Here is a 55,696-nt window from a genome sequence, read left to right as displayed (position 1 = left end):
CGACGTAGCCGGAGACGACATTATTCTTCCAGATCGGCAACTGCCGCAGAACCAGCGGCTTGGCGCTGGCCGGCTGCATCCAGGCCAGCACATCGCGCGGCGAGGCTTCGGCCCGGTCGATCTTGTTGAGGAAGATGATGCGGGGCAATCCAACGTCATCAAGCTGCCGCAGGATCAATTGCAGAGCCGGCGCCTTCTTGGCATCCGCATCGCAGACCACGATCGCAGCGTCACAAGCCGAGAGCACGGCGCGCGCTTCTTCCGCGAACTCGATGGAGCCTGGGCAATCGATGAAGGTGAAATGATCGTCCATGAAGGTGGTGCCTGCCACGTTCAGTTCGACGCCCATCGCATGGGCACGTGCTTCAGGGCTGGCATCGCCCGCAAGCGAATGATCGCCCGACTTGCCTTGCCGGGTGATGGATCCCGTGCGGAACATCATCGCTTCGAGGAGCGTGGTCTTGCCACTCTGATAGGGCCCGACGATGGCGATCAGTCGCGGGCCCTGTTCTCGTCTGCCATTTTGATGAACCATGATGCAAGCCTCCCATGACGTATGGTTTCAGCAGAGGGGGCCGAGTGCGGCATGGATGGAAGTCATCGCCGCTGGCGGCTTCCCGTGGAGAAAGATTGACTCCAATCCGGCGCGCGCGCAACACTGAAGTCAGCAGCGACGGCGCGACAGGTTGCGCATGGGTCAAGAAAAAACCCTTCCCGCGTGTATCACGGAAAGGGCTCTTGGATTTTATCGCTCAGTAGGTCACTCAGCCTGACCGATTTTCATGTCCTGCGGCCAGGTGATGCGGTAGCCGGTCTTCACCAGGGTCTCGGACCCTGGCGCGGCATCGAAGCTCCACGCCATCACGCCGCGGCGCTTCTTGTAATCCTTCTCGGTGGGCGGTGTCATGCCGGCAAGGGTTTCGACTTCGATCTTGTCAGAAGACGAGAACGGCTTCCGGTCCAGCACGCGCACCGCCATCTTGCCCTTGTGCAGGTTCTTGACAGTGATGTCCCATGCACGCTCCTCCACGTTCGACGAGGTGAGCAGGCCCTGTTCGCCCACCGACTTCTTCACTTCCTTGCGCTCGACCTTGACCATGTCGTCGGCGCCGAAGCCCAGCGTGGCGTCCTCGCCGCTGGCAAGGAGCGGCAGGCTGCCCTGCCCCACATAGACGCCGTCGCGGTAGAGATTGGCGAGGCCGGGAAGCAGCGGACCTTCACCCTTCACGCTGAAGGAGGCGGTGAGATAGGCATTGGGATCGAGCATCGGAACGGTTTCGACAAGGAGCTTCGCCTCCTGCGTGTCGCCGGTGATGCGGACCTTCTTGGCCTGGCCGGTATTGTCGACCGAGACGCGGCCGGGAATGACGAAGCTCGCCTGATAACCGCTGAGCTCGATCACCGCCTGGCGCTGGAGGACATCCTTTTTCGCTTCCAGTTTCGGCTTTGCAACTGCGCCACCCACGGCGCCCATCTCATCGGCCACCGCCTCGGACTCGGTTGACGGCGCCGGCGCAGCAGCCTGATTGCGGAGAGCTGCTTCGTATTCCTGCAGTTGGGCCACTTCCTCTTCCGTGAGGTCCGGAGCAGCAGTGCTGCCCGTGGGGCGCGTGGTGGAAAGTGTCAGCGAGACATTGTCCCAGTTCTCGGAGGTGTATTGCGTCACCTCGGCTCGGCGCACCAGTTCCACCTTGGCCGGCGCCGTTTCGGAGGTGGTAATGCGCGCATCATAATATGGCGCCCAGCCCGCTTCCTGCAGGCGGTAGCTGATCCGGAGGCTGCCCTTCATCTCGCTCTGCGCGGCGACGTTGATCACGGTCTCGGTGCGATAGGAATCGGCTGGCGACAGCGCGTTGAGCTTGACGTTGAGTTCGCCCACCTGCTCGTCGATCGCCCGCTGGCGAAGCTGCGCGTCCTGCGCAGTCTTTGCCAAGGCCGCGAGGCGGGTGCTGACGAGGTCAAGCAGGCCGCCCAACTGTGTCACGTCGATGCCCTTCACCGTTTCCGTTGTGGACTGCGGCACGATCTGCTTGTCGGCAAGTCCGAGCAGGAAGGTGCGCTGCTGGTTTGAATCCGAGATGAGCTGGTCGAGAGAGCCGCGCTCGTCGCTCAATTGTGCAATCTGCTTCTCGATGGCCTTGCGCTCCGCATCGCGCGCCGCCTGGTCGATATACTGGCTCTTGGTATCAACCGAAGCGATCTCGAGGGCAGATGTTCCCTCCCCTTCGACGCGGATCGAGCGCGGATCAACACTCGCCGGCAGATCGGCGAGGATGATGCGGTGCTCACCCGCCGGCAACGCCACATCGGCGATGCGCGTCACGTCCGCGCCCTGCGGATAAACCGTGACATGATCGATGTGGGAAGACGCCGCAAAGTCGGCGGCCGAGGCAGGAACAAGGAAAGTGGTGGCAAGGAACAGGCTTGAAAGTGCCAGGCGCATGTGACGTTCTCCAGATTACCCCATCTGGAGGCGCAGTCTCAGACGTGGCGCATGGCGGAACAATGGCGCAGGCATGGCTGAGGCAAGGTATCCGGTGGCGGTTAAGTGACGGCGTTAACAGGCAAAAATTTACGCAATTCGGCGGTTGACGCCCACGCCCGGAATTGGTCATTTGCGCCCCTGGGGTCCCCACAGAAAGATCACACATGACAATTCGCCGGATTCTCGCCGCTTCCCTTCTTCTCGCCACTGCCAGCAGCGCCGCGCTTGCCGCGGCCACGGATGAAGAAGCAGCCCGCATCACGACCAGCCTTCAGGCCTATCTCGGCAAGGAGCCGGGCGTGGTGAAGGTCGAGCCGAAGGGCGACGACTACATCGTGACGCTGGACGCCGCGCCCTACATCGCCAAGATCCAGACGCCCGGCGTGAAGGTGAATGTCGATCCCGTCGTTCTCACCATTCGCCCCAAGGGCAACGGACAGTGGGATGTGGCGCAGAAAGGCTCGTTCAATTTCGGTTGGGATGCGGAAGGCTTCTCCACCGTGACCGCGAAGGTCGCCGAGCAGGATTGGACCGGCGTGTTCGACGAAGCCTCGGCGTCGTTCCTCTCCAGCACCTATTCGATCAAGAACATGTCGATCAATCAGGTGATGACCGATCCCACCACCAAGGCAAAGACGACCGCGTCTTCGGTCTATGACACCTGGAGCGGAAACAGCACGGCCACGCCGCGCCCCGACGGCTCCGTAGATGCCACCAGCAACATCAGCGTCTCGAATGTCGTCTCGACCTCGAGCACCGACATGCCGGGCGGCCAGCCGCTCGCCTACACCATCAATGCCGGCAAGACGGATTCCACCGCAACCGCCAAGGGCCTGCGCTCCAAGGCCATTCTCGATCTTCTCGCCTGGTTCGTGGAGCATCCCTCGAAGGACCTGATCATCAAGGACCAGCAGCAGCTCAAGGACAAGATCCTCGCTGCCCTGCCGCTGTGGGAATCGCTCGAAGTCCTCATCGGCGATGAACAACATGGCCGTGACCACCGGCATCGGCAATTTCGCGTTGCCCGCAGCCAATGTTTCAGTCGGCCTGAGCGGCGCCAGCAAGGAAGGCCGCCTGCGTGAAGCCTTCGGCGTCACCGGTTTCGCCCTGCCGCCCGGCATCTCGCCGCCCTGGACGGAAGGCCTGATCCCCAGCACCATGAAGATCGATTTCACCCTCGACGGCGTTGATCTCGAAAGCCCGGTGAAACTGTTCCTGACCCAGGCCGATCTCTCGAAGGACCCCGTCATTCCCGCAGGTTCGGAAATGGCCTACATGGCGGCCTTTGCGCCCAACAACAGCATGAAGATCACGCTGGCCGACGGCGAGTTCACCTCGCCCACCTACAGCCTCACCTATGAGGGCGCCTTCAACGTGAACTTCATGGGGCTGCCGACCGGCACCGCCACCATCAAGATGAAGGGCCTCGATGATGTGATCGCCAAGGTTCAGGCGGCTGCCGCCACCGATCCGACGGCGCAGCAGGCCATGGGTGGTCTCGTCGCCTTCAAGGGCTTTGGCAAGGCCGATGCTGACGGCACCACCGTGTGGGCCATCGACCTCACCCAGCCGGGCAAGCTTCTGGTGAACGGCATCGACCTATCGGCCATGGCGGGCATGGCTCCGCCGCCTGCTCCGGCGCAGTAACGCGACGTCCCTTCAGCATCACATCTCTCTCCATGGCCGGGCTTGACCCGGCCATCCAGTTATCTCCCACACGAAAAATGGATGCCCGGCTTAAGGCCGGGCATGGAGAGTAGTTGGAGGGTGTGTCGCTTGGGTTGGAGTGCTTCAAAACGCCAGCGGCTTCGCCTGGCGCACCTGCGGGATGGCCGTCACCGCCTTGAGCAGCGACTCCGTGACTTCGCCATCGACCTCAACGAGGCAGATGGCATCCCCGCCCGGCGCCGTGCGGCCTAGGTGGAACGAGGCGATGTTCACGCCATTGGTGCCGAAGATGGTGCCCAGTGCGCCGATGAAGCCCGGCTTGTCGGTGTTGGTGACGTAGAGCATGCGCGGGCCGAAATCGGATTCAAGCTCGATGCCCTTGATCTGGATGATGCGCGGCTTGCCATCGGAGAAGACCGTGCCCGCAACCGAGCGCTCATAGACGCCGGTCTTCACCGTGATGCGGATGTAGGTGCCATAGGCGCCGCGCTGCGACTGCCTCACCTCGTCCACCTTGATGCCGCGCTCCTTGGCGGCAATCGGTGCCGACACCATGTTGACCGTGCCGAGCTGCGCCTGCAGCACGCCGGCGAGTGCGGCGGAAGTGAGCGCGCGCGTGTTCATCTCGCCCACGTCGCCCGCAAACTCGATCACCACATCGGTGATGGCCGCATCGGTGAGCTGGCCCACGAAGCTGCCAAGCTTGTTCGCCAGTTCCACATAGGGGCGAAGGCGCGGCGCCTCGTCAGCGGAAATGGACGGCATGTTGAGGGCGTTGGTCACCGCTCCGGTGATCAGGAAATCGGCCATCTGCTCGGCCACCTGAAGCGCCACGTTCTCCTGCGCTTCATTGGTGGAAGCGCCCAGGTGCGGCGTGGCCACCACATTCTCCATGCCGAAGAGCGGATGGGTGGTGGCAGGCTCGACTTCAAACACGTCAAGTGCCGCACCTGCCACATGCTTGCTCTTGATCGCCTCAAGCAGCGCATCCTCGTTCACCAATCCGCCACGGGCGCAGTTGATGATGCGCACGCCCTTCTTGCACTTGGCCAGCGCCTCGGCATTGACGATGTTGCGGGTCTTGTCGGTGAGTGGCGTGTGCAGCGTGATGAAGTCGGAGCGGCGGAAGATGTCGTCCAGCTCGACCTTCTCCACGCCGAGATCGAGCGCACGTTCGGGAGACAGGAACGGATCGAAGGCGATGACCTTCATCTTGAGGCCGATGGCGCGGTCGGCCACGATCGAGCCGATGTTGCCGCAGCCGATCACGCCCAGCGTCTTGTTGTAGAGTTCCACGCCCATGAAGCGGTTCTTTTCCCACTTGCCGGCATGGGTGGAGGCGTTCGCTTCCGGAATCTGGCGTGCGAGCGCCATCATCATCGAGATTGCGTGTTCCGCCGTGGTGATGGCGTTGCCGAAGGGCGTGTTCATGACCACGATGCCGCGCTGGCTGGCGGCGGGAATATCGACGTTGTCCACGCCGATGCCGGCACGGCCGATCACCTTCAGCTTGGTGGCGGCGGCGATGATCTTCGGCGTCACCTTGGTGGCGGAGCGGATGGCGAGGCCGTCATACTTCGTGATGGCCTCAAGAAGCGCATCCTTGTCCTTGCCGAGGTCGGGCAGATAATCGACGTCGATGCCGCGATCCTTGAAGATCTTCACGGCGGCTTCGGAGAGCTTGTCGGAAACGAGTACGCGGGGTGCGGTCATGGGTTTGTTCCAGTGATCGTTTGAAATGAGGGAAAGAAGGGCGGGCGCGAACGGCCTGCCGTAGTGATCGGTCAGGCGGCGGAGGCCTGGGCATAGGCCCAGTCGAGCCACGGCAGCAGGGCTTCAAGGTCGGACGTTTCGACCGTGGCGCCACACCAGATGCGAAGGCCCGGAGGTGCATCGCGATAGCCGCCGATATCGTAGGCGGCCTTCTCGGCCTCCAGCAGCTTCACCATTTTCTTGGGAAGCTCTTCGCTGCCATCCAGCGTGAGGCAGACAGAGGTGTTGGACCGCGTCTCGGCGCGCTTGGCGAGGTGATGCGCGAAGGGCCGCTGCTCGATCCAGCGGGCGATGACGGCAGCGTTGGCGTCAGCACGGGCGCGCAGGCCCTTGAGGCCGCCCACCGACTGCGCCCATTCCAGCGAGACGACATAGTCTTCGACGCAGAGCATGGAGGGCGTGTTGATGGTCTCGCCTTCGAAGATGCCGGCGATCAGCTTGCCACCGGAGGTCATGCGGAAGATCTTCGGCATGGGCCACGGCGGCGAATAGCTTTCAAGCCGCGCCACGGCGCGGGGGCTCAGGATGATGACGCCGTGTGCGCCCTCCCCGCCCAGCACCTTCTGCCAGGAGAAGGTGACGACATCGAGCTTGGCGAAATCCATGTCCTGCGCGAAGGCGGAGGACGTGGCGTCGCAAATGGTGAGGCCCTCGCGGTTCGCCGGAATCCAGTTGGCATCCGGCACGCGCACGCCGGAGGTGGTGCCGTTCCAGGTGAAGACGACGTCGCGGCTGAAATCGACCTTGGAGAGATCGGGCAATTCGCCATAGGGCGCGATCATCTTGCGCACGTCCGGCAGTTTCAGCTGCTTCACGACGTCGGAAACCCAGCCCTCGCCGAAGCTTTCCCAGGCGAGCATGTCGACGCCGCGCTGGCCGAGGAGCGACCACATGGCCATTTCGACGGCGCCTGTATCGGAGGCGGGAACGATGCCGATCTTGTAATCGGCGGGAACCTGCAGGACCTCACGGGTGAGGTCGATGGCGCGCTTCAGGCGCTTCTTGCCTTCGCCGGAGCGATGGGAGCGGCCCGTCAGTGCATTCTTGAGTTTGTCAGGGGTCCAGCCCGGGAACTTCGCGCAGGGGCCGGAAGAAAAATGTGCGTTTGCCGGGCGCACCGCCGGTTTTTGATCTGTCATGTTGCTCCATCCTTACAGATGGACCGGCCCCCGTTGGGGAGGGCTAGCCCGCACCCGCCATAGCTGTTCAGGATGCCGCTTTGCAAGCAGGATTTGTCGCCTTCGACACTTTCCCGCCAAAGACGGTCAAGGAATCCTTATCTTGGCAAGCCCGGGCGGGCGCTCTTAAGCTTCGTGAAAGCGAGGAAAACATGGGTCACGCGGAGAACGGCGAACTCTACCACGACAAGATGATCGGCATGCTGGAACGCCTGTGGGGCGATGGCTGGCTGAGCCCCGGCGGCCCCGATGAAGTGCGCCGGCTGCTCGACGGCATGGACCTCCAGGGCAAATCGATTCTCGACATCGGCTGCGGTGCGGGCGGCATCGATGTGCTGCTGGCACAGGAATTCAATGCCCGTTACGTCTGCGGCATCGACGTGGAAGACACGGTTCTCGCCAACGCGCGCGCCCGGGCCGAGAAGGCGGGCTGCGCCGACAAGATCGGCGTCGTGAAGGTGGTGCCGGGGCCGCTGCCGTTTCCGCCCGGCACATTCGACATTGTCTTCAGCAAGGATTCGATCGTCCACATTCCCGACAAGCACACACTGATGCGCGATGTCTTCCGGGTGCTGAAACCCGGCGGCTGGTTCGTGGCTTCGGATTGGCTGATCGGCCATGACAATGAGCCAAGCCAGCAGATGAAGGACTACATCGCTTCCGAAGGCCTCGACTTCGGCATGGCCTCACCCGGCAAGTACAAGGATGCCCTCGAAAAGGCCGGCTTCCGCAATGTCACCGTCACCAGCCGCAATGCCTGGTACCGTGAGCGGGCGCGGCAGGAACTGGAAACCCTGAGCGGGCCGCTCTATGCCGAGGCGGTGGCGGCGCTCGGACAGGACTTCGTCGATCACAACATCACGATCTGGCAGAACATGATCCCCGTGCTCGACTCCGGCGAGCACTGCCCCACGCACCTGCGCGGCTTCAAGCCGAAGTCGTGAGCGGGCCTTCGGGCGTGAAGTGGCGGGGGAAGAACACCGCTGCCAGCGCAAAGAGAGTCTTGAGCGCCTCGTCGCGGGTGTAGGGCACCTTCATCGACAGCATGTCGTTCCACAGGCCTTCGCTGGTGAAGCGCAGCGCCCGCGCCGTGCGTGCCGCATCAAGCGCGTAACCGCCCTCGGCAATGAGGCTGGCGCAGATCCCTTCCAGCTCGGAAATGTAGATGTCGTCGTTGGAGCTGCATTCCTGCTGGTAGATGGGACGGCTCTGCACCTCGCCCCAATAGGAGCACCAGCAGGCGATGCGTTCCTGTGTGCAGATGGCGTCGTTGAAATCGGCGGCGAGTATGGCAGCCAGACGATCAGCCGGGCGCTCACCTGCCGCGGCGAGCGCGGAGCGCCAGTTCTCGCGATACTCGTCCGCCATGTGCAGCAGCGTTTCGCTGAGCAGCTTCTCCTTCGACTCGAAATGGAAGTTGACGAGACCGTGGGACACCCCGGCCTCCGCCGCCACATCCGAGAGAGTCGTCTGCGAATAACCCTTGCGGGACAGCACCCGCATGGTGGCGGCAATCAGTTGCTGGCGGCGCACATCACGGCTGATCTTGCGCTGGAGGGGAACGACGGCGTCGGACTTCGAGGCGTGAGGCATGGGAGTGACCTGCTTCGGTGATGCGCATTCAGTATCATAAAGCTGTTGAAACACAACGTTCTTTTTCAGTTGATTGACAGTTCAGTCAAAATTGTGCCAGCCTTTGGCCCTCGGCTCCGGTCCCTTTCGCCCCCTGCGTCATGGCCGGTCAAACCAGGAAAGCGTTTCAAATCATGACCCTGCGCAACACCCGCGATCTCCGCAAATCGAACGCCCACTTCAAGAAGGCCCTCACCCGCCTGCCCTTGGGCGTGGCCTCCACCTTCCGCTACTGGGGCGAGGATCGGACGATCTACGTGAAGAAGGGCAAGGGCGGTCGCACCTGGGACATCGATGACAATTGTTATGTCGATTACCGCCTGGGCTACGGCCCGGCGATTCTCGGTTACGCCGACGACCGGGTGGACGAAGCGGCCCGGAAGGGCATGGAAGTGGGCGGCGTATTCGCCCTTTCCACCGAGCGCGAATTCGCCGTGGCCGAGCGCATGGCCAAGATGGTGCCGTCGGTCGAGCTGGTCCGCTATTCGAACAGCGGCACGGAAGCCGTCATGGCCGCACTCCGACTCGCCCGCGCCTACACCGGCCGCGAAAGCTACATCCTGATCGAGGGCGGCTATCACGGACTGTTCGACGCCGCCATGTGGATGGCCAACATGGACGAGTGGGATCCGAACAGCGGGCTCGAGCCCGTCACCGTCCCCTACTCCCGCGGCATCCCCAGCACGATCAAGCAGCTGGTGCACCTGACCCCCATGAACAATGCCCAGCGCCTTGAGGACATTTTCAAGAAGCACGGCAGCACCATCGCCGCCATGCTGATCGAACCGATGATGGGCAACTGCTGCGCCATTTCGGCGACGACGGAATTCGTGCAGCTCGCCCGCAAGCTCTGCGACAAGTATGGGGTGCTGCTCATCATCGATGAGGTGAAGACTGGTTTCCGCGTCGCCAAGGGCGGCGTGCAGTCGCTGCATGGCGTGAAGCCCGACATCTGCACCTTCGCCAAGGCCATGGCCAATGGCTATCCCATCGCGGCCATCGGCGGCCGCGAGGACGTGATGCGCACCTTCCGCCCCGGTGGCGCGGCCCATGGCGGCACCTATACCGCCCACTCGGTCTCGCTTGCCGCCGCCGAACGCTGCCTGCAGATCCTTGATGAAACCCCCGCGCTTGCGACACTTGCCTCCGCAGGAGAAAAGCTGAAGTCAGGGATGAAGGCGATCCTCGACCGCCGCGGCATCACCCATTCCTTCTCCGGCCATTCCTCCATGTTCGGCCTGTTCTTTGCGCCCCAGCCGCCCTCCGACTATCGCGCCTGGAAGAAATCGGACTACAGTTTCTACGACAAGCTGGCGCGCCACATGCAGGACAACAACATCATTGTCGAGCCGGATTCCCGTGAACCGCTGTTCATGTGCGAGGCCCACGACGAGAGCTGCATCAGCGACACGCTGCGCGCCTTCGAAACCTCCGTCGATCTCACGCTGGAACAGGTGGAAGAGGAGCGGCGCGCGTCTTGAGCCGGTACGATGCCATCATAGCAGGCGGCGGCCACAACGGCCTCGTGACCGCCTGCTATCTCGCCAAGGCGGGATTGAAGACCCTGGTCGTGGAAAAGAACGACTGGGTGGGTGGTGCTGCCGTCTCGCGTTCGCTCTATCCCGGCTTCACTTACTCCAACTGCTCTTACGTCTCCTCCCTGCTCCGCCCGGAAATCATGCGCGAGCTGGAACTGCCGAAGCACGGCCTGCAGATCATTCCCTACGAGGGCGGCGCCGTCTTCACGCAGGATGGCGGTTACCTCGCCATGTATCGTGACCACGATGCCAACCGCCGCGAGTTTGCCCGCTTCTCGCCGCGCGATGCCGAGAACTATGACCGCTATTCGCGGGACGTGCTGCGCCACTGCCGCTTCATCCGCCCGCTCTTGCTGCGCACGCCGCCGGACCCGACCTCGTTCCGCCCGCGCGATCTCTCGGAACTCGCCTACATCGGCCGCAAGCTCTTCGACATGCCGGAAGAGGACATCTACGCGATGATCCGCTTCTGGACGATGAGCATCTCGGACTTTCTCGACGAGTACTTCGAGACTCCGGTGATCAAGGCCTACCTCGCCGTCTCCTCCATCATCGGCACCGCCCTTGGTCCCATGTCGCCGGGCTCGGCCTATGTCCTCCTTCATCACTACATGGGTGACGTGGACGGCAACATCGGCGCTTGGGGCTATGCCCGGGGTGGCATGGGCTCCATCACCAAGGCGCTGATGGCGTCGTTCCTCGCCGCAGGCGGCGAAGTGCGCACCGGTTCGGGCGTTGCCGAAATCCTGGTCAGCAACGGCCGCACCACCGGCGTGGCGCTGGCAAACGGCGACAGCTTCGAGGCACCGCTCGTCATCTCCAACATGGACGTGAAGCGCACCTTCCTGAAGCATGTCGATGAAAAGCATCTGCCCGGCGACTTCGTGAAGAGCGTCAAGCGCTTCAAGATCAGGGGCTCGTCCGGCAAGGTGAACATCGCGCTCGATGGCCTGCCCAAGTTCACCGCCCTGCCGCACGACTCGCCCTGCATCCGCGGCGACCTGCATTTCACCGACTCGATCGAGCGTCTCGAACTTGCCTATGACGACTGGAAGGCGGGCCGCTATTCCCGCGATCCCTTCCTCGACATGATGATCCCCACAACGACCGATCCCACCATGACGCCGCCGGGCAAGCACTTCATGAGCTGCTTCGTGCAATATGCGCCGCCCAAGATCGAGGGCCGCGACTGGACCGATGCGGACCGCGATGCCTTCGGCCAGACGGTCATGAACCAGATTGAGCAATATGCGCCGGGCTTCAAGAATCTCGTTCTCCACGCCGAAGTGCGCACGCCGCGCGAACTCGAAGCAGAAGTGGGCCTGACCGAAGGAAACATCTTCCAGGGCGAACTCACCTTCGACCAGCTTCTCTTCAACCGGCCGGTGCCGGGCTATGCGCAATACCGCTCGCCGATCGACGGCCTGTGGATGTGCGGCTCCTCCACCCATCCGGGCGGGGGCGTGATGGGCGCTCCGGGCCGCAACGCGGCTGCTGAAATCCTCAAGGCACTGAAGAAGCCGAACGGCATGGGAGACGCATATGCCGTCCTTTGATGCCATCGTCATCGGTGCCGGCATCAACGGTCTTGCTGCCGCAGGCCGTCTCGCCACGGCGGGCGCGCGCGTCACCGTGCTGGAGGCAGGGCCTGCTGCGGGCGGCATGGCAAACCTCGCCCATCTTTCGACGGGCATCGACGCGCGCCTCGAGTCTGCCCTCGACCTGCGCTCCCACGGGCTTGAGTGGGCGGAAGCAAACGTCACCAGCACGGCGCTTTCGGCCAATGGCGATCACCTCGTGCTGCGGGGCGCATTCGGCGAAACGGTGGATGGCTCGCTTTCCGCCGCCGACAAGAAGGCCTGGGCAGCGCTCCGCACCGATCTCATCGGCAATGCCGCGCTGCTAGCGCCCTTCAAGGAGATGACGCCGCCCCGCCTAGCCCGCGACCATGGCGCCAATATCTGGGACCTGGTGCGCAACGGGCTCGCACTTCGCCGCATGGGCCGTGAGCGCCTGCGCGAGTTCATGCGCCTGATGCTGATCAATGTGTATGACGTGCTCGAGGACGAGTTGGGCGATGACCGGCTCAAGGGCCTCATCGCCTTCGACACGGTGCTGGGCCATCATGCCGGACCGCGCTCACCCAATTCCCTGCTCGGCCTCTATCACCGCATCTCCTCGCAGGTGCAGGGACAGCGCGGTGCACTGGCACTGCCGAAGGGCGGCATGGCCTCCGTCATCGGCGCCATGCAGAAGGCGCTCACGACGCGCGGCGTCACGCTCCGCTTCAATGCGCAGGTGAAGGCCATCGGCGTTGACGATGACCGGGTGAAATCCGTGACCCTCGCCTCGGGCGACACGCTGACCGCAGATGTCGTTCTGTCGGCACTTCATCCGGTGACCACGCTCATGACGCTGGTGGGTGCGCCGCAATTCGACACAGGCGTCGTGCGCCGCGTGCAGCACATCAAGTCGCGCGGGACCACGGCAAAGCTGTCGCTCAAGCTGAAGGCCATGCCCGACTTCAAGGGGGCCAGCCTGCGTTCGCGGCTTGTGATCGCGCCCTCTTCGCGTGCCGTGGAAGAAGCCTTCAACGCGGTGAAGTATGGAGCCTTCTCGGAAGCGCCGGTGATGGAGATCATCATCCCCGGTGCCTTCGCCCCCGAGCCCACGAATGGCGGGCCAACGCTTTCGGCGCTGGTGCAGTTCTCGCCCGCCGATCTCCGCATGGGCTGGGCCCGTGGCAAGGCGCTGTTCCAGAAAGCGATCATGGACCAGCTCGAAACCCATGCTCCCGGCATCGGCGCGCTCGTCACCGGCGCTGACCTCGTGACACCCGCCGACGTGGCGGAACGCTATGGCGCGCCCGGCGGGCAATGGCATCACGCAGAACTTTCGGTGGAGCAGATGCTGTTCCTCAGGCCCGCCATCGGCATGGCGCAATATGCAACGCCGGTGCGCGGCCTTTACCTCGCCAGCGCCGCAACCCATCCCGGCGGCGGCGTCAGCGGCAGTGCCGGCTGGAACGCTGCTAGTCAGGCGATTTCCAAGGGAGGCGCAGCATGAGCAGCAACCGCCTCCACTTCCGCACGCCGCTCTTCACCACGCCCTTCCATGCGCGGACGGCGGCAGCCAACAAGCACAATGCCTGGGCCCCCTGGGCTGGCTACACCACGGCGCTCCATTTTGGCGACGCGACGATGGAATACACGGCGTTGCGCAATCAGGCCGGCCTCTACGATCTCTCACCCATGGTGAAATACGAGATCAGCGGTCCCGATGCTCTCCGCTACTTGAACCGCCTGACGCTGCGCGATGTCTCCAAGCTCCAGCCCGGCACCGTGCACTACACCGCCTGGTGCGATGACGCAGGCAAGCTCATCGACGATGGCACGCTGTTCCACATCTCACCCGGGCGCTACCGCCTCTGCTGCCAGGAGCGGCATCTGCCGTGGCTGCAGGACAGCGCCATCGGCTTCACCGTCACCATCCGCGACGAGAGCGAAGAGGTCGCTGGCCTCTCCTTGCAGGGCCCCTGCTCCTATTCCGTGCTGGCGAGCGCCGGCTTCGGCGAGGCCAGCAGGCTGAAGCCCTTCCAGCTCATGGAAGTCTCCTTTGGTGCTGGCAGACTTATGATCTCGCGCACCGGCTTCACCGCCGATCTGGGCTACGAGCTCTGGACCTCGCTCGACAACGCCATTCCCCTCTGGGATCACCTGATGGAGAAAGGCGCGCTCTATGGCGTTCGCCCCATCGGCACCACGGCGCTCAATATGGCGCGCATCGAAGCGGGCTTCATGATCGCCAACATGGATTTCGTCAGCGCTACTACGGCGCTCCGGCCCGACCGCCTGCGCTCGCCCTATGACATGGGGCTGGAGTGGATGATCGACTTCGCTAAAGGCCCCTTCAACGGCCGCGCCGCCCTGAAGCGCGAGCGGGACACGGGCACCACGCAATGGGCCTTCGTCGGCCTCGACATCGACGGCAACGTGGAAGCCGAACACGCCCTCATCTACGACAACAAGAAAACCGAAGTGGGGCACATCACAGCCTCGCTGTGGTCCCCCACGGTGAAGCGCAACATCGCCCTCGCCATGCTGAAGCGCCCCTATCACGACACCAAATCCGGCAACCTCTGGGTCGAGATCTATGCCTTGCGCGAACTCGAGTACCACAAGCTGATGGTCAAGGCCGCCGTCGCGCCGCGGCAGTTCTTCAATCCACCCCGGCGGCGGGCCAACCCGCCCGGCCCGTTCTGAGGGAGAAGCACCATGGAACAGCCATCCGCCTTCCACCCCGCATCCCCCATCCTCGACTTCTGTCCGCCCAGCCTGCCAGCGCGCTGGTATACGGACCCCGATCACTACGCCCGCGAACTGCGGGAGATCCAAGCGAAGAGCTGGATCTATGTGGGACGCGCCAGCGACCTCCCCGCCCTCACGCTGCGGCGCGTGGAAATTGCGGGGCAGAACCTCATGCTGATCAAGGATGAGAAGGGAGAGATCCGCTGCCTGCACAACACCTGCCGCCACCGTGGCTCGGAACTGTGCCAGCACAGCGAGCAGAAGCTGAAGGCGAAGCTCATCACCTGCCCCTATCACGAGTGGAGCTACGATCTCACCGGCAAGCTCGTGCGCGTGCCCCATGTTCCGGAAACACCGGGCTTCGACAAGTCCGCCCACGGACTGTTCACCGCGCACGTGAAGCTGTGGAACGGCTTCATCTTCGTCTGCCTCGCCGACGATCCGCCGGACTTCAACGCGGTTCCCGACATCGGCGCGAAAGCACTCGACAACTGGCCGATGGAGAACCTGGTCACCGGCCACCGCATGACGAGCGTGATCAAGTGCAACTGGAAGGTCTTCTGGGAGAACTACAATGAATGCCTGCACTGCCCGGGCATTCATCCGACACTGATCGACATGGTGCCCGTCTATGGCAAGGGCGTGATGAGTGCCGCCGAGATGCCGGGCTGGGCTCCCGGTGCTGATGCACAGTCACCACTGAAGAGCGGCGCCCGCACCTGGACCGTCAACGGCCAGCCCTGCGGCCCCGAATTCGCGAATCTCACGGACGCCGAGCGCACCGCCGCCTTCACCTTCGTCACCCTCATGCCCACCATGTATGTGGTGGCGCATGTGGATTATGTCCGTGCTGTCACCGTGCGGCCCGTCTCGCCCGAGGAAACCGAACTCACCGCCGAGTGGCTGTTCCCGGCAGAGACACTTTCCGCACCGGGCTTCGATCTCGCCAATGTGGTGGACTTTGCCGCAACCGTGATCCGCGAGGATGGCGAGGCCAGCGAGATGAACCAGCGCGGCCTGCGCAATGCCCGCTTCGAGCGCGGCACCCTGATGCCGCAGGAATTCGATGTCTTCAATTTCCAGCAGTGGGTGCGCCGCAAGCTCGGCGAACCGCTTGTGAGCAAGGAGCCGCGTCCATGACCATTCACGTGAAATCCGAATCCGCCACGCCCGCCAACGACTGGGACCGCCGCGGCCTGCCCGCTTGGACCTATCACAGCCAGGCTTTGCTCGACCTCGAACTCGACCGGATCCTGCTGCGCCATTGGCAGATCGTTGGCCACGTAAACGACGTGCCGAAGCCCGGCGACTACATCTCGTTCGACCTCGGGCCCGAGCGCGCCTTCGTGCTGCGCCAGCAGGATGGCAGCCTGCGCGCCTTCCACAATCTTTGCCGCCATCGCGGCTCGCGCATCGTCACCAAGGAGTCCGGCCACTGCAAGAATGCGCTGGTCTGCCCGTTCCACGGCTGGGTCTACAACTTCGACGGCACGCTGCGGGGTGCTGCACGGCCCGACAGCTTCGCCGACCTCGACAAGCACAAGTTCGGCCTGAAGCCGGTTGAGCTGGAAATCTGGATGGGTTTCATCTTCATCCGCTTCAAGCCCGGCAGCCAAGCCTCGGTGGCCGAGACGCTCGCCCCCTATGCCGCCGAAATGGGCAGCCACCTGCCCGAGACCATGGTGCCCACCGGCAAGATCTGGAATGGCGAGATCCCGGTCAACTGGAAGTCTGTCCGCGATGTCGACAACGAGGGCTATCATGTCGCCATGGCCCACCCGGCCTTGCAGGACCTCTATGGTTACACCTACCGCGACACGGTCTATGGACCACGGCTCCGCGTCTCCAAGGGCACCTACAAGGAAGGTGCGGGCCGCATGTGGAGCGTGCGGAACTACGTGAAGGCCTCCACACCTCACCCCGCCCTGCCGGAGGAGCGCCGTAAGCTCTGGGCCTATTATGGCATCTTCCCCAACGCGGTCTTCATCACCACGCCCGAGACGGTGCAGTTCTACCAGGAACTGCCCATCGACGTGGGGCGCTCCATCATTCGGGGCATGATCTACCGCTATCCCGAGGAAAGCAGACAGCAAAAGCTGGCCCGCTACCTGTCCTACCGTATTGACCGGGCCACCTATGAGGAAGATACTCAATTGGCCATATGGTCCAATGAATCCATGAAGTCTTCCGCCTTCGACAGTTTCCATCTTTCGGACCACGAGCGGTTCCTGCGGGCCCATCACGACGACCTTCGCCGCCTCCTGCCCATCATGAGATTGGATGAACCGCCGCCGGCCGAACGCATGGCCGACGTCAACGCGGCCCTGCAGGCCGAAGAAGACTGAGACCGGGAGCACTCAGAATGAACCCACCCTCATCAACCGTCACGCTTTCCCGAAGGAGTGGCGGTTGATTGCATTTGAAGACCTGAAAAAGAAAAATCCAAGGGAGTAGAAAAGCATGATCATCAACCGTCGCAAGGCCCTCACGCTGGCAGCCAGCAGCGGGCTTGTCGCCATGCCCTTCGTGCAGCGGGCCAAGGCGGACGACAAGATCCTCAACGTCTACAACTGGGCCGACTACATCGGCGAAACGACGATCGAGGATTTCCAGAAGGCGACCGGCATCGCCGTCACCTACGACACCTACAGCTCCACCGACGAGATGCAGGCGAAGATGCTGGCCGGCAGCACCGGTTACGACGTTGTCGACATGGCAGGCCTCAGCCTGCAGCGCTTCGTCGCCGCCGGCATCTACCAGAAGCTCGACAAGTCGAAGCTGCCGAACTGGAAGAATCTCGATCCCGAAATCATGAAGATCCTGCAGGGCTTCGATCCGGGCAATGAATATTCCATCCCCTACATGTGGGGCTCGGTCGGGTTCACCTTCAATCTCGACATGGTGAAGGAGCGCCTGCCGGACGCCGACATCGAATCCCTCGACCTCGTCATGAAGCCAGAAAATGCGCAGAAGCTCGCCGATTGCGGCGTCTCGTGGCTCGACGAACCCACCGACGTGATCATGATGCTGCTCGACTACCTCGGCAAGCCGCGCGACACCTATGCGCCCGATGATCTCAAGGCCGTGATCGAGGCCTTCAAGGCCGTGCGCCCGACAGTGCGCACCTTCGACAGCACCAACTACCTGAATGCCCTTCCCAACAAGGAACTCTGCGCTGCAGGCAGCTGGTCGGGTGACTACTCCACCGCCAAGACGCGTGCAAAGGAGGCGGGCGTCGATATCAACCTCGCCTATGCCGTGCCGAAGACCGGAGCACCCGCCTGGTTCGACGTGTTCTGCATTCCGGCGGATGCGAAGAACGTGGAGAACGCCCACACCTTCCTGAACTACATCATCGATCCGGAAGTGATCGCCAAGTGCACCAACTTCACCAATTACGCCAACGCCAACCTCGCGGCGAAGCAATTCGTCTCACCCGACATTCTCGCCAACCCCGCCGTCTATCCGACGGAGGACGTGATGAAGCGGCTGTGGACGCCGAAGCCCTTGACCGAAGAGAATGACCGCGCCCTCACCGAAACCTTCAACGCCATGAAGTCCGGCTGACGGAAGCGGGTACGGCGATCATGTCAGCACAGGAGCCCGCCGCCCCGGCGGCAGACTTCATCCGCATCGACGGCGTGACCAAGATGTTCGGGCCCTTCAAGGCGGTGGACAACGTCTCGCTGAACATCGGCAAGGGCGAACTCTTCGCCCTGCTGGGCGGCTCGGGCTGCGGCAAGACCACCCTGCTCCGCATGCTGGCGGGCTTCGAGGTGCCCACCTCCGGCAAAATCTATATTGACGGGCAGGACATGGACGGCGTCCCCGCCTATGAACGGCCCGTCAACATGATGTTCCAGTCCTATGCCCTGTTCCCGCACATGACCGTTGCGGCGAACGTCGGCTATGGCTTGAAGCACGAACCCATGACACCGGCGCAGCGCCAGGACCGGGTGAAGGAGATGCTCGGCCTGGTGCAGATGAGCCATCTCGCCGACCGCAAGCCGCACCAGCTTTCCGGCGGACAACGGCAGCGCGTGGCTCTGGCGCGCTCGCTTGCGAAACTGCCGAAGCTGCTGCTGCTGGACGAGCCCCTCGGCGCGCTCGACAAGAAGCTCCGCGAACACACCCAGTTCGAAATCGCCAACATCCAATACAAGCTCGGCATCACCTTCGTGGTGGTGACCCACGACCAGGAGGAGGCCATGACGCTTGCCTCCCGCATCGCCGTCATGGATCACGGCGTGATCCGCCAGATCGGCGCACCCTCCGACATCTATGAAAACCCCAACAGCCGCTTCGTCGCCGACTTCATCGGCTCCACCAACATGGTGGATGCCGAGGTGACGAAGGTGGATAGTGAAGGGGTTGAGGTCGAAGCACCCCTGCTTGGCGCCCGCGTGAAAGTCGCCGCATCCGGATGGAGCGTGGGGGAGAAAGCGGCACTCGCCTTCCGGCCCGAGAAGGTCACGATCTCCCGCAAGAAGCCCGTCTCCGCGGTGAACGTGCTCAAGGGCAAGGTGCAGGACTTCGGCTATTTCGGCAAGGACTCGCTTTACCGCATCAAGCTCGCGACCGGTCACGTCCTCTCCGTCAACACCGTGAATGCGGAACGCGTTGCGGCGGAGAAAGCGGTCGCCACCTGGGAGGACGAGGTCTATCTCACCATTTCGCCCGCCTCCGCCATGCTCTTCCGGGGCGAGACATGAGCCAGAGCAACGACACCTGGTTCAACCGGCGCGGCTGGCGTGACACCATCATCACCGCGCCATACCTGTGGCTCGTGCTCTTCTTCCTCATTCCCTTCGTCATCGTCATCGTCATGAGCTTCGCGAAGACGGCAACGCAATCACCGCCCTTCGCTTTCATGCCGGATTGGCCCTATATCCGCTTTGAAACCTACCAGCGGCTTTTCACCAACTCGGTCTACATCCGCGCCAGCCTGATCTCGGTCTACAATGCCGCCGTGGCAACCGTGCTCTGCCTGCTCATCGGCTACCCTATGGCGCTGTCGATCACACGGGCCAACAAGTCGCTGCAGCGCCTGCTGCTCATGCTCATCATCTTGCCGTTCTGGACCTCGTTCCTGCTCCGCGTCTATGCCTGGATCGGGCTCATGGGGCGCAACAGCTGGTTCAACAAGGCGATGACCTCCGCCTACAACACCTTCGTGCCCACCAGTTGGGAACTGCCCGGCATACAGATGATGAACACCAACTTCGCCGTGGTTCTGGTGATGGTGTACTCCTACCTGCCCTTCATGGTGCTGCCGCTCTATGCCAACCTCGAGAAGCTGGACAACACCCTGAACGAAGCCGCCATGGACCTGGGCTCGCGGCGCTGGGAAGTGTTCCGCGACATCACGCTGCCCCTCTCCATCCCGGGCATCATTGCGGGCGGCCTCCTCGTCTTCATTCCGGCCATGGGCGAACTCATCATCCCGAGTCTCGTCGGCAATGCCAGTGACCCCATGATCGGCCGCGTCATCCAGCAGGAGTTCGGCCAGAACCGTGACTGGCCGATGGCCTCTGCGGTTGCGGTGGCGCTTCTCCTCATGCTGGTGGTGCCGCTCATCGTCTACAACCACTTCGAAGCCAAGGCCCAGGCGGGAGCGAAATAATGAAACAGCGCTCCACCTTCCTCTTCTCGGTCCTCGCCTTCGGCCTTGCCTTCCTCTACGTGCCGATCTTCTCGATGATCTTCTTCTCCTTCAACAAGTCGCGGCTGGCGACGGTGTGGGGCGGGTTCTCGACGCAGTGGTACGGCAAGCTCTTCAGCAACAGCCAGGTGATCGACGCCGCCATTCTCTCCCTCAAGATCGCGCTCCTCAGCGCCACGCTGGCGACGATTCTCGGAACCATGGCAGGCCTCGCCCTTGCCCGCTTCCGCCAGTTCCGTGGCCGCGCACTCATGTCGGGCCTCGTCACTGCGCCCCTCATCATGCCGGAGGTGATCACCGGCATTTCCTCGCTGCTGCTCTTCATCATGATGGCGGAATGGCTGGGCTGGCCCAGCCAGCGCGGCTTCACCACCATCACCATCGCCCACATCACCTTCTCGATGACCTACGTCACTGTGATCGTGCAATCGCGGCTTGCCGCCATGGACATGTCGATCGAGGAAGCGGCCATGGACCTGGGATCGAGGCCCTGGCAGGTGCTGCGCGATGTAACGCTGCCCATCATCTCGCCCGCCATTCTCTCGGGCTGGCTCCTCGCCTTCACGATTTCGCTGGATGACGTTGTCATCACCAGCTTCACCACGGGCCCCGGCTACACCACGCTGCCCATGCTGATCTGGAGCAAGGTCAAGTTGGGTGTGACACCCGACATCAACGCGCTTGCCTCGGTGATCGTCGCCGTCGTCGCAATCGGTGTGGCCATCTCCGCCGTCGTGCTGACGCGAGCCGACAAGCGGCGCGAGCGCGACATCCAGATGGCGATTGCCGCCAACAAATGAGGCAGCCCTTGAACTGGACGGATGAGGACAAGGCCCAGCTTGCCTTTCTGCAGACACCGGTCGGAGAGGTCGACGGTGGCCGCGTGCGCTATGCCGCCGCCATGCATTTCGCCCGCCGCCACCTGCTCTCACAGGCAGCCCTCGAAGTCTACCGCATCCTCGCCAAGGAAGACGCCACCGACCCGCGGAACGTCCTCGCCCGCGAAAACCTCTCCACCGAACTCGACCGTTTGCTGACCGGATCTCATTCATGACCATGGACCCGCGCTTTGCCATTCTCTTCGAGCCCGTGAAGATCGGGCCGGTCACCGCGCCGAACCGTTTCTATCAGGTGCCCCATTGCACCGGCATGGGCTATTCCTATCCGCAGACGCTGGTCGCCATGCGCGAGATCAAGGCGGAAGGCGGCTGGGGCGTGGTGAACACGGAGTATTGCTCCATCCATCCATCCTCCGATGAGATGCCGGCCCACTCCTGTTCATTGTGGGATGAGGGCGACGTGAAGAACCTCGCCGCCATGTCAGAGAAGGTTCACAAGCATGGCGCGCTTGCCGGGGTGGAACTCTGGTACGGCGGCCAGCGAGCCGCCAATCATCATTCGCGCCTGCCAGGGCTGGCGCCGGGCTCCATGCCCGCCACGGCAGCACCCTGGCAGAGCCAGAAGATGGATGCTGCCGATTTCAAGACCTACCGCCAATGGCATGCCGCTGCCGTGCGCCGTGCGCTACAGGCGGGTTTCGACATCGTTTACGTGTATGCCGCGCACACCTATCTGCTGGCGCAGTTCCTCGACCCGCGCGTCAACCGCCGCGACGACGCGCATGGCGGCCTGTTGGAAAACCGCTCGCGCCTCTACCGTGAGGTGATTGCCGAGACGCGCGAGATCCTCGCCGACAAGGCCGCCCTCGCGACGCGCGTGGAAGTGACAGACGAGGACGAGACCGGTGCAGAAGACCGCGCCGAACTTCTGAAGCAGATCGCGCCCGACATCGACCTGTTCGACGTGACAGTGCCGGATTACTCACGAGAGATGGGCCCCTCCCGCTTCATCAAGGAGGGCGCACTCGAGGCCGATATCACACATGTCCGCAAGCTCACCGGAAAGCCCGTCGTCTCCGTCGGCCGCTTCACCAGCCCCGAAACCATGCTGGCCCAGGTGAAGCGCGGCGTGCTTGATCTCATCGGCGCGGCGCGGCCCTCGATCGCCGATCCTTTCCTCCCCAACAAGATTCGCGAAGGCCGGCTCGACGACATCCGTGAATGCATCGGCTGCAACATCTGCTACGCCAACGATGGTCTGGGCGTTCCCATCCGCTGCACCCAGAACCCCAGCATGGGCGAGGAATGGCGGCGCGGCTGGCATCCGGAACGCATGCGCCCCGCCCGCACGAAGGACAGCATCCTCATCGTCGGTGCAGGCCCCGCAGGCCTTGATGCCGCTCTGACCCTCGGCCGCCGGGGCGTGCCAGTGGTGCAGGCCGAAGCGAGCCGCGAGCTTGGTGGCCGCGTCACCCGCGAAACCCGCCTGCCCTCGCTCGGTGAATGGGTGCGCGTGCGCGACTGGCGCGTCCACCAGATCGGCAAGCTCGAAAACATCACCGTCTATCGCGAAAGCCCGATGACGGCAGATGACGTGCGCGATGCGGGCGCTGCCCACGTGGTGATCGCCACAGGTGCGACCTGGCGGCGGAATGGCCTCGGCCGCTCCTCGCCCGTCACCCTTCCCTCCCTCGATGATCCCCGCACCTTCACGCCGGACGACATCATGGCGGGAAAGCGGCCCAAGGGGCCGGTCGTGGTCTTCGATGACGATCATTACTACATGGCCTCCGTCATCGCGCTGTTGCTGGCAAAGGAAGGCCTGCCCGTCACCTACGTGACCTCGGACGGCATCGCCGCGTCATTCTCCGAACACACGGTGGAACAGGCCCGCACCCAGACGGGCCTCATCGCGGCAGGCGTGAAAATCATCGTCAGTCATGGCCTCTCAGGCTTTGCAGGCGACACGCTCGAGATCGCCTGCGGCTTCAGCGGCAACATCACGGCGCTTCCCTGCGGCGGCCTTGTCACCGTGACGTCGCGCGAACCCAATGACGCGTTGTGGCAAGAGCTGAAGGATGACACCGGCCTCCGCGTCTCCCGCATCGGCGACTGCAAGGCGCCGGGCATCATTGCGCAGGCCGTCTATGACGGCCACCGCTTCGCCCAGGAGTTCGACCTCAGCGAGGAGGAAGCAACCGCCCGCCGCGAACGCGTGGTGTTGGCATGAACAGCGCCACCGCCACGGTCAGCACCCTCATCCATGAGATCGACCGCTATCTTTCAGGCTTCGACCTCGCGGGCGCACGCGACGTTCGGAAAGGCATTGCCCTCTGGGGCGAAGGCCCGCACCAGGACATCACACCTCGCCGCCTGCCACCTTGCGACCTGCTGCCGGAAGCACTCGCCGCCGTGTCGGACAGGCCGCTGGCCCGAGCCATTGAAGCGGCACTGCCCTATCTCCACTGGATCACCTACGATGCCTATCCGCGCGCCGACATCGGCGAGGCCTTCGCCAACGGCCATGCCTTTACCTCGCTGATCGGAGGCGGCACCTTTCACCCGGCGGAGGATTTTGATCTCGGCCTCTTCGTAATTGCGCCCAATACGCTCTACCGCGACCATCATCATGCGGCGCCCGAACTCTATGCCCCGCTCACAGGTCCGCACGGCTGGCGCTTCCTCCCCGACACCACCTTCCACGAAAAGCCCGCCCATGAACCGGTGTGGAACGAGCCCTGGGCACCCCACGCCACCCTGACGGGCAGCACGCCGTTCCTCTGCATCTTCGGCTGGACGCGCGATGTGAGCATTCCCGCCAAGGTCATCTTCACCGACGAGGCCCGCACATGAGTGCCGACACCATCATCATCAATGGCAATGTCGTCACCATGGAAGCCATTGCGCCGCGCGCCGAGGCCATTGCCATCCGAGACGGACGCATCCTGCGGGTGGGCAGCACCGCCGACATCCGCACGCTCGCAACACGCTCCACCCGCGTGATCGACGCAGGTGGACGCCTGGTGCTTCCCGGATTTCAGGACACCCACATCCACCTGCAGGACTCCGGCAACAACTATGGCTCCAATGCCGTGCTGGATGACTGCCGCAGCGTTGCCGAACTACAGGCCGTACTCTCCGCCTTTGCGAAAAAATCGTCCGCACCCTGGGTGCGCGGCGTCGGCTGGTACACCGGTATCTTCACCGACAGTAACCTCACGCGGCAGGTGCTGGATGCCGCCGTGCCGGACCGGCCCTGCTACATCCTCGCCAGCGACGGTCACAACGCCTGCATGAACAGCAAGGCCTGCGACGCCGTCGGACTCGTGAAGGGCCTGCCGGACCCGCCCAACGGCCATTTCGTTCTGGATGCCGGAGGCGTGCCCACCGGCATGCTGCATGAAGATGCCATCGACTGGGTGATGGCCCGCATGCCCGCCATCACCGAGGAGGAATTTGCCGATGGCGTGCGCTTCGGCCAGGCGCTGTGCAACCGGCATGGCATCACCGGCGTGCTCGACGCTTCGGTGAATGCCCGCCACGCCCGCGTCTATCAGCGCCTGATGGATCAGGATGCGCTCACGCTCCGCGTCGCCGCCACCGCCAAGGTAGAACCCCATGAGGCCACGAAGGAGGCCCTCGAACGGGTGAAGGCGCTGCGCGAAGGTTGCCGCGGAGATTTGTTCAAGATCCATTCCGCCAAGTTCTTCCTCGATGGCGTTCTGGAAAACCGCACGGGCACGATGCTCGCGCCCTATTCCGATGCCATTGGCGGCAACGCGCCGCTCATGTTCGGCCACAACCAGGTAAAGGACCTGTTCACCGCCTTCGATGCCGCCCGCTTCCAGATCCATGTGCATGTGATCGGCGATGGCGCGTTGCGCGCCGCGCTTGATGGCCTGCAGGCCGCACGCGAGGTGAACGGCGCCTGGCCCAGCCTGCATCAGCTTGCCCATGTGCAGTGCCTTGATCCCGCCGATGCGCCGCGCTTCCGCGAGCTTGGCGCCATGGCCAACATCCAGCCGCTCTGGGCCCGCCACGAACCCTCTGTCACCGATGTGGCGCTGCCCATGGTGGGTGAAGAGCGCGGCAAGTGGATGTATGCCTTCCGCAACCTGATCGATGCGGGCGCGCCTTTTTGCCTGTCCAGCGATTGGGGCGTTTCCACCCTCAATCCCTTTCCCATCATGGAGACGGCCATCACCCGCCAGCCGCCGCGCAAGAACGGCAATCATCCGGTGTTCCTGCCGGAACAGCGCATGACCCGCGAGGAATGCGTGCGCGGCTACACCATCAATGCGGCCGCCGCCGCCTGGTGGAGTGAGGACACGGGAAGCCTTTCGCCCGGCAAGTCCGCCGACGTGATCATCCTCGACCGCGATATCTTCACCTGCGATGTCTATGACATCGGCGACACCGAAGTGCTGCTCACCCTCTTCCGTGGGCAACCGGTCCACGCAGCATCGCCCTTCTCATAAAGCAGGCTGCCGCAATCCCAGAATGCGGCGCGCCGTGCGCCAGTCCGCCACCGGGCGGTCATAGCGCTCGCAAATGGCAACGGCCCGTCTCACCAGTGCGGCATTCGAGGGCGCCAGGGTGTTGCGGTCGAGATGCACATTGTCCGCAAGCCCGGTCCGGGTATGGCCGCCCTTGGCAATCGCCCATTCATTGAGGGTGATCTGCGCAGGCCCGATCCCTGCCGCAGACCACACTGCATCAGGCGCCAGGCGCTTCAGCTTCTCGATGTAGAAGTCCAGGATGCGTTCATCCGCCGCCATGGCGTTCTTCACGCCCATCACGAACTGCACGAAGAGCGGCGCCTTCAGGCGGCCATCGCGCTGCATCGTGCAGGCCTGAACAATGTGAGACAGATCAAAGGCTTCGATTCCGGGCTTCACATCATGCTTGAGCATTTCCGCAGCCAGCCCATCCACCAGATCGGGCGGGTTCTCATGCACACAATCGGGAAAATTGTTGGAGCCCACCGCCAGCGAGGCCATGTCCGGCCTGAGGTCCAGCATGGCGCCGCGCTCACGGCCCACGCCTGAACGCCCGCCGGTCGAGACCTGAACGATCATGCCGGGGCAATGTTTTTCGATCGCCTCCTTCAGCCGCGCGAAACGCTCCGGGTCCGATGTCGGCCTGCCTTCGTCGTAGCGCACGTGGCAGTGCACGATGGAGGCGCCGGCCTCGAAACTTTCATGGGTACTCTCGATCTGTTCTGCGATCGTCACCGGCACCGCAGGGTTGTCTGCCTTCGTCGGCAGCGAACCCGTGATGGCAACACAGATGATGCAGGGCAGGCTCATGCCGAAAACTATAAGCCCGCCCCAGCGCTGCGAGAGCAATGACTTCGGAATGACAGTGGTGCGCGGCGCGAAGAGCTCCGATGGAACCTCACCGCTTGTGCATCTGAATCTGCGTCAAGCGAGATTGCCTGATGCGGCGCGCCGGATGTCCGTGATGTTCTTGGTGTAGGCTGTTTCCGTGCCGCCCTTGAACACTGCCGACCCCGCCACCAACACATTGGCGCCTGCCGCCGTGACAGCCGGGGCTGTTTCAGGCGTCACACCGCCATCGACCTGGATGTCGATCGGCCGCTTGCCGACCAGCGCCTTGGCCCGCAGGATTTTCGAGAGCATGGCCGGGATGAAGGCCTGCCCGCCGAAGCCCGGGTTCACCGTCATGATCAGGATCATGTCGAGGCGTTCGATCACGTGTTCGATGGCCGTCACCGGCGTCGATGGATTGAGCGAAACACCCGCCTTCTTGCCCAGTGACCGGATCGCCTGCAGCGAGCGGTCAAGATGCGGGCCTGCCTCGGCATGGACGGTGATCATGTCGCAGCCGGCATCGGCAAAGGCACCGAGATAGGAGTCAACCGGCGACATCATCAGATGGGCGTCGAAGAACTTCTTCGTGCGGCTCCGGATCGCCTTGATCACCGGCGGCCCGAAGGTGATGTTCGGCACGAAATGCCCATCCATCACATCGAGGTGGATCCAGTCGGCGCCGCTCCGGTCGATCGCTTCCACCTCGTCTCCGAGGCGGGAGAAATCCGCCGAAAGCACCGAAGGTGCAATCAGAATATCAGCCATGGCTTGCTCCGTTTGATTTGAAGACACGGCTCCCTCTCACGTCCGGCTCCCCGATTTCGGAGAGCATCTCGAGCGTCACCTTGCCGTCCCCGGTTTCGAGAAGCCGGTTGGCATGGCGGAGTCGCGTGCGGTCCAGCGCGTTGCGGATGGACCGCGCATTGGCGAAGTGCGGCTGCGTACGCCTGAGCTTGATGTATTCCGCCATGGCGTCGCGCGCCTTGGGAGAAAACTGGTAGTGCTGCTGCTCCAGCATCAGTTCGGCGATGTGGAGAAGCTCCGCGTCGGTGTAATCCGGGAAGTCGATGTGATGCGCAATGCGTGAGCGGAAACCCGGATTGCTTTCGAAGAACTTCGCCATGCGGTCGGCATAGCCCGCGAGAATCACCACAAGGTCATCGCGCTGGTTCTCCATTACTTGCAGGAGGATTTCGATCGCCTCCTGGCCGTAGTCACGCTCATTGTCGGGCTTGTAGAGATAATAGGCCTCGTCGATGAACAGCACCCCGCCCATGGCCTTCTTGAGAAGCTCCTTGGTCTTGGGCGCGGTGTGACCGATGTACTGGCCCACAAGGTCATCGCGCGTCACCGAGACGAGGTGCCCCTTCCGGACATAGCCAAGCTTGTGCAGAAGGCCCGCCATGCGGTTCGCCACCGTTGTCTTGCCCGTGCCGGGGTTGCCGGTGAAGCTCATGTGCAGGGTCGGCGTTTCATGCGCCAGCCCCGCGTCGTTGCGCACCCGCTCCACCATCAGCAGGGCTGCGGTTTCGCGGATGCGGAGCTTGACCGGCGCAAGGCCGATCAGCTCGCGGTCCAGTGCCTCCAGGATTTCCGCAACCCCGGACGTCTGGAACAGTTCCTTCAGGTCAAAGGTCTGCATGGATGCCTCGGAGAGCATCAGCGCCTCACGGCATGCTGATAGAGCTGCGAACGGCCGTTCACTTCACGGCGTGTCATCTCGATCACCGGCTCCGTCTTGGGCCTGTTGGCGATGAAGGACATGCGCACCGTTTCCCAGCCGCGGGTGGAGTCGAAGGCGTTGATGCGGATGTAACTGTTGGGGTTGGCCTTGCGGCAATCCCGGATCTCCATCATCACGCCCGCGGCATCCCGGAGGTCGAACATGGGATTGCCCCACATCGCCCAATAGGTGTTCCGCGGGTGCGGGTCATCGGTGTACTCGATGCCGATGGCCCAATTGTTCTGCAGGCAATACTCCACCTGTGCCGCGATCTGGTCGTCGCTGAGGTCAGGCAGGAACGAGAAACATCCTTGTGTGATGCGCATGTCAGTATCTCCTTAGCCGGCCACGGTTTCGAGCGGCACAAAGTCCGAAGTGTCGGTGGATTGATAGTTGAACGAGATGTTGCCCCACGTATCGAGGGCCGCTTCCACGGGCTTGCACCACTTGGCGGCGGCCCGGAGGATTTCCGGACCTTCGTTGGCGATGTCGCGGCCCTCGTTGCGGGCCAGCACCATGGCTTCGAGAGCAACGCGGTTGGCGGTGGCGCCGGCCTGAATGCCCATAGGGTGGCCGATCGTTCCGCCGCCGAACTGCAGCACGACGTCATCACCGAAAAGGTTCAGGAGCTGGTGCATCTGGCCGGCATGAATGCCGCCCGAAGCCACCGGCATCACCTTCAGCGTGTCGGCCCAGTCCTGTTCGAAGTAGATGCCGCGCGGCAGGTCGACCGTGTTCTTCAGCTCGCGGCAGACGTTGTAGTAGCCCTGCACGGTGAGCGGATCGCCCTCGAGCTTGCCCACGGCCGTGCCGGTGTGGAGATGGTCCACGCCCGCAAGGCGCAGCCACTTCGCAATCACGCGGAAGGAAATGCCGTGGTTCTTCTGACGGGTGTAGGTGCCGTGGCCCGCACGGTGCATGTGCAGGATCATGTCGTTCTGGCGGCACCATTCCGAGATCGACTGGATGGCCGTCCAGCCGATGATCAGGTCCACCATCACGATCACCGAACCCAGGGACTTCGCGAACTCGGCGCGGCGGTACATCTCCTCCATCGTGCCGGCGGTGATATTGAGGTAGTGGCCCTTCACCTCGCCCGTCTGGGCGGAAGCGAGGTTCACCGCCTCCATGCAGTAGAGGAAGCGGTCGCGCCAGTGCATGAAGGGCTGCGAGTTGATGTTCTCGTCGTCCTTCATGAAGTCGAGGCCGCCGCGCAGGCCTTCATAGACCACGCGGCCGTAGTTCTTGCCGGAAAGGCCGAGCTTTGGCTTGGTGGTGGCGCCCAGCAGCGGGCGGCCGAACTTGTCGAGGCGCTCGCGTTCGACGACGAGGCCCGTGGGCGGGCCCTTGTAGGTCTTCACGTAGGCGACCGGCAGGCGCATGTCTTCGAGGCGTGCGGCCTTCAGCGGCTTGAACGAGAAGACGTTGCCGATGATCGAAGCCGTCAGGTTGGCGATGGAGCCGGGCTCGAAGAGGATGAGATCATAGGCCACATAGCAGAAGTATTCGCCCGGGCGGCCCGGCACGGGCTCCACCTTGTAGGCCTTGCCACGATACTGGTCGGCGGCGGTGAGCCGATCCGTCCACACCACGGTCCAGGTTGCAGTCGAGCTTTCACCCGCGACGGCGGCGGCTGCCTCGACCGGGTCAACGCCCTCCTGCGGTGTGATGCGGAAGAGCGCGATGACATCCGTGTCCTTCGGCTCGTAGTCACCCGCCCAGTAACCCATCTGCGCGTATTTGAGCACGCCCGCCTTGTAGCGTTCCTTGCCCCTGATTTCCGTCTGTGCCTTGTCTGCCATGTTGGTCTCCAACTTTCTGTCAGGCGGCCTTACGGCCAGTGAGCTGCGGATCGAGGGATCCGCTCTTGTATCGCTTCGCCATGTCGGCCAGCGAAACGGGTTTGATGCGCGCGGCCTTGCCCGCCGTGCCGAATTCCTCGAAGCGCTGCTTGCACAGCACGCGAAGGGCATCCATCGCGGGCTTCAGGAACTTGCGGGGGTCGAACTCGCCCTTGTTGGTGGTGGCGACGCGGCGGATCTCCGCCGCCATCGCGAGGCGGCAATCGGTGTCGATGTTCACCTTGCGCACGCCGTGCTTGATGCCGCGCACGATCTCCTCCACCGGCACGCCCCAGGTCTTGGGCATTTCGCCGCCCGCCTTGTTGAAGGCCGCCTGCAGTTCCTGCGGCACCGAGGACGAGCCGTGCATGACGAGGTGGATGTTCGGCAGCTTGGCGTGAATGGCTTCAACCACGTGCATGGCCAGCACATCGCCATCCGGCTTGCGGGTGAACTTGTAGGCGCCGTGGCTCGTGCCCATGGCAATCGCCAGCGCATCCACCTTCGTTGCGCGCACGAATTCCACCGCCTGGTCCGGATCGGTGAGCAACTGGTCGTGGCTGAGCTTTCCTTCGGCGCCATGGCCATCCTCGACCTCGCCGTGTCCCGATTCCAGCGAACCCAGCACGCCCAGTTCACCTTCGACCGAGACACCCACCGCATGGGCAAGGTCGGTGACGCGCCGGGTGATGGCGACGTTGTAATCGTAGGAAGCCGGCGTCTTGGCGTCGGCTTCCAGCGAACCGTCCATCATCACCGAGGTGAAGCCGTGCTGGATCGCCGAGAGGCAGGTCGCTTCGCTGTTGCCGTGGTCCTGGTGGGTGCAGAGCGGAATCTCCGGATACATCGTCTCCAGCGCCTCCATCATCTTGGAGAGCATGATGTCGTTGGCATAGGAACGCGCGCCCCGGCTCGCCTGGATGATCACCGGCGCATCGGCCAGCTTCGCCGCCTCCATGATCGCGAGCCCCTGCTCCATGTTGTTGATGTTGAAGGCCGGCACGCCGTAGTTGCGCTCCGCTGCATCATCGAGAAGTTGTCTGAGTGAAATGCGCGCCATGGGTCCTGTCCTCCTGTTATGCTTCGGCCCCGATGGCCTTGAGGGCTTGCGCCACAACAGCCTTGGGTGTGATTTCAAAGTGTTCGTAGAGCTGAGCGGCGGGCGCGGAAGCGCCGAAGCCCTTCATGCCCACGAAGGCGCCCGTGTTGCCGATCCATTCGTGCCAGCCGGTTGCGGCGGCGGCCTCGACGGCAACGAAAGGGGCCGTGCCCAGCACATGGGCGCGATACTCTTCGGACTGTTCGCGGAAGAGTTCCCAGCACGGCATGGAGACGACCGTCGCCATGATGCCGCGCCCCGCCAATTCAGCCGCCGCCTTGAGGGCGATCTCCACTTCCGATCCCGTGGCAAGCAGCGTCACATCGCGCGCACCCGACCAGCCGGAGACGACATAGGCCCCCGCCGCCACACCAGCGGCCACCGGCTCACCCTCCGGCAGCGGCGACAGTGCCTGCCGGCTGAGACACAGAACCGAGGGGCGCGACGTCTGCTGCAGGGCAAAGCGCCACGCCTCAACCGTTTCGCGCGCATCCGCCGGACGGAAGACAAGCAGGTTCGGCATGGCCCGGAGCGAAGCCACGTGCTCGACCGGCTGATGCGTCGGGCCATCTTCGCCGAGGCCGATCGAGTCGTGCGTCATCACGTAAACGACCGGCTGATGCATCAGTGCCGAGAGGCGGATGGAAGGCCGTGCATAGTCGGCGAAGACAAGGAAGGTGCCGCCATAGGCCTTGAAGCCGCCGTGCAGCGAGAGGCCGTTGAGCGCCGCCCCCATGCCGTGTTCACGCACGCCGAAGTGGATGTAGGAGCCTGTGAAGTCATCGGGCGTGATCGGCTTCTGCGACTTGCCCTTGGTGAGATTCGAATGCGTGAGATCGGCGGAGCCGCCCACGATGTTGGGCTGGGCCTTCGTCACCGCATCGATGACGATCTCGGAGGCCTGGCGCGAGGCAATCTTCGGACACTCCTTGAGATAGCTCTGGGCCAGTTCATCCAGCGCCTTCGAGGCCTTTTCGGTGAGGCGCTCCTCCAGATGGTCGGCAAAGGTCCAGGCCGCGTCATCATCGAGCGAGGAGCGGCGGTGTTCCCAATCCGCATGGGCCTTGGCACCGCGATGCCCGGCCTTCAGCCACTCCGCACGGATGGCATCCGGCACTTCGAACGGTCCATACGGCCAGTTCAGCGCCTTCTTCGCAGCGGCAAGTTCCTCCGCGCCAAGGGGCGCACCATGCACACCCGCCGTGCCCTGCTTCTTCGGTGCACCAAAACCAATCACGGTGCGGCAGGCAATGAGCGTCGGCTTCGTGGATGACAGCGCGCGAGTCATTGCCGCTTCGATGGCGTCGGGCGAATGACCATCGATCCGTTCCACGGCCCAGCCCGCGGCCTCGAAGCGGCGCAGATGATCGATCGAGGTGGCGAGCGACGTCGCACCATCGATGGTGATGCTGTTGTCGTCGAAGAGAACGGTCAGCTTCGAGAGCTTCAGGTGCCCGGCGAGATCGACCGCCTCGTGGCTGATCCCTTCCATCAGGCAGCCGTCGCCCGCGATCACCCAGGTGCGGTGATCGACCAACTCGGTGCCGAAGCGCTGCGACAGCATGCGTTCGGCAATCGCCATGCCGACCGAGGTTGCCAGACCCTGCCCCAGCGGACCCGTGGTGGTCTCGACGCCGGGGCAATGGCCGTATTCCGGATGCCCCGCCGTGATGGCACCCAGCTGCCGGAAGCGCTTGATCTCGTCCAGCGTCACGCCTTCATAGCCGGTGAGGTGCAGGAGCGCGTAGATCAGCATGGAGCCGTGGCCCGCCGAGAGCACGAAGCGGTCACGGTCCGGCCACTTCGGCGCGGCGGCATCAAACTTCAGGAACTTGCGGAACAGCACCGTCGCCACATCCGCCATGCCCATGGGCATGCCGGGATGGCCCGACTTCGCCTGCTCCACGGCATCCATGGCGAGCGCGCGGATGGCATTGGCAAGCTCAGCGTGGGTCACGGCCATGATGCCACCTCACGCCATCTTCCGGCGCCGGTCATGCAGGCGCAGGATCAGCGGCGTCAGGATGAGCTGCATGGCGAGGTCGAGCTTGTTGCCCGGCACGACGATCGAGTTCGCGCGCGACATGAAGCTGCCGTTGATCATCGAGACGAGGTAGGCGAAGTCGATACCGCGCGGATTGCGGAAGCGGATCACCACCATCGACTCATCGGCCGTGGGGATCCAGCGCGAGATGAACGGGTTCGAGGTATCAACCGTCGGAATGCGCTGGAAGTTGATGTCGGTCTCGGTGAACTGCGGGCAGATGTGGCGCACGTAGTCCGGCATGCGGCGGAGGATCGTGTCCATCACGGCTTCGGTGGAGTAGCCGCGCTCTTCCCGGTCGCGGTGGATCTTCTGCGTCCATTCCAGGTTGATGACGGGAACGACACCGATCTTGAGGTCGGCATGCTTGGGCAGGTCGATGTCGCCGCCCTTGTAGGCGCCGTGCAGGCCTTCATACAGTAGCACGTCGGTATCAGCCGGCATCTCCTCCCACTGGGTGAAGGTGCCGGGTGGCGTGCCGTGCTGTTCGGCTTCGGCGGCATTGTGCACGTAGTAGCGGCGGCGGCCAGTGCCGCTTTCGCCATACTGCTTGAACAGCGACTGCAGGTCTTCGAGCAGGTTCGCTTCCGGGCTGAAGTGGCTGAGGTGGTTGTTGCCCTTCTTGCCGGCCTCCACGATCGCGGTCTTCATCGCCGCGCGGTCATAGCGGTGGAAGGAGTCGCCTTCGACGAACACGGCCTTGATGCCTTCGCGGCGGAAGATCTGGTCGAAGGTGTGCTTGACCGTCGTGGTGCCTGCGCCGGACGATCCGGTGACGGAGATGACGGGATGCTTGGCTGACATTTTATCTTGCCCCTGTTCTGAAAAGGCCGCGGTCTGCAAAGAGCGGCTGCTCGTGGCTGTGCAGGTGGTTCACGGCTTCGGCATATCGTTCCATCTGGAAGCGCGAGCCGAAGCAGAGCGGCGTTCGCGCGTGATAGGTTTTCGGCACCTGGTCGAGGATCGGCGCCAGCCCGTCGGTGGCGAGCCCACCCGCATGTTCGATGAGGAAGGCCACGGGCGCGCATTCGTAGAGGAAGCGCAGGCGGCCCTTTTCGTAGCCCTTGCGGTTGTCGCCAGGATAGAAGAAGACGCCGCCCCGCAGCAGGATGCGGTGGGTTTCGCCGACGAGGGCTGCGAGCCAGCGCATGTTGTAGTCCTCGTTCAGCGGTCCCTCGCGGCCATCGAGGCAGAGGTCGACGAAGACCCGCACCTGTTCCGGCCAGCGGCGGTAGTTCGAAACGTTGATTGCGAATTCATGGGCGGCTTCGGGCAGCTTGCACTCGCGCACGAAGTGCCAGGCGTCGCGCTTGCCGGAGAGCACATAGAGACGCGGCGGACCCCCGACGGAGATCACCATCTCCGTGCGTGCACCGTAGATCACATAGCCCGCCGCCAGCAGATGGCGGCCACGGCGCAGGAAGCTCTTGTCGGTGGAGCAGCCCTCGGCGGGATAGATGCCGAAGATCGTGCCGATGGGCGAGTTGATGGCGATGTTGGACGAGCCGTCCAGCGGATCGATGGCCAGCGCCAGCGGTGCACCGGCGGTGAGGATGATCGGCTCCTCCTCCTCTTCCGACAGCATGTGGGCGACGGGTGCGGCGCGGGCCGCTTTCAGGAAGGCCTCGTGGGCAAAGAGATCGAGATACTTCTGGACCTCGCCCTGGACGTTCACATTGCTTTCGTCGGCGAAGCGCGCGCTGGTTGCGCCGTCTGCGATTGCGCCTGCCACCTTGGCAGCCGCTTCAGCCAGACGGGCAAAAAGTGCGGCCACTGCAGGCTTGGATGCGCCGCCCGTCGAGAGGTCCGCCAGAAACTCGGTGAGGGTGTTCTTTGTCATGGCAGCGGGTCCAACTCGTTTCGTTGGAAAAACCCTGCGCCCTCTCCCGCTTGTAGTAAAACTGAAAAAAGTGCATGATGCTTTCGGAAAAATCGAATGCGCCCACCCACCTTCAAACAGCTTCAAGCCGCCGCCCGGGTCGCCGAACTGGGCACGGTCACGCGCGCCGCGGAGGAATTAAACCTTTCTCCTTCAGCGGTTTCCAGCACGTTGAAGCAACTGGAGGAGAACCTCGGGCTGGAGCTTTTTGAGCGCACCGACGAGGGCTTCAAGCTCACCGTCGCCGGCCAGGAAGTCATCCGCGCAGAAGCGCAAATTGACGCAATCATCTCGGAGCTGACCAACCGGATCGGCGAGCTGAGCGGCGGCCAGCGCGGCACAGTGAACCTCGGCGTGGTCAGCACGGCCAAGTATTTCGCTCCCTTCATCCTGCGCGCCTTCCAGGCGGTGGAGCCCCGGATCGAGCTTCACCTCAAGGTCGGCAACCGTGAGGAAATCATGAGCCGGCTCGAGAACTTCACCATCGACATGGCGATGATCGGCCGCCCACCCGCCCACATCGAAGTGGAGATGGAGGAAGTGGGCCCGCATCCGCATGTGGTGATCGCTGCACCCGATCACCGCCTTGCGAAGCACCGGCATGTGTCGGCTTCGGCGCTCGCCCAGGAAACGTTCCTCGTCCGCGAGCCCGGCTCGGGCACGCGCATGCTGACGGAGCGCATCCTCTCGCAGATCGGCGCAGCACCCAAGCCCGGCATGGAGATCAGTTCGAACGAGACGATCAAGCAGGCAGTGATGGCGGGCCTCGGCATCTCCATGCTCTCCTACCACACGGTGGCGCATGAGGTGCAGGTGGGGCGCCTCGCCATCCTGCGGGTGGAAGGCACGCCCGTCATCCGCAAGTGGTACATCGCCCGCAACAAGAAGAAGCAGCTCCTGCCCTCGCCGCTCCGCTTCTGGGATTTCATGAAGACGAACGGCGGAAAGTATCTGCCCGTCCTCGACACATGAAAAAAACCCGGCGGCACGCTTGCACCGCCGGGCCCGTTTCACGTCACGCTCAGGCTCAGGCGAACCACCAGCGGTTCACGATGCGCAGGCCGTCGACATCGAGGTTCGGCGCGATCTTGCCGTGGGCAAGCGTCTTCAGATGCCCGCCGAGGAAGTTGTAGAACATCAGCACGATGGCGCCGCCATCTTCAGCCACGAGGTCCTGCATCTCCGCATAGAGTGCGGCACGTTTGCCCTGATCCAGTTCCGAGCGCGCCTCGACCAGCAGCTTGTTGAACTGGTCGTTGTTCCAATAGGACTCGTTCCACGATGCGCCCGCGGCATAGGCCGTCGTGAACATCAGGTCCGGTGTCGGGCGTCCGCTCCAGTAGGAGAGCGACCACGGCTTCTTCAGCCACACGTTATCCCAGTAGCCGTCGTTCGGCTCGCGCACCACGTTGACGTCGATACCGGCCTTTGCGGCCGAGTCCTTGATCAGAACGGCGGCGTCGACAGCGCCGGCAAAGGCCGCATCTGCTGCAGAGAGATCGACCTTCAGGCTGCCGACACCCGCCTGCTTCAGGTAGAACTTGGCCTTCTCGGGGTCGTAGGTGTGCTTCACCTTCGGCTCGTGATAGAAGGGCACGCCCGGCGCGATCGGGTTGTCGAGCCCCGGCGAGCCGTGGCCGAACAGAACCTTGTCCACGATTTCCTGACGGTTGATCGCATACTTCAGGGCAAGACGAATGTTGTTGTCGTTGAACGGCGCATCCTTGGTGATGAGTGGCGCGGTGTAGTGGGCGAAGCCCGCCACTTCGGCGATCTCCACGTCAGGCGCGCCCTTGAGGTTCTCAAGCACCTTGGGATCGACGCGGTCGATGTAATCGACTTCGCCGCCCACCAGCGCGTTCACGCGCGCCGTGGCATCGATGATGGAGACGACTTCCACGGCATCGAACCATGTCGTGCCATGATAGTTGGCAAAGCGCTTGCCCGTGCCCTTCACGCCCGGCTCGAACTTGTCGAGCGCATAGGGGCCGGTGCCGACGCCCGAGAGCGCATCGGCCTTGCCGTCAACGGCAGGCAGGATGTTGAGATGAAAATCCGAGATCAGATAGGGGAAGTCGGCGTTGCCGCCATCCAGCGTGAAGACCACCGTGTCCTTGCCATCCGCCTTGATGTCGACCAGCGGCTTCAGCAGGGACTTTGCCGCCGACTTCGAATCTTCCGAGCGATGATGATTGTAGGAGGCGATCACGTCGGCTGCCTCAAGCGACTTGCCGTTGTGGAATTCGACGCCCTTCTTCAGCTTGACCACCCAGGTCTTTGCATCAGGCGAGGCCTCGAAGCTTTCCGCCACATCACCCGCCACCTTGCCGTCGGGCGTCACTTCCGTGAGCGTGGACCGCAGCGTGCCGGAGCCATAGACGCCGTTGAAGCTGTCGGGAAAAAGAGCGGGATCGAGCGTGTCCGTGGTGGCGCCGCTGCCGAGGCCGATGCGGAAGGTGCCGCCCTTCTTGGGTTCGGCCTTCGCGGCCTGGGCGAACATCGTGTTCGCGGCAGCGACCGTGACGCCGCTCGCAAGCGCGAACTGCACGAATTCGCGGCGGGACATCTTTCCGCGCCCCGCAAGTGTCTTGGCTGTTGTGAGATCCATCTGTTTCCTCCGCATTGGTTTTTTTGAGGTTCCCGACGGTAACCCTAGCGATGCCCCGCAAGAGCACAAATTAATTTCAGCTTGGGATTTAGGGAAAAACCTCACCACACGCAGGGATATGACCAAAAACAGGGCTTGCTTTATATTACACCATATGGTGTAATGTTTTCATGGATCAGCTTTCAGACGTTCTCACCGCCATCTCGCACCCTTCCCGGCGCGCCATCATCGGCCAGTTGTCCAAGGGCCCTGCCCGCTTCCTCGATGTGGCCGAACCGTTCGACACCGCCCTCAACGCCGTCACCAAGCATCTCAAGGTGCTGGAACGCGCCGGCCTCATCGAGAAAGAGAAGCAGGGACGCGAGGTGGTGATCTCGCTCAAGGCCGAGCCGCTGAAGGCCGTCGCCGACTGGGTCCACCACTACGAGCAGTTCTGGAACGAACGGCTCGACGAATTCGCACAGCACTTCAAATCAAAAAGGGAAAAGAACTGATGGACTTCGCAAACCGCACCTTCGAGGTGAAACTGGAACGCACGATCACCGCCGCCCCCGCCGAGGTCTTCGCCGCATGGCTCGACCCGAAGGCGCCCGGCAATCCGTGGAACAACGGCAACAAGTCCCTGATCGATGCCAGGGTCGACGGCCTGTTCTACATTCTCATGAACGAGACACCGCACTACGGGCGCTTCATCAAGCTCGACACGCCGCGGTTGCTTCAGCACACCTGGATGTCGCCCTATACTGAAGGCCATGAATCCACCGTCACTGTCACCTTCACGGCCAAGGGGAACGACACGGTGATGACGCTGCATCACACCGGCCTCCCCGATAACAAACGCGGCCACGCCCATCTGGATGGCTGGACCTATTTCATGAACCTCTTCCCCACCAAGGTGGCGGAAGCCAAGCGATAACCTGACGGCACGCGGCACGGCCCGGAGAATGAGCATGACTGAATCACCCTATCGCTGGGTCATCGTCGCGGCAGGCGGCGTGATCGGCTGTGTTGCGATCGGCTGCATGTTCTCGCTGCCGGTCTTCATCGTGCCGATCAATGAAGCCACGGGCTGGTCCCGCACCGGCATTTCGGGCGCCATGACCATTGCCTTCATCGCCATGGCCTTGGGCAGCATGGGCTGGGGCATGCTCTCGGACCGTTTCGGCCCGCGCATGGTGGTACTTGCGGGTGCGGTCCTGCTTTCGGCCAGCTTGTTCGCCTTGAGCTTCATCGACACGCTTCCCGCCTTCCAGTTCATCTATGGCATCCTCATCGGCGGAGCCATGGCGGCCTTCTTCGCACCCATGATGGCAACAGTCACAGGATGGTTCGAGACGCAGCGCGGCCTTGCCGTCTCGCTTGTCTCGGCGGGAATGGGCATGGCGCCGGTCACCATGTCGCCGCTCGCGGCATGGCTCATTGCCAACCACGACTGGCGCACCTCCTACCAGATCATGGCAGTGATCGCCGCCGTGATCCTCATTCCCCTGGCCTTCCTGTTGCGCAAGCCCCCCGCCCTTGCAACAGCGGGCGGTGCTGCCGTCGGAGACATCCCCGAGCAGCAGGGCATGACGGCGCGCGAGGCGCTCACGTCGTATCCCTTCATCATCCTTGCACTGACCAACTTCTTCTGTTGCGCCACCCATTCCGGCCCCATCTTCCACACGGTGAGCTACGCCATGGCCTGCGGCATCCCCGCCATGACCGCTGTCACCATCTACAGTGTCGAGGGCATCGCCGGCATGGCGGGCCGCCTCGGATTCGGTATGCTGGCCGACAAGCTCGGTGCCAAGACGCTTCTGGTCGCGGGCCTTCTCGTCCAGGCCTTCGGCGCGCTCGGATACTTCTACAGCAGCGACCTTGCCGCCTTCTATGCGGTGGCGACCGTCTTCGGCTTTGTCTACGCCGGTACCATGCCGCTCTATGCCGTGCTGGCGCGCGAGAACTTTCCGCTCCGCATGATGGGCACGATCATCGGTGGCACCTCGATGGCCGGAAGCCTGGGCATGGCCACGGGCCCCCTCTTCGGTGGCTGGATCTTTGACACAACCGGCGACTATGGCTGGCTCTACATCGCCTGCTTCGGCATGGGAATCGGCGCCGTCCTCATCGCCATGCTCTTCCGCCCCTTCCCGGTGCAGCAGAAGCCTGAGCCCGCTGCCGCGTGAGTCACGCGCCCTGCGGCTGTGGCTGCCCCTCGCCACGAAGATCGGCCGTCTGCTTCAGGACCCAGTCGCGAAAGGCGCGGATCTTCGGAACGTTGCGGCGGCCCTCCACATAGACGAGCCAGTAGCCGTCGCCATCGGAGCCCATCGTTTCGAAGGGTTGATGAAGCTGCCGGTTACGCAACAGCGTGCTGTAGAGGTTGCGGGTGAGGATGGCTGCCCCCTGATCCGCAATTGCGGCCATGGCGTCATACGCTTGCGAACCCATGGTGGGCACCGCCGTGGCGCGGGCCGGATCGAAAGCGAGGCCTGCGGCCCGGAACCAGTTCTGCCACCACGGATCTTCAATCGAGAACAGCGGCACCTTGTAGAGGTCTTCGGGGGTACGGATCCCGCCCACCTTCTCGGCCAGACGCGGGCTCAGCATCGGCGTATAGTCGGCCTTGAAGAGGAAATGTGCCGTGAGTCCCGGCCATTGGCCCCGCCCGGTGCGGATGCCGACGTCAAATTCCTCCTGCTGCAGGTCGATCACCCGGTGCGAGGTGTCGAGCTTTACGGCAAGGCCGGGATGCATAAGCTGGAACGCGCCCAGGTTGACCGCCAGCCAGTTCGAGGCGAAGGACTGGATGGTAGTCAGAGAGAGGACCCCGGCGGCCCCTCCCTTGGTGGAAAGCCAGGCATCGGCCAGCTCGGAGAAGGCTTTGGTGGCCTGCGGGGCCAGCCTGTTGCCCGCATCGGTCAAGGAAATTTGCCTTGTTTTCCGGACAAATAGAGGCGTTCCTGCACGTTCTTCGAGAACTTTGATCTGATAGCTGGCGGCGGCCTGGGTCATCCCCAGCTCATCGGCAGCCTTGGTGAAGCTGCCGAGGCGGGCAACCGCCTCGAACACCCGGAGCGCACTGAGCGGTGGCAGTTCCCACGCCATGATCCATCAAACCTCCTTATGGATCATAATCGCCCTTCGATTGGATTTCAAGGCGCATGGGGCGCACATTCACCTCATCGGCGCACCTCACCTGACGCCCCACCCGAAAGGATCACGCCATGCGCAACTATGCTCTTCACCAGGCCCGGCAGACCGAGGCCCCTTCGATCGCCACCCTGCTCCACCGGCTTTTGCAGAACTGGAAGGCGCGGCGCGAAATCGCCCACCTCAGCCGCTTCGACGATCACATGCTGCGCGACATCGGACTGACGCGGCAGAGCCTGCGCTCGGCAATGAATGTCTCTCTGTCAGACGATCCCTATGCGCTGCTCGAAACCCGCCGCCGCTAGCCGCCAGATGTGGAATGACGCCGCGTGCTTTCGCACCGGCGCCATCCCCCAATCAGCACCTCACGGCTTGGCGAAGGCGCAGGACACGTCCGGATTGTTGTCCGAGAAGTGACCGGCAGGGTTCGACTTCCACGCCCAGACGTGCAGTTCGTAGAACGGGTCGAGGCCATAGCGGTTGGGCGCGCCGGTGAAGTTGAAGAGCTGCCCTTCCAGCGCAGCCGGGCCCTTGAAGGCGATGTATTCGACTGCGACCAGCTTCATCTTGCCGTCCGCCGAAGGCTCATACATCACGGCTTCGGGCTTCGCGATGTCGACGACACCATCTTTCAGGAATGCCGCATTCACATAGTGCACGCCCATGGCGCCGCCTTGCTGCCCGCTGGCGCAAGGAATGGGAGCGTAACCTTCCGCAACGGCGACAGCGACATCGCTGAAGCGCTGGTTGGCCGTGCGGACGTGGTCCACAAGGGGTGAATCATTGGAATGGCACAGGCCGGGCGCGGCCAGAGCCAGAGGCGCAAGAACAAGCGCCGCAAAAAGCGTTTTCATGGAATTCTCCGTTGGTTTTGATGAAAAGGACGTGCACCGGACTCCGCCCAAGGGGACAGAAGGCGGAGTTCCGGTGCAGTCGCCTCAGGCTGCCTTGGCAGCCACCGGATCGGGACGCACCACGACCGTGGTGGCGACCGGGTAGAATTCTTCGCCCGGCATGCCGACGCGGCGTGCATGTTCACGAATGGCTTCGCCGTCGGCGGCCTCGTAGATGCAGAAGGTGCCGATGCGGCCATCCGGCTCGTTCACCACATAGCTGCGGATCCAGCGGACGCGGTCGGGCATTTCTTCATTTCCGATCCGGGCCGACTTGGCGCCGGCCTTCTCGAGTTCGGCAAGCGACACCCAGGCGCTGGGCCGGCGAATGACATAGAGTTGCATGGTTTTGGTTCCCTGAATTGAGATCACGCAGGATTGCGCGACTGGCGGGGGACCTACCGCAGGGCCGTTCTAAGCGTCCTTACGGGCGCCTGATCTCTTTCTGATCTTCTCCGGACTTTGCAAATTCGCCGCGAGCGTGCTACGAACCGCTTCGGCCTCTGCCATCAATCGGCGTGACCCAATGCGGCTGGCAATGCGCTCTGCGCCGGCGATTTCCACCTCAGCTCCCCGCGGATCATGGGATTGCAGCCGCTTCGCAAGATCGAGACGCACCCGCGCGGCATGGTACTCGACTCCCGCACTCGTCCACAATTGCCGCGCAAGAACGAGAAAGCGCGTCGCTTCGGCGCCCTCGGCAAGGTGGTGGCGCGCCTCATTGACCAGCGCATGGACGGCGGGCTGCACCCACCGGTCCGAGTCCGCCTCGATCTCCGCGAGCACGGAGAGCGCCAGCGGCCTGCGGCCACTCGCGGCCGCAAGGCGGGCCTTGTGCGCCATCAGAATGCCGCGCCGTTGCAGGTGGAACCATGAGGAGCCCGAGGCTGCCCGGTCCAGCGCCGCCAGCGCCGCATCAAACTCTCCAAGTTCCCCAAGAAGAAATGCATTTCCCGGCTCGGCATCCCAACCCGAAGCATAGGCCGAGGCGTAGTCTGCGCGCGCCCCGTCGGTATCGCCGATCATCGCGCGGATATCGCCCCGCACGCGATAGCCGTCGCCGATCGACCAGGCCTCTTCTTCCGACAGTTTCGGCAAGGCGGAATCGATGGTGGCGAGCGCCGTGATCAGATCGCGCTGTGCACCCACCAGCTCCGCGCGGTGAAGATCGCAGGAGCCCGGCACCGTTGCAAACGTGGCCTCGCACCAACTGTCAAAGCCTTCGCTCCACTGCCGCGCCCGAGTCCAGTCCGGATAGGTGCGGCAGCTCCACAAAATGTTGCAGTAGATGAGGCTGCCGAAGATCGGATCGACATTGCTGGAGAGCGCGATGGCAGCAGCGTGGTTCTGCTGCTCCACGCCCTCCTCCGTGTTGCCGAGCGAGATGTTGAAGAAGCCGAGATAGACGAGTGTGAGCGAGACAAGCCCCTGGTCGCGGCAGGCAAGGGCTGCCTCGTGGGCGCGCTGGGCCACGTCCCGCGCCTCTTCGCTTCTGCCAGCGAAGGCAGCCTCACGCGACCGCATCCACAAAAGATAAGCGATCGTGCGCGAATCATCCATGTTGCCCAGAAGTGTTTCGGCACGCTCCAGCCAACCTTCAGCCGGGGCGATGGAGGATCGTTCGAGTTCGATTTTCGCGATGGTCACTGCAGCGCGGGCAGCAAGATGAGGATGACCTTCTTCCACATGCGCGGCGACGGCACGGATCAACACCGGAATCGCAGCGGCCGGCCGTCCCTGGCATTCCACGGCGAGCGCCCACACATCGATGTCCGCGGCCGTGAGTTCTCCGGCGGCATCGAGGGATTCAAAGACAGCGGCTGCCCCTTTCCAGTCCTTCGCCTTGGCACGTTCAAGAGCGTTTGCCCGCCTGGTGTCATTGGCTTCGAACTGCGGAACGGCGACCCCGAGGCTCGGTTCATCCACGGCAAAGCGGTAGCCATGTTTGACGAAGGAGCGGATGGCTTTATCCATGTTGCCAACAGAAAGCGCCGCCCGCGCCAGGCTCACCGCCCGCTGCAGGGAGGCATCAGTGACGATCACATCGGGCCAAAGGGCGTTGAGCAACTCCTCCTTCGGCACCACGCGCCCCGCATTCCTGACGAGATAGACGAGAAGGTCAAAGACGCGCGGTTGCACAGGCCGCACGGCCCTGCGAAAGGTCAGGGTTCGAGCCGCCTCATCCAGTTCGAAGTCTCCGAAACGATATGCCATCTGCGGTGCTGGCCTTTGGGATGAACGCGGAACTTAAGATGTCGCCGGATGGGTGAAAAGCACGCCTGCGTTGCGGTCTGCCAAAATGCCTGCGGGACCCGGTCGGAAAACTGGCTGGGGCGGGAGGGATCGAACCTCCGCATGGCGGAATCAAAATCCGCTGCCTTACCGCTTGGCGACGCCCCAACAGCGCGAGAATGCGCTTTTGTGGCGCCGCTATAGCCCGTGATTCCCTCCTCCGCAATCACTTGCCTTCCCGCCGAAGCTGTGGCTATAAGCCCGCCCATCCAGAGACGACATGTCGGAGTGTAGCGCAGTCTGGTAGCGCACCTGCTTCGGGAGCAGGGGGTCGGAGGTTCGAATCCTCTCACTCCGACCATTCTCAAAAGCCCCCTTCTTGCGGGGCTTTTTTGTTGCCGGGGCCCCCACTCAACACCGCTCATGAAAAAGCCCGCCAGCGGTGCGCCAGCGGGCCTGATGGTTAACTGCGTAAGGGATCAGCGCGCCTCGCCGATCCACTTCCAGACAGCCGGGAAGGCAATCGCCGCGATCACGGCCTTGACGATGTCGCCCAGCACGAAGGGCGTGAGGCCGAAGGTGATCGCCTGGCCAAAGCCACCGACAAAACCCGAAAGCCACAGAAGGCCCGGCACGTAGATGAGGGCCGCACCCAGCAGCATGGCCAGCATCATGCGGGGCATGCTGCGGTCGAAGCCGCGCTCGGCCAGATAACCGACGAGGCCGGCGGCCAGCACGAAGCCCAGAATGTAGCCGCCCGTGGGCCCGAGCAGCGTCGGAAGGCCGCTCTTCATTTCAGCGAGAACCGGAAGTCCCACAGCCGCTTCGAGAACGTAAAGCACCAGCGCCGCAACGCCGAGGCGCGCGCCAAGGGCCGCACCCACGGAAAGAACGGCCAGCGTCTGCAGGGTCATCGGAACGGGCTGCATCGGCACGTTCACCTGCGCGGCGGCTGCGATCACAAGGCTGCCGAGCAGCACGAGCGCGCCCTTGCGGAGCATGGAAGACCCCGCGGACTGGGTCCAGAGACGGTCGGCGAGCGGTGCATAGGTCATGACGGGTTCCCTCAGGTTGTTCGTTGATCCGACTGATTAAGCAAGTTCCGGGGCCTCTGCAACACCTTGGGTGCCCTCCTCAACCTTGGTCGAGGGCACGCTTTACCCGCTGCCGCAGCACCGGAAGGATCTCGTCCGCAAACCACGGGTTGGCCTTGAGCCAGATGCCGTTCCGGGGGGAAGGATGGGGAAGCGCGATCACCGGCGAGGTGGCGGCGTCCTGCTGGCGCACCCGTGCCGTGAGCGTATGCTTGATGAGGTCCGGCAGGTGCCAGCCCTGCGCGTATTGCCCGATCACCAGCGTGAGTTTCAGGTTGGGCAGCGCCGATATGAGCCTCGCCCGCCATGTTGCGGCGCAGATGGGCCGGGGCGGCAGGTCGCCCCCCTTCCCCGTTCCCGGATAACAGAAGCCCATGGCGAGCACGGCCACCTGCTCCGGGTCGTAGAAGGTCTCACGGGAAATCCCCAGCCAGTCCCGCAGGCGGTTGCCGGAAGGATCGTCGAAGGGCCGGTCCTTGTGGTGGGTGATGCGGCCCGGTGCCTGCCCCGCAATCAGGATGCGCGCGCCCTCGCCCGCCTGCACCAGCGGGTTGGGGCCAAGCGGCAGATCAGTGCAGAGCGTGCAGGCGCGGACTTCGGTGAGAAGTGCTTCAAGAGACATGGGTGACGCGAGGATCGATGGGCGTGATTGCCCCCAGACCCAGCGTCTTCTCTATAAATGCGGCGCCAGCAAGAAGCTTCGCCTCGCCGCGATTGGGCGCCACGATTTGCAACCCCACCGGCAGTTTCGAAGCCGTGAAGCCGCAGGGAATCGAGATCGCCGGACAGGCGCAGAGCGTGATCGTGCCGACGATCAGCAGCCAGTCAATGTAACTGGTGAATTCGATTCCGTTACAATGCGTTGGATAGCGCTGCTCAACCGGAAAGGGAGGAACGATGGTGGCCGGGCAGAGCAGCAGGTCATAGGTTTCGAGGAAGGCGTGCATGCGCTTGAACAGCGTGCCGCGCTGCGCCTCGGCGCGGGCAATCTCGTCGCCCGTCAGCTTCAGCCCCTTCTCGATGTTCCAGATCACTTCCGGCTTCAGCTTGTCGCGGTGATCGATCAGCAGTTGCCGCATGCCGGTGGCGTAGCCGATCGCGCGCAACACCTGGAAGCAGTTCATGGCATCGGCAAGATCGGGATGCGCCTCCTCCACGATCACACCCTCACGCTCCAGCTTGCGGGCAGCGGCCAGAACGATGTCGGCCACCTCGCCATCAACGGGCGATATGCCAAGGTCGCGGGAAACGGCCACGCGCTTCGGCTTCCATCCGGAACGGGCAGCGGCGAGATAGCTCACGTCCTCGCGCGGCAGCGAAAGGGGATCACCCGCCTCGGTGCCCACCATGGCATCGAAGAGCAGCGCCAGATCGGCGACATTGCGGGCCATGGGTCCTTCCACCCCCAGCGTGCCGTCGATCTTGGAATAGACCGAAGCCGCGATCCGTCCCGGGGAGGGCCGCATGCCGGTGACGCCGCAGAAGCTGGCGGGATTGCGCAACGACCCGCCAAGGTCCGACCCATGCGCCACCCACGCCATGCCGGTGGCGAGTGCCGCGGCGGCACCGCCCGAAGACCCTGAGGCCGACAGCCTAGTGTCCCATGGATTGCGGGTGATGCCGAAGACCTCGTTGAAGGTATGGGCCCCTGCCCCGAACTCGGGCGTGTTGGACATGGCGTAGACCACACCGCCTTCGGCTTCGAGGTGCTTCACCATGATGTCGGACTGGCCCGGCACCACGTCCTTGAAGATGGGTGAGCCTTGCGTGGAGCGCACGCCCGCCACATCGACGAGATCCTTGATCGGCACCGGCAGGCCGGAAAGCCGCCCCCGCTCATGCACCGGCAGCTCCATCAGCCGCTTGGCATGGTCGCGCGCCCGGGCGAAGCACAGGGTCACCAGCGCATTCACCGGACCGTTCACGGCGGTGATGCGTTTTTCAAGGGCATCCAGGCAGTCGAGGGGCGAGATGGCTCCGATGCGGAGAAGGTCGGTCACTTCGATGGCAGTGAGGCGCGTCAGGTCGGTCATAGCGCAACCTTAGCCGCGCGGCAAAGGCGGCGGCAATGCGTTTCGATCTGGCTCCACCCATGCGGTTTGCCTGTCCGGCCCGGCAGGCGTAAAAGCGGCCCAACCCATCCCGGCATTTTCAGGAGCACAGCCATGAACGCACCCATCACCGCCCCCATCGGCTCGAACAAGGAGTGGGTGGACCGCCGCGCCAAGGCCGTCTCCCGCGGCATCGGCATGGGCGCGCCCGTCATGGCCGCCAAGGCCGAGAACTCGGAAATCTGGGATATCGAAGGCAACCGCTATATCGACTTCGGCGGCGGCATTGCCGTGGTCAACACCGGCCACCGCCACCCGCTGGTGATGAGGCGCGTCTACGAGCAGCTCGAGAAGGTGACGCACACCTGCGCCATGGTGATGCCCTACACGCCCTTCATCGAGGTCTGCGAGAAGCTCAACAAGGTCGCCCCCATCTCCGGTGACAAGAAGGCGGCCCTTGTGACCACGGGCGCCGAAGCGGTCGAAAACGCCATCAAGTTCGCCCGCGCCTATACCGGCCGCTCGGATGTGATCGCCTTCCACGGCGGCTTCCATGGCCGCACCCTGCTCGGCATGTCGCTCACCGGCAAGGTCGTTCCCTACAAGGCCAAGTTCGGCCCCATGGCGCCCGGCATCTGGCATGTGCCCTTCCCCGTGGCCCACAAGGGCATCACGGTGGAAGACGCGATCCACGCCATTGAACTCATCTTCAAGTGCGACGTTGAGCCGGCGCGCGTGGCCGCCATCATCATCGAGCCCGTGCAGGGCGAAGGCGGCTTCTACATCGCCCCCAAGGAACTGATGGTGAAGCTGCGCAAGCTCTGCGACGACCACGGCATCCTGCTCATCGCCGATGAAATCCAGTCCGGCTTCGGCCGCACCGGCAAGTTCTTCGCCATGGAACACTATGGCGTGGAACCCGACCTGATGACCGCTGCCAAGTCGCTGGCGGGCGGCTTCCCGCTCGCTGCCGTCGTCGGCAAGGCCAAGATCATGGACGCGCCCGATCCGGGCGGCATCGGCGGCACCTATGCCGGCAACGCCATTGCCTGCGCCGCAGCGCTTGGCGTCTTCGATGCATTCGAGCAGGAAGGCCTGCTCGAGAAGGCCGAGAAGCAGGGCCAGCTCATCATGAAACGCCTCAAGTCCATCAAGGACAAGGGCAAGGGCATGCCGATCGGCGACGTGCGTGGCCTCGGCGCCATGTGCGCTTTCGAACTCGTCACCAAGCACGGCGGCAACGAGCCGGATGCCGGCGGCGCCAAGGCGCTTGCCGCCAAGTGCCTGGAGCGCGGCCTCCTCATCCTCACCTGCGGTGTCTATGCCGACACGGTGCGCATGCTGACGCCGCTCACCGCCAGCGAAGCCATCCTCAACGAGGGCCTCGACATTCTCGAGTCCGCCATCCTCGGCAACTGACCCTTTGATCTAAACGCTTCGAGCCACCGCGCTTCAATAGTGCGGTGGCTTTTGATTTGCGGGGGCCTCGCGGCCATCGAGCGACTGCACCTCTTCATCAAGGCGCTGCAACTGCCGTTCGAGACGCTCAATCCTCTTCCACTGCGCGGTGATGACCTCGTTCAGTTCGCCGATGGTCTTCTCCTGAAAGGCGATCCGCATTTCCAGGTCGTCGATGCGCTGCTCGGTCGTGTTCATGAATGTGCTCCTGGCTGGGACATACACGACGGCGGCGATTGCCGCCACCGCGCCGTCCCGGCATAAGGCATCCGACCATGGATCATGTTGACGACATCTCCCTGACGCGCAGCCTCGAAGAGAGGCTGGTCAATGTCTGGCCTGCCGTGACGACACTGATGATGGACGGCTGGGTGGTGCGCTTTGCCAACGGTTACTCCGGCCGCGCCAATTCCGCCTCTGCGCTTGTCCCCGGTGCCACGGTGAACCTGCCGCTCCTCACCCAGATCGAAGCCCTCTACCGCGCCGAAGGCCTCAAGCCGCAGTTCCGCATCTCCCCTCTCGCAGGCAATGGCGTGGAGGCCTTTCTCCTCGCCCATGGCTACCGGGTGAAGGACGAAGCCCTCTCGATGACGGTTCCCCTTGACGGATCCGTCGCCTCCGACCCGCGCGTGCGGCTGGCGACGTCGTACGAGTCCGCATGGCTCGAAGGCATTTCGTCCCGGCAGGAGGAATCCAAGCGTTCACCCGCCAACCTCCTCGCCATCGTCTCGCGCGTCAAGCTGCCCTTTGCCTGCGCCACGCTCCATGAGAACGGCACCGATCTCGGCTTCGCCTATTCGGCGATCGATCGTGGCTTTGCCGAAATCGGGCTGGTGATGGTGGATGAAAAGACACGCGGCAAAGGCCTTGGCGGGGCGATCATGACCTCGCTCATGCAGTGGGCCGCAACGCAAGGCGCAACCCACGCCTTCCTGCAGGTAGATACCAACAATACCCCTGCCCTCAGATTGTATGAGTCACTCGGCTTCCGCCGCGCCTACCGCTACCGCACGCTGGTCAAGGATCAGGGATAGAGCGCTGCGATGCCGACGAACTGGCAGGCCGCAGCGGCCACCACAAAGCCGTGCCAGATGGCATTCTGGAACTTGAGCCGCTCCCACAGGTAGAGCGGCACGCCGGCGGAATAGATGACGCCGCCCACTGCGATCAAAACCAATGTGAGCGCCGGCAGCGATTGCACCAGCGTCTTTCCGGCAAAGACCCCGACCCAGCCCAGCGCGAGGTATATGACCACGGCAAGCATATCGAGGCGGCCCGGCATCAACACCTTCAGAAGAATTCCAAACACCGCGCCACCCCAGACGATTGCAGCAAGCGGTAGAGACCATGCGGGGGGAAGCTGCACGAGGATGGGCGTATAGGTTCCGGCAATCATCACATAGATTGCGGAGTGATCGAAGCGCCGCAGGATCCACTTCAACGGGGACACCGGTGTGAGATTGTAAGCTGCGGAGAAGCTCAGCATCGCCACCAGCGAGAGAACATAAACGGCAAGAGCCGCGATCTGCGCCCCGCCGCTGCTGCCGAAGGTACGTGCCAGCATGTAGCCCCCGGCGATCAAGGCCGCGACGATGGCGCCGCCGTGGACGATGGCATCTGCCAGCACTTCTTCGCGGCCATAGGGCCTCTGATGGGGAACGGGGTTCGCAACCATGGACGCAATCTGGCAAGCGATTCCGCATGCGTCAAATGACAATGCGCTTCGTCAACCAGCATGACATTGACGACGCAGCGGGCAAGGTTCACAAAGCAGTCATGTCCATCGAACATTATCTCGCCTTCGTCACCGCCACGATGATCCTTCTGGTCATTCCGGGGCCCACGATTCTGCTCGTTGTCTCCTATGCGCTTGGCCAAGGCTGGCGAGCAGCCCTGCCCACGGCCATCGGCGTGGCGCTCGGCGATTTCACGGCGATGACACTGTCACTCTTCGGCGTGGGTGCCCTGCTCTTGGCCTCTGCGAGCCTCTTTACCGTGCTCAAGTGGATTGGCGCTGCCTATCTGTTCTGGCTGGGCTTCAAGCTGTTCCGCGCAGGCGGCACGCTCGATGCAAAACCCATCGAAGGAAAAAGCCCAGCCCTCAAGATGGTGGGTCACGCCTGGCTGGTGACGGCGCTCAACCCCAAGAGCATCACCTTCTTTGTGGCCTTCGTCCCACAGTTTGTTGATCGCAGCGCCCCATTCGCGCCACAGGCCGCCATCATGGTGGCGACATTCGTCGTCCTCGCCTTTGCCAATGCTTTCACTTATGCCTTTGCCGCGTCCCGCGCCCGCAAGACCTTTGCCAACCCCAAGGCGATCAAGGCCTTCAACCGCACCGGAGGCACGCTGCTGATGGGGGCCGGTGTTGCCACCGCCGTCATCCGCACCTGATCGTTACGTGAAAGCGCGCTCCCTCCTTTCCGCTCTTGCCGTTGCCGGCCTCGCCCTGGCGATGCCCGCCTTGGCCGATGGCGTCACCACACCGAAGCTGCACGTGCACACAGGGGCCGGCAGCCAGCGCGTTGCCCTCACGCTCGATGCCTGCATGGGCACCACCGACGAGCGCATCCTGCAGACCCTGGTCGATCACAGGATCAAGGCCACCATCTTCGCGACCGCCCGCTGGATTAGGCGTAACCCCGCCGCCGTCGCGCAGTTGAATGCCCACCGCGACCTCTTCCGGGTGGAGAACCACGGCGCCAATCATTACGCCGCCGTCTACAATCCGGGCCGCGTCTTCGGCGTGCGCACCGTGGGAGATGCCGCAGGACTTCACGCGGAAGTTCAGAATGGTGCCGCCGCCGTCACCGCCGCCACCGGCCGCAAGCCCGAATGGTTCCGCGGCGCCACCGCCGAGTACAGCGGCACGGCACTGCAGGACATTTCGGCCATGGGCGAGAAGGTTGCAGGCTTCTCGGTCCTGGGCGATGGCGGCGCAATGTTCTCGGCGGGCTTCACGGCAAAGCGCATTGCCTCCGCCCGGGATGGCGACGTGATCATCGCCCACATCAACCAGCCCAAAAAACCGGCAGGAAGCGGCGTCGTTCAGGGCATTCTCGCCCTGCAGGCCAAGGGCTTCATTTTCGTCTGGCTCGACGACGCCGTTCCACAAGCCAGCCATGCCCGGACGGCGCATCGCTGATTTGTCCGGAAACTGGACTCCTGTTCCCGGCCTGCAATCATGCTATGCGACAAGGCCCGAACCAATGAGGTTTCCATGACCCAGCTTTCCAACATGGCCGTGCGCGACATCGAAACGGTCATCCATCCCTATACCAATCTCGCCCGCCACCGCGAGACCGGCCCCCTCATCCTCAACGAGGGCAAGGGCATCTATCTCTATGACGAAAAGGGAAAGCGTTACATCGAAGGCATGGCCGGCCTGTGGTGCACGGCGCTGGGCTACGGCAACATGGAAGTGGCAGAAGCAGGCGCCGAGGCACTGCGCCGCGTCTCCTTCACCCACGCCTTCTCCGGCAAGTCCCATGACGGCTTGATCGAGCTCTCCGAGAAGCTGAAGGAGATCTCGCCCGTTCCGACCTCGAAGGTTCTGTTCGGCACCTCCGGCTCGGAAGCCAACGACATGCAGGTCAAGCTGACGTGGTATTACAACAACGCCCGCGGCAAGCCCGAGAAGAAGAAGATCATCAGCCGCATCCGCGGCTATCACGGCGTCACCATCGCGTCTGCCTCCATGACAGGCCTGCCCTGGGTTCACGGCGATTTCGACCTGCCGATCAAGAACATCCTCCACACCTCCTGCCCGCACCACTACCGCTTCGGCCACGAGGGCGAGACGGAAGAGGAATTTGCAAGCCGCATGGCGAAGGACCTCGAGGACATGATCCTGCGGGAAGGCCCCGAGACCGTGGCAGGCTTCATCGCCGAACCGATCATGGGTGCCGGTGGCGTGATCACGCCGCCCAAGACCTATTTCGACAAGGTCAGCGCCATTCTCGAGAAGTATGACGTGCGCTTCATTGCCGACGAAGTGATCTGCGGCTTCGGCCGCACCGGCAACTGGTTCGGCACCCAGACCTACAAGATGAAGGCCCACTCCATTTCCATGGCGAAGGCCATCACCTCTGCCTACTTCCCCATGTCGGCTCTCACCATCGAGGAAGACCTCTATCAGGCGATGCTGGACCAGAGCCGCAAGCTCGGCACCTTCGGCCACGGCTACACCTACACGGCGCACCCGGTGGGCTGCGCCATCGCCCTCAAGGTGATCGAGATCTACCAGCGCGACAAGGTGATGGAGAACGCCGCCAAGGTTTCGAACGTCTTCCAGACGCGCCTCAAGGCGCTCGCCGATCATCCGCTGGTGGGCGAAGCCCGCGGCGAAGGCCTGATCGGTGCGGTCGAGCTCGTCGCCGACAAGAAGACCAAGCGCAGCTTCGACTTCAAGAAGGGCGTTGGCCCCCTGGCGCTCAAGATGATGGAAGAGATGGGCCTCATCGTCCGCAACGTGCAGGACACCATCGCCTTCTGCCCGCCACTCATCATTACCACGGAAGAAGTCCACGCCATGTTCGACATCGTGGAGAAGGGCCTCGACCAACTCGAAGGCCACGTGCGCAAGGAAAACCTGCGCACCGCCTGATCGGCTCACATCTGAAACGATTGAACCCGCCCCGGATCGCTCCGGGGCGGGTTCTTCTTGCCAGCTTCACTCAACCAGGAAATCTCAATTCATGCGCTGGGCGCGGAATTCCCAGGGCGTGACCTTTCCGTCCTTGTCGGTGTCAGCGGCGGCAAAGCGGGCCTTCGCCTCGGCGAAGAATTCCTGCTTGCTCAGGCTTCCGTTCTTGTCGGTATCAAGGGCGGCGAACTTGTCGGCCCGCACCTTCTGCACGGCGGCTGCTTCATCGCTGCTGAGGCCGAGCCAGGCGCGCCAGCCGCCGCCCTGCTTCATGCCGCGGCCGCGCGGACCGGAGGTGAACTCGTCCTGGCTCACGCTGCCGTCGCCGTTGCTGTCGATCCGCGAGAACATGCGATCGGCAAGCGCGGCGGCTTCGTCGTCACCGATGGCACCATCGCCATTGCTGTCGAGCATCGCCATCATGCGGCCACCGCCACGGCCCTCGCCCATCATGCGGCCACGGCCTTCGCCGTCACCAACGCCCCAGCGGGCATGGCGGCCTTCACCACCGCCGCAATTGCCACGGGCCCAGCCGTGATGACCACCCATGCGGTGGCCCCACATGCCCGCGCCGCCGTCATCGTCGCCGCCACCGGCGGCCATGTCGTCAGGCGGCGGGCCATCCGGGCCGGCATCGGGGCCCGCCGGCGGCTGCGCGTTCTGGACGGGAGGTTGCGGAGGGGTGGGCGTTGCGTTCTGCGCGAGAACCGGAACGGCCGCGAGAACGGTTGCGCCGAGCAGCAGTCCGGCGAGAATTTTTGCAGGGGTCTTCATGGGGCTTCTCCACTGTTGAGATACCCCTAAGACGGCGGGCTGCGGGAAATCCGTCGCTTCACTTCAAGAGAAAACGTCCATCTCCGTCAGAGGCGGTCAAGTGCCTGTGAAAGATCGGCAATCAGGTCGTTGACGTTTTCGATGCCGATGGAGAACCGCACCAGATTGTCGGGCACCGGGCTGTCCGGACCCTCGATCAGCTTGCGGTGTTCGGCGAGGCTCTCTGGCCCGCCGAGCGAAGTGGCCGGCGTCACCACCTTCATCAGCGTGCAGAAGCGCTTGGCGCCCTCGAAATCGCTGCGGAGCAGGAAGCTCATCATGCCGCCGAAACCGTCGGTCATCTGTCTGCGGGCAATCTCGTAGCCGGGGTGCGTGGCAAGGCCCGGATAAAGAACACGCTCGACCTTGGGATGGCTGGAGAAATGCCGCGCGATGGCCTTGGCATTGGCGGAAGCTTCGCGGAAGCGCACGAAGAGCGTGCGCAAGCCCCGCATCAGCAACCAGCATTCGAAGGGCGCAAGCGGCGCACCCGTGCGCGTGCGCGCCGTCTGGATCTGGGCCCAGCGCTCGTTCGCTTCGCGGGTAATGAGCGCACCGGCGAGGACATCGGAATGTCCGTTCAGATATTTCGTCACGGAATGGAAAACGATGTCGGCGCCCAACGTGAGCGGACGCGTGGTCACTGCGGCGGTTGCCGTGGCATCGACACCGAGGATGGCGCCCGACTCATGGGCAATCGCTGCGGTGGCCGCGATGTCGATGACATCCCACATGGGGTTTGACGGCGTCTCGATCCAGACGAGATCAGTCTTGCCCGGACGCATCGCGGCGCGGAGCGCATCCGTGTCTGTCATGTCGATCAGGGAGAGCGCAATACGCCCCTTGTCGGCGAGCGACTTCAGCCAGACGCGCACGCCGTAGTACATGTTGACTGGCGCAATTACATGCCCACCCATGGGAACGGACTCGACCACGCCTGCAATGGCGGCCATGCCTGAGGGATAGAGAAGGCAAGCGGCCCCCTCCTCCAGCGCGGCGACGAGCGCCTCCGCCTGATAGAGTGTCGGGTTGCCCGCGCGCTGGTAATCATCGGGCATGCGCTTCTCATAAGACTCGTTCCGCGCATAGGTGGAGGCGAGATAGAGGGGCGGCACCACGGCACCCGTCGCAGGCTCGATGGCGCGCAAGGCATGGGCCGCGATGGTTTCGGCCCGCAGCTTCTCGTTAGACATGCTGTCCGCCGTTGATGTGCAGTTCCGCCCCGTTCACGTAGGACGAGGCATCGGTGCAGAGGAAGTAGATGGCCTTCGCCACTTCCTCGGGCTGGCCGAGGCGGCGGAGCGGAATCTGCGGAATGATCTTCTCGGTGCCGGGCGAGAGAATGCTGGTCTCGATCTCGCCGGGCGAGATCGCATTGACGCGCACGCCGAGCGGCCCGAAGTCGTGCGCCATCTCGCGGGTGAGTGCGGCAAGCGCGGCCTTCGAGGTGGAATAGGCAGCACCGGCAAAGGGGTGCACTTTCGATCCCGCAATCGAGGTCACGTTGACGACGGCACCCTTCGCCGTCTTGAGTTCATCGAGCAGGCCGCGCGCCAGCATGATCGAGGCGAAGAAGTTGATCTGGAACACCGTCTTCCAGTCGTCTTCACTGGTGTCTATGGAGTTCATGCGCGCGCCGCCAGCGAGCTTCGGGCTGATGGCGGCATTGTTGATGAGCGCATCGAGACGCGAGCCGTGCGCCTTCAGCTTGTCGCGCATCACGGCAATCGCCTTGTGCGTATCCTCCGACGAGGCGAGATCAACCA

At 63.4% G+C, this 55,696-nt stretch carries 54 protein-coding genes and 2 tRNA genes (2 of these 56 cut by a window edge); 28 read left to right on the top strand and 28 right to left on the bottom strand.

The features are described from left to right. A protein-coding gene (locus QM801_RS03420; RefSeq protein WP_415017809.1) for an elongation factor G crosses the window boundary here: on the bottom strand, positions 1 to 535 show its start. 1,511 nt of this gene lie to the left of the window's left edge; only the first 535 of its 2,046 coding nucleotides appear in the window; its start codon is at positions 533 to 535; the stop codon falls past the left edge of the window. 225 nt (positions 536 to 760) lie between these two features. Continuing rightward, entirely contained in the window at positions 761 to 2,443 is a 1,683-nt protein-coding gene (locus QM801_RS03415; RefSeq protein ID WP_415017808.1) for a mucoidy inhibitor MuiA family protein, read from the bottom strand. Between the two features lie 206 nt (positions 2,444 to 2,649). On the opposite strand from QM801_RS03415, the gene QM801_RS03410 reads away from it, so the two are divergent. Both QM801_RS03410 and QM801_RS03405 read left to right on the top strand, forming a co-directional pair. After that, a complete protein-coding gene (locus QM801_RS03410; RefSeq protein ID WP_415017807.1) occupies positions 2,650 to 3,567 on the top strand; it encodes a hypothetical protein in 918 nt (305 codons plus the stop codon). Further along, positions 3,473 to 4,132, top strand: a complete 660-nt coding sequence (locus QM801_RS03405; protein ID WP_415017806.1) for a DUF2125 domain-containing protein — start codon at positions 3,473 to 3,475, stop codon at positions 4,130 to 4,132. The genes QM801_RS03410 and QM801_RS03405 overlap by 95 nt, the downstream gene beginning before the upstream one ends. 144 nt (positions 4,133 to 4,276) lie before the next feature. Here QM801_RS03405 and serA read toward each other — a convergent pair whose 3' ends face one another. After that, the gene (gene serA, locus QM801_RS03400) at positions 4,277 to 5,866 is read right to left on the bottom strand and encodes a phosphoglycerate dehydrogenase (RefSeq protein ID WP_415017805.1); all 1,590 of its coding nucleotides are present in this window, start codon (positions 5,864 to 5,866) and stop codon (positions 4,277 to 4,279) included. A gap of 71 nt (positions 5,867 to 5,937) precedes the next feature. After that, entirely contained in the window at positions 5,938 to 7,065 is a 1,128-nt protein-coding gene (locus QM801_RS03395) for a phosphoserine transaminase (protein ID WP_415017804.1), read from the bottom strand. 191 nt (positions 7,066 to 7,256) lie between these two features. On the opposite strand from QM801_RS03395, the gene QM801_RS03390 reads away from it, so the two are divergent. Then, positions 7,257 to 8,048: a methyltransferase domain-containing protein gene (locus QM801_RS03390; RefSeq protein ID WP_415017803.1), complete on the top strand. Its 792-nt coding sequence runs from the start codon at positions 7,257 to 7,259 to the stop codon at positions 8,046 to 8,048. On the opposite strand, the gene QM801_RS03385 is transcribed toward QM801_RS03390, so the two are convergent. After that, the gene (locus tag QM801_RS03385; protein WP_415017802.1) at positions 8,032 to 8,697 is read right to left on the bottom strand and encodes a TetR family transcriptional regulator; all 666 of its coding nucleotides are present in this window, start codon (positions 8,695 to 8,697) and stop codon (positions 8,032 to 8,034) included. The genes QM801_RS03390 and QM801_RS03385 overlap by 17 nt on opposite strands. A gap of 173 nt (positions 8,698 to 8,870) precedes the next feature. Between QM801_RS03385 and QM801_RS03380 the strand changes: the two genes are divergently transcribed. From QM801_RS03380 to QM801_RS03315, 14 genes are all read left to right on the top strand, one after another. Then, positions 8,871 to 10,217: an aspartate aminotransferase family protein gene (locus QM801_RS03380; protein ID WP_415017801.1), complete on the top strand. Its 1,347-nt coding sequence runs from the start codon at positions 8,871 to 8,873 to the stop codon at positions 10,215 to 10,217. Beyond that, positions 10,214 to 11,830 (top strand): phytoene desaturase family protein, encoded by a 1,617-nt coding sequence (locus QM801_RS03375; protein ID WP_415017800.1) that lies wholly within the window; start codon positions 10,214 to 10,216, stop codon positions 11,828 to 11,830. The genes QM801_RS03380 and QM801_RS03375 overlap by 4 nt, the downstream gene beginning before the upstream one ends. Next, positions 11,817 to 13,340, top strand: a complete 1,524-nt coding sequence (locus QM801_RS03370) for a phytoene desaturase family protein (protein ID WP_415017799.1) — start codon at positions 11,817 to 11,819, stop codon at positions 13,338 to 13,340. The genes QM801_RS03375 and QM801_RS03370 overlap by 14 nt, the downstream gene beginning before the upstream one ends. After that, positions 13,337 to 14,536, top strand: a complete 1,200-nt coding sequence (locus QM801_RS03365; RefSeq protein ID WP_415017798.1) for an aminomethyltransferase family protein — start codon at positions 13,337 to 13,339, stop codon at positions 14,534 to 14,536. The genes QM801_RS03370 and QM801_RS03365 overlap by 4 nt, the downstream gene beginning before the upstream one ends. Before the next feature lie 12 nt (positions 14,537 to 14,548). After that, positions 14,549 to 15,721, top strand: a complete 1,173-nt coding sequence (locus QM801_RS03360; RefSeq protein ID WP_415017797.1) for an aromatic ring-hydroxylating oxygenase subunit alpha — start codon at positions 14,549 to 14,551, stop codon at positions 15,719 to 15,721. Next, positions 15,718 to 16,926, top strand: a complete 1,209-nt coding sequence (locus QM801_RS03355; protein ID WP_415017796.1) for an aromatic ring-hydroxylating oxygenase subunit alpha — start codon at positions 15,718 to 15,720, stop codon at positions 16,924 to 16,926. Before QM801_RS03360 ends, QM801_RS03355 begins: the two co-directional genes overlap by 4 nt. 115 nt (positions 16,927 to 17,041) lie before the next feature. Beyond that, positions 17,042 to 18,148, top strand: coding sequence for a polyamine ABC transporter substrate-binding protein (locus QM801_RS03350; protein ID WP_415017795.1), 1,107 nt, complete (start codon positions 17,042 to 17,044; stop codon positions 18,146 to 18,148). 20 nt (positions 18,149 to 18,168) lie between these two features. Then, positions 18,169 to 19,293, top strand: coding sequence for an ABC transporter ATP-binding protein (locus tag QM801_RS03345; protein WP_415017794.1), 1,125 nt, complete (start codon positions 18,169 to 18,171; stop codon positions 19,291 to 19,293). Beyond that, positions 19,290 to 20,204, top strand: a complete 915-nt coding sequence (locus QM801_RS03340; RefSeq protein ID WP_415017793.1) for an ABC transporter permease — start codon at positions 19,290 to 19,292, stop codon at positions 20,202 to 20,204. The genes QM801_RS03345 and QM801_RS03340 overlap by 4 nt, the downstream gene beginning before the upstream one ends. Further along, positions 20,204 to 21,043 (top strand): ABC transporter permease subunit, encoded by an 840-nt coding sequence (locus QM801_RS03335; protein ID WP_415017792.1) that lies wholly within the window; start codon positions 20,204 to 20,206, stop codon positions 21,041 to 21,043. Before QM801_RS03340 ends, QM801_RS03335 begins: the two co-directional genes overlap by 1 nt. 8 nt (positions 21,044 to 21,051) lie before the next feature. Next, positions 21,052 to 21,297, top strand: coding sequence for a hypothetical protein (locus QM801_RS03330; RefSeq protein WP_415017791.1), 246 nt, complete (start codon positions 21,052 to 21,054; stop codon positions 21,295 to 21,297). Beyond that, positions 21,294 to 23,312, top strand: a complete 2,019-nt coding sequence (locus QM801_RS03325) for an FAD-dependent oxidoreductase (protein ID WP_415017790.1) — start codon at positions 21,294 to 21,296, stop codon at positions 23,310 to 23,312. Before QM801_RS03330 ends, QM801_RS03325 begins: the two co-directional genes overlap by 4 nt. Beyond that, the gene (locus QM801_RS03320) at positions 23,309 to 23,935 is read left to right on the top strand and encodes a dimethylsulfonioproprionate lyase family protein (protein ID WP_415017789.1); all 627 of its coding nucleotides are present in this window, start codon (positions 23,309 to 23,311) and stop codon (positions 23,933 to 23,935) included. The genes QM801_RS03325 and QM801_RS03320 overlap by 4 nt, the downstream gene beginning before the upstream one ends. Continuing rightward, entirely contained in the window at positions 23,932 to 25,560 is a 1,629-nt protein-coding gene (locus QM801_RS03315; protein ID WP_415017788.1) for an amidohydrolase, read from the top strand. Before QM801_RS03320 ends, QM801_RS03315 begins: the two co-directional genes overlap by 4 nt. On the opposite strand, the gene QM801_RS03310 is transcribed toward QM801_RS03315, so the two are convergent. From QM801_RS03310 to QM801_RS03270, 9 genes are all read right to left on the bottom strand, one after another. Then, positions 25,555 to 26,391 carry a 3-keto-5-aminohexanoate cleavage protein gene (locus QM801_RS03310; protein ID WP_415017787.1) on the bottom strand — a complete coding sequence of 279 codons (837 nt, stop codon included), beginning with the start codon at positions 26,389 to 26,391 and terminating at the stop codon, positions 25,555 to 25,557. The genes QM801_RS03315 and QM801_RS03310 overlap by 6 nt on opposite strands. A gap of 114 nt (positions 26,392 to 26,505) precedes the next feature. Further along, entirely contained in the window at positions 26,506 to 27,180 is a 675-nt protein-coding gene (gene rpe / locus QM801_RS03305; protein ID WP_415017786.1) for a ribulose-phosphate 3-epimerase, read from the bottom strand. After that, positions 27,173 to 28,075, bottom strand: coding sequence for a CbbX protein (cbbX, locus tag QM801_RS03300; protein ID WP_415017785.1), 903 nt, complete (start codon positions 28,073 to 28,075; stop codon positions 27,173 to 27,175). The genes rpe and cbbX overlap by 8 nt, the downstream gene beginning before the upstream one ends. After that, positions 28,075 to 28,464, bottom strand: a complete 390-nt coding sequence (locus tag QM801_RS03295; protein WP_415017784.1) for a ribulose bisphosphate carboxylase small subunit — start codon at positions 28,462 to 28,464, stop codon at positions 28,075 to 28,077. Before QM801_RS03295 ends, cbbX begins: the two co-directional genes overlap by 1 nt. Before the next feature lie 12 nt (positions 28,465 to 28,476). Beyond that, entirely contained in the window at positions 28,477 to 29,940 is a 1,464-nt protein-coding gene (locus QM801_RS03290) for a form I ribulose bisphosphate carboxylase large subunit (protein ID WP_415017783.1), read from the bottom strand. Between the two features lie 19 nt (positions 29,941 to 29,959). Next, complete coding sequence (fba, locus tag QM801_RS03285; RefSeq protein ID WP_415017782.1) at positions 29,960 to 31,039, bottom strand: class II fructose-bisphosphate aldolase; 1,080 nt, start codon at positions 31,037 to 31,039, stop codon at positions 29,960 to 29,962. 16 nt (positions 31,040 to 31,055) lie between these two features. Next, entirely contained in the window at positions 31,056 to 33,041 is a 1,986-nt protein-coding gene (tkt, locus tag QM801_RS03280) for a transketolase (RefSeq protein ID WP_415017781.1), read from the bottom strand. A gap of 9 nt (positions 33,042 to 33,050) precedes the next feature. Then, the gene (locus QM801_RS03275; RefSeq protein WP_415017780.1) at positions 33,051 to 33,926 is read right to left on the bottom strand and encodes a phosphoribulokinase; all 876 of its coding nucleotides are present in this window, start codon (positions 33,924 to 33,926) and stop codon (positions 33,051 to 33,053) included. Position 33,927: 1 nt separating this feature from the next. Further along, on the bottom strand, positions 33,928 to 34,962 hold the full coding sequence (locus QM801_RS03270) for a class 1 fructose-bisphosphatase (protein WP_415017779.1): 1,035 nt from the start codon (positions 34,960 to 34,962) through the stop codon (positions 33,928 to 33,930). Positions 34,963 to 35,058: 96 nt separating this feature from the next. Here QM801_RS03270 and QM801_RS03265 point away from each other — a divergent pair, with 96 nt between their 5' ends. Beyond that, positions 35,059 to 35,973 (top strand): LysR family transcriptional regulator, encoded by a 915-nt coding sequence (locus QM801_RS03265; protein WP_415017778.1) that lies wholly within the window; start codon positions 35,059 to 35,061, stop codon positions 35,971 to 35,973. A gap of 55 nt (positions 35,974 to 36,028) precedes the next feature. Here the strand turns inward: QM801_RS03265 and QM801_RS03260 are convergent, their stop codons facing one another. Further along, on the bottom strand, positions 36,029 to 37,609 hold the full coding sequence (locus tag QM801_RS03260; RefSeq protein WP_415017777.1) for an ABC transporter substrate-binding protein: 1,581 nt from the start codon (positions 37,607 to 37,609) through the stop codon (positions 36,029 to 36,031). 170 nt (positions 37,610 to 37,779) lie between these two features. Here QM801_RS03260 and QM801_RS03255 point away from each other — a divergent pair, with 170 nt between their 5' ends. The 3 genes from QM801_RS03255 to QM801_RS03245 are packed head-to-tail and all read left to right on the top strand — an operon-like array spanning position 37,780 to position 39,777. Beyond that, entirely contained in the window at positions 37,780 to 38,103 is a 324-nt protein-coding gene (locus tag QM801_RS03255) for an ArsR/SmtB family transcription factor (RefSeq protein WP_415017776.1), read from the top strand. Beyond that, on the top strand, positions 38,103 to 38,525 hold the full coding sequence (locus tag QM801_RS03250; protein ID WP_415017775.1) for an SRPBCC family protein: 423 nt from the start codon (positions 38,103 to 38,105) through the stop codon (positions 38,523 to 38,525). The genes QM801_RS03255 and QM801_RS03250 overlap by 1 nt, the downstream gene beginning before the upstream one ends. Before the next feature lie 34 nt (positions 38,526 to 38,559). Continuing rightward, positions 38,560 to 39,777 carry an MFS transporter gene (locus QM801_RS03245; protein WP_415017774.1) on the top strand — a complete coding sequence of 406 codons (1,218 nt, stop codon included), beginning with the start codon at positions 38,560 to 38,562 and terminating at the stop codon, positions 39,775 to 39,777. 1 nt (position 39,778) lies between these two features. On the opposite strand, the gene QM801_RS03240 is transcribed toward QM801_RS03245, so the two are convergent. Then, the gene (locus QM801_RS03240) at positions 39,779 to 40,699 is read right to left on the bottom strand and encodes a LysR substrate-binding domain-containing protein (protein ID WP_415017773.1); all 921 of its coding nucleotides are present in this window, start codon (positions 40,697 to 40,699) and stop codon (positions 39,779 to 39,781) included. Positions 40,700 to 40,818: 119 nt separating this feature from the next. Here QM801_RS03240 and QM801_RS03235 point away from each other — a divergent pair, with 119 nt between their 5' ends. Continuing rightward, on the top strand, positions 40,819 to 41,049 hold the full coding sequence (locus QM801_RS03235) for a DUF1127 domain-containing protein (RefSeq protein WP_415017772.1): 231 nt from the start codon (positions 40,819 to 40,821) through the stop codon (positions 41,047 to 41,049). A gap of 60 nt (positions 41,050 to 41,109) precedes the next feature. Here QM801_RS03235 and QM801_RS03230 read toward each other — a convergent pair whose 3' ends face one another. The 4 genes from QM801_RS03230 to QM801_RS03215 all read right to left on the bottom strand — a co-directional run bounded on the left by QM801_RS03230 (position 41,110) and on the right by QM801_RS03215 (position 44,037). Next, entirely contained in the window at positions 41,110 to 41,598 is a 489-nt protein-coding gene (locus QM801_RS03230) for a hypothetical protein (protein ID WP_415017771.1), read from the bottom strand. A gap of 84 nt (positions 41,599 to 41,682) precedes the next feature. Next, positions 41,683 to 41,982 (bottom strand): DUF4242 domain-containing protein, encoded by a 300-nt coding sequence (locus QM801_RS03225; RefSeq protein WP_415017770.1) that lies wholly within the window; start codon positions 41,980 to 41,982, stop codon positions 41,683 to 41,685. A 69-nt stretch (positions 41,983 to 42,051) separates the two neighbouring features. Then, complete coding sequence (locus QM801_RS03220; RefSeq protein WP_415017769.1) at positions 42,052 to 43,851, bottom strand: winged helix-turn-helix domain-containing protein; 1,800 nt, start codon at positions 43,849 to 43,851, stop codon at positions 42,052 to 42,054. Positions 43,852 to 43,962: 111 nt separating this feature from the next. Then, positions 43,963 to 44,037: transfer RNA gene (locus QM801_RS03215), tRNA-Gln, on the bottom strand. A 116-nt stretch (positions 44,038 to 44,153) separates the two neighbouring features. Between QM801_RS03215 and QM801_RS03210 the strand changes: the two genes are divergently transcribed. After that, positions 44,154 to 44,230, top strand: a tRNA-Pro gene (locus tag QM801_RS03210). A 118-nt stretch (positions 44,231 to 44,348) separates the two neighbouring features. Here QM801_RS03210 and QM801_RS03205 read toward each other — a convergent pair. From QM801_RS03205 to QM801_RS03195, 3 genes are all read right to left on the bottom strand, one after another. Next, positions 44,349 to 44,924: a biotin transporter BioY gene (locus QM801_RS03205; RefSeq protein WP_415017768.1), complete on the bottom strand. Its 576-nt coding sequence runs from the start codon at positions 44,922 to 44,924 to the stop codon at positions 44,349 to 44,351. Positions 44,925 to 45,003: 79 nt separating this feature from the next. Then, positions 45,004 to 45,585 (bottom strand): uracil-DNA glycosylase family protein, encoded by a 582-nt coding sequence (locus tag QM801_RS03200; protein WP_415017767.1) that lies wholly within the window; start codon positions 45,583 to 45,585, stop codon positions 45,004 to 45,006. Further along, positions 45,575 to 46,996, bottom strand: a complete 1,422-nt coding sequence (locus QM801_RS03195) for an amidase (protein WP_415017766.1) — start codon at positions 46,994 to 46,996, stop codon at positions 45,575 to 45,577. Before QM801_RS03195 ends, QM801_RS03200 begins: the two co-directional genes overlap by 11 nt. 132 nt (positions 46,997 to 47,128) lie before the next feature. On the opposite strand from QM801_RS03195, the gene gabT reads away from it, so the two are divergent. After that, positions 47,129 to 48,433, top strand: coding sequence for a 4-aminobutyrate--2-oxoglutarate transaminase (gene gabT / locus QM801_RS03190; protein WP_415017765.1), 1,305 nt, complete (start codon positions 47,129 to 47,131; stop codon positions 48,431 to 48,433). A gap of 33 nt (positions 48,434 to 48,466) precedes the next feature. Here gabT and QM801_RS03185 read toward each other — a convergent pair whose 3' ends face one another. Then, a complete protein-coding gene (locus tag QM801_RS03185; protein WP_415017764.1) occupies positions 48,467 to 48,670 on the bottom strand; it encodes a SlyX family protein in 204 nt (67 codons plus the stop codon). 77 nt (positions 48,671 to 48,747) lie between these two features. Here QM801_RS03185 and QM801_RS03180 point away from each other — a divergent pair, with 77 nt between their 5' ends. Beyond that, the gene (locus QM801_RS03180; protein ID WP_415017763.1) at positions 48,748 to 49,506 is read left to right on the top strand and encodes a GNAT family N-acetyltransferase; all 759 of its coding nucleotides are present in this window, start codon (positions 48,748 to 48,750) and stop codon (positions 49,504 to 49,506) included. On the opposite strand, the gene trhA is transcribed toward QM801_RS03180, so the two are convergent. Then, positions 49,497 to 50,147, bottom strand: coding sequence for a PAQR family membrane homeostasis protein TrhA (trhA, locus tag QM801_RS03175; protein WP_415017762.1), 651 nt, complete (start codon positions 50,145 to 50,147; stop codon positions 49,497 to 49,499). The genes QM801_RS03180 and trhA overlap by 10 nt on opposite strands. A gap of 101 nt (positions 50,148 to 50,248) precedes the next feature. Between trhA and QM801_RS03170 the strand changes: the two genes are divergently transcribed. The 3 genes from QM801_RS03170 (at position 50,249) to QM801_RS03160 (ending at position 53,078) form a co-directional block, all read left to right on the top strand. Further along, complete coding sequence (locus tag QM801_RS03170) at positions 50,249 to 50,866, top strand: LysE family translocator (RefSeq protein WP_415020885.1); 618 nt, start codon at positions 50,249 to 50,251, stop codon at positions 50,864 to 50,866. A gap of 61 nt (positions 50,867 to 50,927) precedes the next feature. After that, positions 50,928 to 51,617 carry a polysaccharide deacetylase family protein gene (locus QM801_RS03165; RefSeq protein ID WP_415020884.1) on the top strand — a complete coding sequence of 230 codons (690 nt, stop codon included), beginning with the start codon at positions 50,928 to 50,930 and terminating at the stop codon, positions 51,615 to 51,617. Between the two features lie 75 nt (positions 51,618 to 51,692). Then, positions 51,693 to 53,078, top strand: coding sequence for an aminotransferase (locus QM801_RS03160; protein ID WP_415017761.1), 1,386 nt, complete (start codon positions 51,693 to 51,695; stop codon positions 53,076 to 53,078). Between the two features lie 84 nt (positions 53,079 to 53,162). Here QM801_RS03160 and QM801_RS03155 read toward each other — a convergent pair whose 3' ends face one another. The 3 genes from QM801_RS03155 to QM801_RS03145 form a co-directional block, all read right to left on the bottom strand. Beyond that, positions 53,163 to 53,891, bottom strand: coding sequence for an EF-hand domain-containing protein (locus QM801_RS03155; RefSeq protein ID WP_415017760.1), 729 nt, complete (start codon positions 53,889 to 53,891; stop codon positions 53,163 to 53,165). An 86-nt stretch (positions 53,892 to 53,977) separates the two neighbouring features. After that, positions 53,978 to 55,123 carry a trans-sulfuration enzyme family protein gene (locus QM801_RS03150; RefSeq protein WP_415017759.1) on the bottom strand — a complete coding sequence of 382 codons (1,146 nt, stop codon included), beginning with the start codon at positions 55,121 to 55,123 and terminating at the stop codon, positions 53,978 to 53,980. Further along, on the bottom strand, positions 55,116 to 55,696 hold the 3' portion of the coding sequence (locus QM801_RS03145) for an SDR family NAD(P)-dependent oxidoreductase (protein ID WP_415017758.1). Its footprint extends 163 nt past the window's final position; the window shows 581 of its 744 coding nt (coding positions 164-744); its start codon lies beyond the right edge, outside the window; its stop codon occupies positions 55,116 to 55,118. The genes QM801_RS03150 and QM801_RS03145 overlap by 8 nt, the downstream gene beginning before the upstream one ends.

It is taken from the genome of Aestuariivirga sp. (assembly GCF_047600585.1).
GTDB lineage: Bacteria > Pseudomonadota > Alphaproteobacteria > Rhizobiales > Aestuariivirgaceae > Aestuariivirga.
This window is presented reverse-complemented; position numbering and strand designations above follow the sequence as displayed.

Excerpts from the sequence above, each read along its gene's own strand:
- QM801_RS03240 (WP_415017773.1), bottom strand. The coding sequence starts at position 40,699 with ATGGCGTGGGAACTGCCACCGCTCAGTGCGCTCCGGGTGTTCGAGGCG.
- QM801_RS03270 (WP_415017779.1), bottom strand. The coding sequence starts at position 34,962 with ATGACAAAGAACACCCTCACCGAGTTTCTGGCGGACCTCTCGACGGGC.
- rpe (WP_415017786.1), bottom strand. The coding sequence starts at position 27,180 with ATGGCTGATATTCTGATTGCACCTTCGGTGCTTTCGGCGGATTTCTCC.
- QM801_RS03170 (WP_415020885.1), top strand. The coding sequence starts at position 50,249 with ATGTCCATCGAACATTATCTCGCCTTCGTCACCGCCACGATGATCCTT.
- QM801_RS03315 (WP_415017788.1), top strand. The coding sequence starts at position 23,932 with ATGAGTGCCGACACCATCATCATCAATGGCAATGTCGTCACCATGGAA.
- QM801_RS03380 (WP_415017801.1), top strand. The coding sequence starts at position 8,871 with ATGACCCTGCGCAACACCCGCGATCTCCGCAAATCGAACGCCCACTTC.
- QM801_RS03225 (WP_415017770.1), bottom strand. The coding sequence starts at position 41,982 with ATGCAACTCTATGTCATTCGCCGGCCCAGCGCCTGGGTGTCGCTTGCC.
- QM801_RS03325 (WP_415017790.1), top strand. The coding sequence starts at position 21,294 with ATGACCATGGACCCGCGCTTTGCCATTCTCTTCGAGCCCGTGAAGATC.
- QM801_RS03250 (WP_415017775.1), top strand. The coding sequence starts at position 38,103 with ATGGACTTCGCAAACCGCACCTTCGAGGTGAAACTGGAACGCACGATC.
- QM801_RS03165 (WP_415020884.1), top strand. The coding sequence starts at position 50,928 with ATGCCCGCCTTGGCCGATGGCGTCACCACACCGAAGCTGCACGTGCAC.
- QM801_RS03405 (WP_415017806.1), top strand. The coding sequence starts at position 3,473 with ATGGCCGTGACCACCGGCATCGGCAATTTCGCGTTGCCCGCAGCCAAT.
- cbbX (WP_415017785.1), bottom strand. The coding sequence starts at position 28,075 with ATGCTCTCCGAGGCATCCATGCAGACCTTTGACCTGAAGGAACTGTTC.
- QM801_RS03205 (WP_415017768.1), bottom strand. The coding sequence starts at position 44,924 with ATGACCTATGCACCGCTCGCCGACCGTCTCTGGACCCAGTCCGCGGGG.
- QM801_RS03395 (WP_415017804.1), bottom strand. The coding sequence starts at position 7,065 with ATGACAGATCAAAAACCGGCGGTGCGCCCGGCAAACGCACATTTTTCT.
- QM801_RS03230 (WP_415017771.1), bottom strand. The coding sequence starts at position 41,598 with ATGAAAACGCTTTTTGCGGCGCTTGTTCTTGCGCCTCTGGCTCTGGCC.
- trhA (WP_415017762.1), bottom strand. The coding sequence starts at position 50,147 with ATGGTTGCGAACCCCGTTCCCCATCAGAGGCCCTATGGCCGCGAAGAA.
- QM801_RS03390 (WP_415017803.1), top strand. The coding sequence starts at position 7,257 with ATGGGTCACGCGGAGAACGGCGAACTCTACCACGACAAGATGATCGGC.
- QM801_RS03355 (WP_415017796.1), top strand. The coding sequence starts at position 15,718 with ATGACCATTCACGTGAAATCCGAATCCGCCACGCCCGCCAACGACTGG.
- QM801_RS03275 (WP_415017780.1), bottom strand. The coding sequence starts at position 33,926 with ATGTCAGCCAAGCATCCCGTCATCTCCGTCACCGGATCGTCCGGCGCA.
- QM801_RS03200 (WP_415017767.1), bottom strand. The coding sequence starts at position 45,585 with ATGTCTCTTGAAGCACTTCTCACCGAAGTCCGCGCCTGCACGCTCTGC.
- QM801_RS03335 (WP_415017792.1), top strand. The coding sequence starts at position 20,204 with ATGAAACAGCGCTCCACCTTCCTCTTCTCGGTCCTCGCCTTCGGCCTT.
- QM801_RS03415 (WP_415017808.1), bottom strand. The coding sequence starts at position 2,443 with ATGCGCCTGGCACTTTCAAGCCTGTTCCTTGCCACCACTTTCCTTGTT.
- QM801_RS03260 (WP_415017777.1), bottom strand. The coding sequence starts at position 37,609 with ATGGATCTCACAACAGCCAAGACACTTGCGGGGCGCGGAAAGATGTCC.
- QM801_RS03320 (WP_415017789.1), top strand. The coding sequence starts at position 23,309 with ATGAACAGCGCCACCGCCACGGTCAGCACCCTCATCCATGAGATCGAC.
- QM801_RS03385 (WP_415017802.1), bottom strand. The coding sequence starts at position 8,697 with ATGCCTCACGCCTCGAAGTCCGACGCCGTCGTTCCCCTCCAGCGCAAG.
- QM801_RS03220 (WP_415017769.1), bottom strand. The coding sequence starts at position 43,851 with ATGGCATATCGTTTCGGAGACTTCGAACTGGATGAGGCGGCTCGAACC.
- tkt (WP_415017781.1), bottom strand. The coding sequence starts at position 33,041 with ATGGCCGTGACCCACGCTGAGCTTGCCAATGCCATCCGCGCGCTCGCC.
- QM801_RS03150 (WP_415017759.1), bottom strand. The coding sequence starts at position 55,123 with ATGTCTAACGAGAAGCTGCGGGCCGAAACCATCGCGGCCCATGCCTTG.
- QM801_RS03255 (WP_415017776.1), top strand. The coding sequence starts at position 37,780 with ATGGATCAGCTTTCAGACGTTCTCACCGCCATCTCGCACCCTTCCCGG.
- QM801_RS03235 (WP_415017772.1), top strand. The coding sequence starts at position 40,819 with ATGCGCAACTATGCTCTTCACCAGGCCCGGCAGACCGAGGCCCCTTCG.
- QM801_RS03245 (WP_415017774.1), top strand. The coding sequence starts at position 38,560 with ATGACTGAATCACCCTATCGCTGGGTCATCGTCGCGGCAGGCGGCGTG.
- gabT (WP_415017765.1), top strand. The coding sequence starts at position 47,129 with ATGAACGCACCCATCACCGCCCCCATCGGCTCGAACAAGGAGTGGGTG.
- QM801_RS03370 (WP_415017799.1), top strand. The coding sequence starts at position 11,817 with ATGCCGTCCTTTGATGCCATCGTCATCGGTGCCGGCATCAACGGTCTT.
- QM801_RS03410 (WP_415017807.1), top strand. The coding sequence starts at position 2,650 with ATGACAATTCGCCGGATTCTCGCCGCTTCCCTTCTTCTCGCCACTGCC.
- fba (WP_415017782.1), bottom strand. The coding sequence starts at position 31,039 with ATGGCGCGCATTTCACTCAGACAACTTCTCGATGATGCAGCGGAGCGC.
- QM801_RS03350 (WP_415017795.1), top strand. The coding sequence starts at position 17,042 with ATGATCATCAACCGTCGCAAGGCCCTCACGCTGGCAGCCAGCAGCGGG.
- QM801_RS03360 (WP_415017797.1), top strand. The coding sequence starts at position 14,549 with ATGGAACAGCCATCCGCCTTCCACCCCGCATCCCCCATCCTCGACTTC.
- QM801_RS03195 (WP_415017766.1), bottom strand. The coding sequence starts at position 46,996 with ATGACCGACCTGACGCGCCTCACTGCCATCGAAGTGACCGACCTTCTC.
- QM801_RS03345 (WP_415017794.1), top strand. The coding sequence starts at position 18,169 with ATGTCAGCACAGGAGCCCGCCGCCCCGGCGGCAGACTTCATCCGCATC.
- QM801_RS03180 (WP_415017763.1), top strand. The coding sequence starts at position 48,748 with ATGGATCATGTTGACGACATCTCCCTGACGCGCAGCCTCGAAGAGAGG.
- QM801_RS03185 (WP_415017764.1), bottom strand. The coding sequence starts at position 48,670 with ATGAACACGACCGAGCAGCGCATCGACGACCTGGAAATGCGGATCGCC.
- QM801_RS03340 (WP_415017793.1), top strand. The coding sequence starts at position 19,290 with ATGAGCCAGAGCAACGACACCTGGTTCAACCGGCGCGGCTGGCGTGAC.
- QM801_RS03160 (WP_415017761.1), top strand. The coding sequence starts at position 51,693 with ATGACCCAGCTTTCCAACATGGCCGTGCGCGACATCGAAACGGTCATC.
- QM801_RS03265 (WP_415017778.1), top strand. The coding sequence starts at position 35,059 with ATGCGCCCACCCACCTTCAAACAGCTTCAAGCCGCCGCCCGGGTCGCC.
- QM801_RS03310 (WP_415017787.1), bottom strand. The coding sequence starts at position 26,391 with ATGAGCCTGCCCTGCATCATCTGTGTTGCCATCACGGGTTCGCTGCCG.
- serA (WP_415017805.1), bottom strand. The coding sequence starts at position 5,866 with ATGACCGCACCCCGCGTACTCGTTTCCGACAAGCTCTCCGAAGCCGCC.
- QM801_RS03155 (WP_415017760.1), bottom strand. The coding sequence starts at position 53,891 with ATGAAGACCCCTGCAAAAATTCTCGCCGGACTGCTGCTCGGCGCAACC.
- QM801_RS03290 (WP_415017783.1), bottom strand. The coding sequence starts at position 29,940 with ATGGCAGACAAGGCACAGACGGAAATCAGGGGCAAGGAACGCTACAAG.
- QM801_RS03295 (WP_415017784.1), bottom strand. The coding sequence starts at position 28,464 with ATGCGCATCACACAAGGATGTTTCTCGTTCCTGCCTGACCTCAGCGAC.
- QM801_RS03365 (WP_415017798.1), top strand. The coding sequence starts at position 13,337 with ATGAGCAGCAACCGCCTCCACTTCCGCACGCCGCTCTTCACCACGCCC.